Origin of the sequence: Microcoleus sp. MON2_D5 (assembly GCF_036701905.1) — a bacterium.
GTDB lineage: Bacteria > Cyanobacteriota > Cyanobacteriia > Cyanobacteriales > Microcoleaceae > Microcoleus.
On the sequence record NZ_JAUBRM010000005.1, the window covers coordinates 1 to 57671 of the forward strand.

Below are 57671 nucleotides of genomic sequence, written 5' to 3' on the forward strand. Positions count from 1 at the left end.
GGCTTTTTTAAACTTCAAATGCTTGTTAATAATTTAACTCGTTCAATTTTTCAAAACCTCAATATCCCTTATTTCCAGTTTTCCTCTGCGTAGAGTGACAAAAGAGGGTTAAGCTTAACAGCAACCGTTCTCAGACCTTAATACAATCCTTAAACCAGCGCGCCTCAAAAAATTGTTGCTGGACTTCAGAATTTTCTCAGAATTGATAGTTAGTTTAAATAGACAACGATCGCCCCATTCAATCGATCGAGGAAATTTACCATGAAAACAGATTACCTCATCGTCGGCAGTGGTTTATCAGCACTGGTTTTCGGAGCTTTGATGGCAAACTCCGGCAAAACCGTACACATCCTCGAAGCTCACGAGCATCCCGGAGGCTTTGGTCACACCTTTACGATGGCCAACAAATACACCTTTAATGCCCAATTCCACTACGTTTGGGACTGCGGCGAAGGACATACAGTCAATCGAGTTCTCAAAAAACTCGGTCTCGATCGAGATGTCACCTTTGAACGGTACGATCCGAATGGCTACGACCACATGAGAATGCCTGGGTATGCGCTGGATATTCCCTCGGAACCAGAGGAACTGATCCGCAGATTGTCGGCGCTGTTTCCCGAAGCGGGCGAGAGAATTCGCCAATTCGTCAACGAAGTCGAGAAAACCGGCGAAGGACTCAGAAAACTCGCTCCTCCCGTCAAACCAATTGAATTGCTCAAAAATTTCGGTGACGTATTCTGTGCCGTCCAACACCTCAACAGTACACTTCAGGACGTTTTCGACAAGTTCCAACTCCCGCAAGCCGCGCAAACCCTATTAGCCCTGCAATGGCCGGACTTTTTGCTGCCTCCAAATCAGCTTTCTTTCTATGCTTGGATTGCCTTGTTTAGAGGCTATCAAGAAGGTGCATTTTACCCGACCCAGCATTTTGAAGATGTCATCAATTCTTTAGTTAATGTCATTGAATCCAACGGCGGGAAAGTTCGGCTAAACCATGAAGTCACGAATTTTAGGGTGACAAACAGAACAGTAACAGGAGTTGAAGCGATGGATTTGACCACGCATCAAACCCATGAATTCACGGGCGACACGGTGATTTGCAACCTTGACCCGAAAAGAGGGGCCAAGATGATTGGAGAGGAACTGTTCTCTAAAAAAGTGCGGCGGAAACTCAACTATGAGTATTCTGCATCTAACTACATGGTGTACTGCGTTGTCAAAGATATCGATCTCCGAGACTATGGATTTGGCAAGTGGAATACGTTTCATACGGAACACTTGGATCTAAATGAAGCTTTTGCTCAAATGTATGACCAAAATGATTTTTCTCGTCCGAGCTTTGCCATTACAACGCCAACTTTACTGACGGAAGCGCGGGGGGATTGTCCAGAAGATTGTCAAATTGTCGAATTTCTGACTGTTGCTAATTACAGCTATTTTAAACAACTTTGGGATAGCGATCGCAAAGCTTACAGACAGAAGAAACAAGAGATTCTGGACTCGATTTTAGATGTAGTTGAAAAACACTATGTTCCGAATTTCCGCAAACACATGGTCTTTCATGTTACCGGAAGTCCGACGACTAACGAGCGCTTCTGTTGGTGTCCTAACGGTAATTCCTACGGTTCCAGCCTGACGCCGCGCAACATGGGGGTCGATCGACTAAATCATGAAACATCCCTCAACAATTTCTATTTCTGCAACGCCTCCTCGGGCTATCCAGGCTTTGCACCGACATTTTGGACGGGGGCGCTGCTTTACCAACGTTTATCCGGCGATGCGATTCTAGGCTAAGGAAAATTGGCAATAGGTTATTTTCCTGTTTCTCTCGTTCCTTGGCAAAGCCAAGGAATGAATTTCACTCTTGCTCTGCCTCATCTAAAAAATCTCTCGTTTCTGCTCTCATTATCTCGTTCCTTGGCTGTGCCAAGGAATGAATTTCTGGAGGCTCTACCTCATCTTAAAAATGACGAGGCACAGCAAGACTGAAATGCGTTTCCAGGTATAAGCGGGAAACGAAAATTTCTTCCTTCTTCCTTCTTCCGACTTCCATCGGACTGACATCCGTTACATCCGTTACATCCGTTACATCCGTTACACAATCCGTTGCCGAACTTCCTTCTTCCTTCTTCTTTCTTCCTTCTTCCTTCTTCCTTCTATCAATCTAGGAGTGAACTATGAGAATTGCAATTGTTGGGGGCGGAGCGAGCGGTATGGCAGCAGCCTACTGGCTCGATAAACAGGGGCATCACGTCACTGTGTTGGAAAAGCAGCCGATTTTAGGCGGACACATTCGGACGCTCAACAAAAATGTTGCGCCCAATCAATCGGAGTGCAATGAAATATTAGAAAATGGGGTGCTGGAATTTCCCACTGTGTTTTACAATTTCGCGGCTTTTATGCAGGAGCTAGGCGTTGAATTAGAACCCGTGCAGATTGGTTCCGCGCTGTTTCTTAAAGATGGCGATCACTTTTTGTCTAAGGTCTCTATCCGGAAAAATTTTACCGGAATCCAACGCCTGATCGAGTATTTGCGGCTGGATAGTCTCTACGCTCGTTCGGCTGCATTTATTTTAAAAATGCGGTTTGCTAAACAGCACGATTTCTACGATGTGCCGCTTTCTGAGTCTTTGAAAAGCTCGTGCGTCCGCAATTATTGGCTGAAGTTGCTGACGATGTACAGCTACTCGATACCGTTTGAATTGCTCGACAATTTTCCGGCAGAATTGGCGCTTCCTGTTCTGCGCGACTATGCCTTGGTCAACTGGGTGAGGATTAAAGGCGGGGTGTATTCTTACATTGAAAAGATTCTGGAGCGGTTTAAGGGCGATATACGGCTGAATGTGGAGATTGCCCAGACTTTCAGAAGTGCTGATGCTGTAAAAATTGTGCTTTCTAATGGGGAGAGTCAGGAATTTGATAAGGTGGTTTTTGCGATGCCACCAGACCAAGTGATGAGGCTGTTGTCTGATCCGACGGATGCGGAAACGAAGCGGTTTTCGGCGTGGAAAGCCAATTATGCAACGACTGTGCTGCATTCGGATACATCAATGTACGATCGCTACGGTATCCGCAAGTTATCAGAATTTGATTTTTTCGAGACTGACAAGGGATGGGGATATAATGCTAGCTTGAATCAGCTTTGCGGCATCTCATCCCCACGAGAGTACAGTTTAGCTTTTCAACTGGAGGAGTCGATCGCCAAAAAAGACATTATTCACATTCAGAAACATCACACGCCGCTATATAATGTCGAGTCTTTTCGCTATCGAAATGAAGTTATCGAGACTAATGGCGAAAACAACACTTATCATGCAGGAGCTTATTTGGGTGATGGTTTGCACGAAGGAGCCATTACCTCTGCTTTGCGAGTCGCGAAATTAATTGGGTGAGCTTAATGGTCATGCTACAAACTCTCGCAAATATCAGTAAATTTCTTGCCGGTGCAACACTCTCACAAAAGTAATGATGTCTGCATCAAACAGTTAAACCAATGCGAGAGTCGTCCACTCGGATGCGAAATTAATTTTTGGCGTTCGTTGCCTAAGCTGCGACACCACGTGCTGCAGTTAAGTAGACATCATTGCTCAAAGATGGGGGCATTGTTGAGCCGGCTAACTGAGTACCCTCAAAGTTGGTTCCCGTGAATGTTGCCCCGCTCAAGTCGGCTTCGCTCAAGTCTGCATAGCACAGCCTAGCCCAATCAAGGTTTGCCTGCACCAAAGAAACTCCCACCAGATTTGCCCTGGTTAAATCTGCTCCCATCAACTTGACGCCCCGCAACTGAGCCCCGCTGAGATTGGCAGCTAACAAGTTCGAGCCTTCCAAGTTTACCCCGTTCAGTTTGGCTCCGCTCAGGTTGACCCCATTGAGATCCGTCCTGCTGAGGTCGATGCCATTGATGTAAGCTTTGCTGAGATAGATGCCTGTTAGTTGAGCGCCAAAAAGCTTTGCACCGCTGAGTTTTGCCCCTCCGCAGTTTGCCCAGTTGAGGTTTGCTCCCGTGAGGTTTGCGCCCCGCAGGTTGATGAATTGCAGGTCGGCTGTACACAAATTGGCGTTCCAGAGGATGGCCATCGCCAGGTTGCTACCTATGAGTTGGGCGCCACTCAACTTTGCCCTAGGCAGTTTTGCTTTGACGAGGAAAGCTCCGCTGAGATTGGCTTTCGTGAGATCTGCGTCCGCTAGTCTGGCTTGACCCATTTTTGCAAAACTCAGATTTGCCCGGTAAAGGTTTGCGTCGTTGAGTTCTGCTTTAGTGAGATGCGCCCGACTCAGGTTAGCTCCCGATAGGTTAGCCCTCGAAAAATTTACCCCGACCAACATAGCTCCGCTGAGGTTTGCTCCGCTGAGGTTTGCGCCAGCAAAGTCTCTGTTTCCATTTTCGTACTCTTTGAGCAGCTCGGTTACTTCCATAGCGGTCAGATTCCTAATAGCAGAAATTTATCTAGAAATAAACACTCTTTATAGATATTTTATCTCAAAGGGAGTGGAGGCGCTCGCACTTTCAAGAAAGCTGACAATTAACTTTATATTTATACATATATAGCAATCCTTGCAGGAGTCGTAAATTTTTACCCCACCCCAACCCTCCCCGAACCCGCTCGCTCGGAAGTAAGAAATTCACAAATGATGCGAGGATTACTATACTTTGTGCTTTTTCCCGAGCCCCGACCTTTTTGAGGTCGTAGTCTGAAACCCTTGATTTATCGTGGGCCTCTAGTGTGCTTCGGCAAGCGTTGCGATCGTACTGAGATCCGTGAAACCGTTATTCTCAGTAGGTAAGCCATCAAACACTGTCCGAAGTGTTAATCAATAGTTAAAATCAATATTCTTGTTGTCCACTGTGGCTAACAGCTTTTTTAAACGGAGACTGCAAATTTGTTAGTTGTGTTTGCGTCAGGTGTCGCTAAGGCTGGCACGGTCATAGCTCCATATTTTATCTACGGTCATTTTTCATAAAAATTAGAGGTGGAACAACAGCTTAATCAGCGAGAATTTTTCTCGGTTGTCTCGCAGCAGTTATACGATCGTGCTTTTCAATATTTCCTTGAGTCGATCAGGGTTAAAAGTAATTTCAGACCTGGTACTTCTGAGGAATTTATCGATATGCCTAACGGTAGAGGGTATTCGTTCAAAACCTAGCAGATAATATACTGCAGATGGTACAAAACTAACAGCGAGTAGTATCTGTATAGGATCACCCCCTCTACGGACAGTTAGGCAAATGTGTCAATCTATGTTATGCTGAGTCACAATTGAGGAAGGATTATGTCAAAAGAAAGAAAAAGCAACAAAGAAGTCAAAAAGCCAAAGAAACAACCTGATGGTGTTGCTAAGCCGAAGGATGACAAAAAAAATTATGGTAGCAGCGAGGGCCGCAAGTAGAGATAGCTGCCGCTCTCTGAACTGTGATTAATTTTGTTCAATTGTCATTACTATCGATTTTTAACAGATTTCAATATCCTATTGTGGGATTATCCCAAAAAAGGTTTATTATATCTAGGGAATATGCAGTGCTAAACCCAAAGAATAATGAAGTCTGTTTTTAGTGATGAATATGAAACCTTCCGTTGCTGTATGATTGCGGCTCGTAAAGAAGCGCAACTAACTCAGGAGTCTGTTGCTAAATCTCTTAAAAAGCCCCAGTCTTTCGTAGCAAAATATGAAAACGGTGAACGACGGTTAGATGTAATTGAGTTTCTGTTAGTTGCTCATGTAATTGGTGTAGATCCTTGCGATATTATTAGGAAAATTTCACAAAAAATATCTGAAGCATCTTGTGAGAGCGAGATATGAATACCCAAGATGTAATCAGACTTGCCTCCCAATATCTAGATCGCTTATCGGGTAACACTTTCGACGTTTTAGATGTATCTAAACCTGTTACCGTAGATGCAGCGGTGAACCTGTCTAAAGTTATCTCAAAGCTTTCGCCCTTAGTCGGAAATTTAATCGAATTTAACACCGTTGAATTCTTGAATCAACAAAATGAGTTCGCTGAATTTGGAAAGTGGCATAGGCAAGATCCTGGCTTTCCAGATACTATTTTCCTCGGCATAGTTCAACCAACGCCAGGATTAGAACTTAAAGCGTGGTTCCCACTAGCAACAGAGATAACCGCACGTTTCAAAGATAGTCAAAATCACTTTAGGTTCGATCAGACCTACGTTGCTATCCTGGCATGGCTACCCGATAAAATCATCTATGGCAAGCCTGGCATTCTTGATGTGTGCGTTGTCTCTGGTTTATCGGTAGCTGTAGCGAGAGATACCCACTATCACAATCCGCCGGATTATCTTGTTTTAGAGCCGGAAGATACAACTCAAAGAACAGCAAATTTGCAACAAACAAACACCAGTGGATATAAATTCCAAGGCTCTGCTGAGGAGTTTTTAGAAGCTAAGAAAATAGTTGATTCATGGGGTACTCAAGGAAAAGTCTACAAACCAACTAGAGAGTATCAGCGCCTTCTGCGGGAGCTACGGATACGCTATGAATATAGACTAGATACAAATTTTGCAAAGATGGACAGAATTGTACCTCCAGGCATTGAGGAATTTAAGCGACGTGTCTACAATACTGAAGTTTCCGGTAGGACCGTTGGTCGGTGGAATAAGCTTTTATCAAGTCGCCTAGAAGACAGCATCAACAAATCCCTACAAGATTATCTACAGATTAGAGAAGAGAGTATTGATGAAATTATTGATTAAATCTCTGTACACCATAGTAGAAATAGTCGGGATCTATCTCGCAAGAAAAGGCTTTTCTTTTGAGTTGACGTGCTGACAACGCTGCACTGAAAAGTCCGCCAAAAGGTTCCCATATAACATCGTTTTCATCGCTCGATGCCTCAACAATAAGATCCATCAGATCAAGAGGTTTTTGGTTGAGATGTAATGCTTTTCCAGAAATAGTTTTAACTCTCTCATCACCCCGTAAAGCTTGACGCTCCCAAACGTTTGTAAAACCGTGAGGGCATCTAAACTTCGATCGCATATTGCTCCATTCTTGTCCCGTTAAAGACTGATTGCCATTCAGCGAAAAGTATGGTTTTCCTTGAGGACTACCATACTCATTTGCATAGTCCACTAGCCTTTCAAACATCTCGGTCGGAGGGAAATACCACAAATGCCCTTGATCGAAGTATTTCCTGGTTGCTGCATCCACCACCCCGCAAGCATGGTTGGCCCGTCGTAACGGCAACCCCGAGCGTTTCCACTCTCGCAGTAACCACGCCTTTAAGGTAAGTTCATTAACTGTTACTTCTCTAACGTATTGAACGCAGACTTCTGTAACGACGGGGAACCTGCGAATTTTCTGTGTGTTAACATTCCCTGCGATATGACCTTTTCCCTTGTTCCAAATATTGGAATTGACATAGCGCCAACCATATTTTTCTAGAAGTGGATGCACAATAGCCCAACCAATCTCTGAATTCCAAAACCAGAGTGTTGTACACGGTATGGCTGCTTTTGACGATGCCTCGATATGAGGTTTATACCAATTAGGTAAATCAATGTGATCTGAGGTGTCTCCTTCAAACCCAAGAATACCGTAAGCTCCATCTGAAACGATGACAGTAGGTTGCTCCCAATTGTCGTAGTGCTGGAGACTATCGCCGAGATATAAAGTAACGTATTCGTCACTCCATGCAGAAAAATTAAAATTGGTATTGAGATTAGCTACTTTGCCACGACCAACAGTGCTGCTCGCTTTGCGTTTTAAGATGCTGGGAGAATTCGCTTCTGCGTTAGGACTCATTTGTTGACTTACGTGACTGTAAAAATTAAGTACAAATATTTTATCCTATTTTGGGATATTGAGGGTAAGTGATACCAAAGTTAACCTACCTACTTCCGCTTTGTTGAAAAAAAATATAGTTCGATCGCCCAAATCTATCACAGCGATATCTCAGTAACTGCAATATTACCCTCAAAACACACGTCAACATCAGTCCCCGCCGCCCGAGCGCGCGATCCATATTCTCCCGCATAATAAAAGTATTCTCCCTCCATCCGGTAAACCACTGGCAGCGGCTGCGTCGAAGGCTGGCAAAACACAATTTCCGGTTCCGCACTTCCCGGCGCTAAATGTGGCAAATTCACATTCCAGAAACACCCAGACTTTGGTTCCCGGTTGAGCAAATCCGCCAACACCCGCGATGTCCAGCGAGTAGCGACATCCCAGTCTATTTCAAGCGGCCTTTTAATCCGGTGGGAAATTGCGATTCCCGGAATACCGTGCATAGCTGCTTCGCGCACAGCCGCAACCGTACCCGAAATATACACGTCAACCCCCAAATTGCCACCCGCGTTAATACCCGAAAGCACCAAATCCGGCTTTGCACAAACGTGATGAAGAGCAATACGCACGCAATCGGCCGGTGTTCCCCCTACAGCATACTCAAATTCCGATCGCCGATCGACATGAATCGGACTGTGAGCCGTCACTTGATGCCCGCAGCCCGACAATTGCCCCTGCGGAGCCACCATAATTGCCTTGCCTTCTACAGCCTGCAAAAGTGCCTGAATCCCTGGAGCGTCGATGCCGTCGTCGTTGGTTAAAATTATCGTCATTATGTGTCGGTTTTATAGAACCGATTTGAGAGCGCAGAGGCTGGCAACCTTCTGGTAGCTCTAGCCCAAATTGGTTGTTGGTTGGTGGCGATCGTCAGTATGAGCATTGCCACACATTTATATGATGGCATTAATTGAACAGTTGCCGCAGAAATGTGGCGCGCCACATTTTAGGTCAGCCGCATTTTGATATGACAGCTAAAGCGACTTGTTACGCTTGCCCCAGTGCAGCATTCATGACATCAGTGTCGATGCAAACATCTAATCACATCATTTTTTCCTCGGCTCTCCCCGATGCTTGGTGTTAAAAGTAGCAGATGATACTAACTATCTGAGACTGAACGTTGAAACCCTCGATCGTGCTAAATTATTAGCTTACGTTATCACCATAAGTACGAGAGAGCCACACGGGAGAAGAAAATATATGATCTAATTATAATTCACTATTTAAGTCGAGTTGATTTTCGCTGAATCGCTTACGGTGACTAATAACGCAAGTTTCTAGTTATAAACTGCGGTGTTGCTAATTGCCAGCTTGCTAATCAAGTTTCTTACTCGAATTAGCCATTAGCAGCCTGTTTGAGATAACTAGCAACTTAAGTTAAGAGCAATTAGTGCAGGTGTCATTCATCTCTAATTTAACCCCTATAAAAACTATGAACAAATCTGTAGAAAAAGACGATAAGCTTGAAAAAAATAGTAGTTTCCCGCGATCAGTATTGTCAGTTAGTCGAGTAGAGTTTGGGCTAAGAGAAGATAACCCAGAGGCCAAGTATTGCCCGCTAAAACTGCTAGTTAAGGACGGAAAACAACTTCCGTCAGGATTGCAAGGCCACGTATTTATTATTTCAGCCACAGGCTCTGTTGACTCCAAATCTCGCGATGATAACAAAGATATTGTATTTCCTTCCAGTGATGGTTTCACACCATTTTACAACGGCGACGGGATGGTTTATCGCTTTGATTTTGACAATCTTGAGGAAGGAGTATTTCTCACAACTAGAATTGCTAAAACCCCCTGTTACTATGCCGACGCAGCCACAAATAAATGCCAGCCTAACCTGAGATTTAAAAATCGCGGCATCATGCGAATGTCTGACGAGTTAGGGATTCGCAATCAGCTAAACACCGGATTTCTACCCATGAAATTTTCTCAGGAAGACAACGAAAGACTGCTGATAACTTGGGATATAGGGCGTCCCTACGAAATTGATACAAAAACGCTGGAAGCAGTCACTCCGGTGGGTTGGGATCGAGATTGGAGAGCCTTTAATCCGCTATTAGCTAAGCTTCCCTTACAACCGCCTTTTCCGTTTAAATTAGTTCAGACTTCAGCCCATCCTTGTTTTGACGAGAACACAGGGGAAATGTTTACTGTCAACAGCGGGCGATCGCTCTCCACTTTTATTGCTCAATTGCGTCCAGTCCTCTATTGGGCATTCGGTTTGATTGACAGCATCAGAAATCCCTCCCCGCGAGGATTTCAGAAAGCTCCCGACCAAAAAAACTTTTTCCAAAAATTAGCAGCAGCCTTTAAACAAACAATTCATTTATTATGGAGTCTGCTGCAAAGTTTTAATATATTTGCCAACTTTGTCTATGTGATTTCCTGGGATGGCAAAGAAAAGATTAATAAATGGCAGGTAACGCACCCCAATGGTTGCCCGATCGCAATTAAACAGAGTATGCACCAGATAGGATTGACTGAAGACTACGTGGTGCTGATGGACACTGCCTTTAAATTCTTACTAGAAGAAATACTTCCGGCGCCAAACGAGCCAAAATATGAAGAAATAGAAAAATGGCTGAGCAACTTAATCGATCGCCCGCAATTACCCGACAGTACGATCTACATTGTCCGCCGCACTGACCTGAAATCAGATGTCAAGAAAGTGGTAGCGCGACAGGTTGTCATTCCCCGCGAAACCACGCACTTTCTCACAGACTATAAAAATCCGAACGATCAAATCACGCTGCACTTAGCGCACGTATGCGCTTGGGATGTAGCTGAATGGATTCGCGAGATCGATTTCAGCAACTCAGACAACAATGGAGGCTTACCCCATATGTTTGGGATGACAGTAGGGCCATTAGATATTAGTCGCATGGGATGCTACGTACTCGATGCTAAGGATGCCAAACAAATCAAAGTTGCCAGAAGCGATTTGACAGGAGTTTATGCAGACAACCAGCCTAACAAATATTGCCAGGATACTCAGACCAACGGTAAAGAATATTGCAAATACACTTGGGGACCAGCACTTTATGCTTACCGTGAAAATCCGCCTTCTGGACACTTTGAAAATATCTACTGGAGCTTTTTTGGATGCTGGGAAGATATTTTCACTGAAGAAGGATTCCAAATGTATCAAAACTATAAATATCGGGCAATACCAGCCGATGAAGTGCGCCAGTTGACCAAAAAAGGCATCAAATCTAACTTGTTACGACTGCACATAGCAGATCTGGATACCCTTGAAGCAAATGAAAATCGGTTGCAGATTCAAGACGCATACGAATTTGACACAGGTTATTTCGGCAACTCGCCGCAATTTGTCCCCCGCGCGGGCGGAACAGGCGGCTATATTGTATGTGTAGTTTATAATGGTACAGATGAGCAACCTGACAACGGCAATGAAATCTGGATTTTCGACGCTGCGGATTTGAAGAGCGGCCCCCTATGCAAACTCTGGCATCCACAACTTAATTTTGGGATTTCCGTACACACGACTTGGTTGTCCAAGATTGGCAAACGGACGGCTAGTTATAATATTCCGGTGAAACAAGATTACGAATATTTAGTCAAACAGCAACCTCAAGAAATTCAGGAGTTCTTTAACGAGTGGGTATATCCGAAGCGAGAACCAAAAGACAGCGGTGACTGTAGCGTTAGTTAGCTCCGCAAGTCAGATTGCTAACTCAAAAGTGATCGCTGTTTCAACTGACTAGCAGTTGGCGCGATCGCTATATTGTATTTTATATATGATGGCACTGATATCACTTCAAGATTAAGACACCTATGTTAGCAATTCGCGGATATAAAATTACTTCACAAATTTACCAAGGGCTTAATACTGTTATTTATCGAGGGATCAAAGAGTCAGACGGACAGCCAGCGATCTTGAAAATCCTCAAAAACGAGTATCCTAATCTAGAAGAAATCACCCGTTTAAGACAGGAATATGAAATTTCCAAAAACCTTAATATAGAGGGTATAGTTAAACCTTTAGAATTACAAGAATTGGGAAACCGCAAATTTATCCTAATTTTGGAAGATTTTGGCGGAATTGCTCTCTCAGATAGCGAACAATTTAAGCAACCACAAATACGAGATTTTCTAGCGATCGCGATTCAGGTAGCATCTACCCTCGCTCAGTTGCACGATCGTTGCATTATTCACAAAGATATCAAACCCCAAAACATCATCGTCAATTTGGCCACAAATCAAGTAAAAATTACCGATTTTGGGATTGCCACCCGCCTGTCTAAAGAAAATCAATCCCTCAGCCACCCCAACTTATTAGAAGGAACTCTTGCCTACCTATCCCCAGAACAAACAGGTCGGATGAATCGAGCAATCGACTACCGAACGGATTTCTACTCTTTAGGCGTCACGTTTTATGAAATGCTAACAGGGAAACTGCCCTTTCCGACCACTGACGCCCTCGAATTAGTTTACTCCCACATTGCCATTCAACCCGTACCACCAGCAAAAATTAACAGCCAGATTCCTCAAGCAATTTCTGAAATTGTGATGAAATTGATGGCTAAAACTGCTGAAGAACGCTATCAAAGTGCTGAAGGTTTGAAGTTCGATCTAGAACAGTGTTTAACTCAATTAGAAACTACAGGGAAAATTGACAACTTTCAAATTGGTCAAGAAGATTTATCAAGTCAATTGCAAATTCCGCAGAAACTCTACGGTCGATTTGAACAAGTTCAGACACTCCTAGCCGCCTTCGACCGCATCAGTAATGGGACAGCGGAAATGATGCTAGTAGCTGGCTATTCAGGCATTGGGAAAACTGCTGTAGTTAATGAAGTTCACAAACCGATTGTCCGGCAGCATGGCTATTTCATTGCGGGTAAATTTGACCAATTTAAGCGCAACATTCCTTACGCTTCTCTGATAGAAGCTTTATCGGAACTGATGCGCCAGCTATTAACTGAGAGTCCGCAACAGATAGAGAATTGGAAACAAAAACTCTTAAACGCGTTAGGCCAGCAAGGCCGAATTATTACAGAAGTTATTCCCGAAGTTGAACTGATCGTTGGCGAACAGCCGCCCGTGCCAGAAGTGGGAGCAACTGAAGCTCAAAATCGATTTAATCGGGTGTTTGCCAGCTTTATTCAAGTTTTTACTCAACCAGAACACCCGCTGGTTATTTTTCTAGATGATTTGCAGTGGGCTGATTTATCGTCGCTCAAGTTAATTCAACTGCTGGTGACTAACCCCGACAGCCAATATCTACTGATGATTGGTGCTTATCGAGATAATGAAGTCAGTCCGACGCATCCTTTGATGCAAACTTTGAAAAATATTCAAGAAAATTCAGCTAATTTAACAACAATTACCCTCGCACCTTTGAGTATTACTGATGTCAATCAAATAGTTGCCGACACTCTCAAGGAAAGCCAAAAATCCCAAAGCCTATCCGCTCTGCTATTTAACAAAACTCAAGGCAATCCTTTCTTTTTAAATCAACTGCTAAAATATCTTTATGAAGAAAAGCTGTTAGCTTACAATTTTAATAGTGGCCAATGGGAGTGGGAAATAGATGAAATTCAAGCGATAGGAATTGCGGATTATAACGTTGTCGAGTTAATGGTAAAGCAGATTCAAAGGCTGCCGGAAGCAAGTCAAAAAATTTTGCAGTTAGCAGCTTGTATCGGCAGCAGATTTTATTTAGATGTTTTGGCGATCGTCAATGAAGAATCACCTGTAGAAACGGCAAATCAACTGTGGTCTGCCCTAGAGGCAGGTTTGATTCTCCCCTTGAACGACGCCTACAAAATTCCGCTCTTTTTTGACCGCGAACTGGCAGAGAATTTGCACCTTGACGATATCGCCAGCCGTCAAACTGCATCTGTGCAAATTCCTTACAAGTTTTTGCACGATCGCGTACAGCAAGCAGCTTATTCTCTCATTGCCGAAGACCAAAAAAAATTAACTCACCTCAAAATTGGTCAACTGCTGCTGAAAAATACGACCCCATCTCAGCAAGAAGAAAACATTTTTGCGATCGTCAATCAACTGAATATCGGCAGCGAGTTCATCACCGAGCAGTCAGAAAAAAACCAACTCGCTGCCCTGAATCTCGCCGCAGGTCGGAAAGCTAAAGCAGCAACAGCCTCCGAAGCGGCTGCCAATTATTTTAATGCGGGCATGGAACTCCTGGCAGCTTCTAGCTGGCCAAGCAATTACGAACTCACGCTCAACCTCTATATAGAAGCTGTAGAAGCAGAATACTTGTGTACCAACTTCGAGAGAGCTGCTGCACTGGCAGAAATAGCGCTGCAACAGGCAACAACCCTGCTCGAAAAGGTGAAAGTTTACGAGCTAAAAGTTGAATTTTATATCGCTCAAAACCAGCTATCCAAAGCCCTTGAAACCGGACTGCAAGCAGTAGAGATGCTCGGAGTTTCCCTAGCTCCTCTGCCCAGCGAGGGCAGCAGTTCCGTGCAGATGTCGAGATTAGAAGAGTTAGAAAACCTTCCCGAAATGACCGATCCCTATTTGCTAGCAGCTCTGCGAATCTTGATAACGGCAACGGCAGCTGCTTCGATCTCAGCGCCTTCAACCTTTGTTCAGATCGTTTTAACGAAGGTCAATCTTTGTGTGGAACGGGGTCATTCAGCTCTGGCAGCGATCGCTTACGCAAATTACGGCATAATTTTGTGCGGGCCGATGGCAGACTTGGACGCGGGATATTACTGCGGGCAGTTGGCGATTAAACTCCTAGATATTTTTCCTGACAACAAACTCAAATGTCGAGTTTATGCGCCATTTTACGGTTTGATATCCCATTGGAAAGAGCAGGCTAAGGAAAGTATTGCACCGTTAGAAGAGGCGATTCAAGCCGGTTTGGAAACGGGAGATTACCAATATGCAGGCTATTGCGTACTCCACTATTGTACCAACCTATTCTTGAGCGGCGAACGCTTAGAAATGGTCGATGTAAAAATTAGCGAATATATCAAATTTTTAAATAAAATCAAACAGGAATTTCCGCTCAATTTCATTAAGGTATGGCATCAACTGACCTTAAATTTGCAAGGATTATCATCAGATAAAATGCTGCTGCAAGGCAAAAGTTTTGATGAAGCAGCGATGCTGGTCTATTTGCAGGAAACCAAAAATGCAACAACGCTGTTATTAGTTTACCAGGCCAAAGCCTTTCTCTGTTATTTATTTAAAGATTATTCCCAGGCTCTTGCCTGCATTTTGGCAGCTCACGAACACCTCAGAGGCGATAGCGGCATGATGACGTTTCCCGCTCACTACTTCTATTATTCGCTGATCCTGCTCGCTAATTACAACAGCGCTGCGCCGAGGGAGCAACAGCAATATCTGGAATTGGTAGAATCTCATCAGGAAAAAATGAAATGCTGGGCGCAAGACGCGCCGATGAACTATCAGCACAAGTACGACCTGATCGAGGCAGAAAAAGCGCGGATTTTGGGGCAAAATGAGCAAGCAATTAACTTGTACGAAAGAGCGATATCGGGAGCGATAGAGTACGAACGCCTGGAAGATGAAGCTATTGCTAAAGAACTGGCTGGAGAATTTCATTTTGCTTGCGATCGCGAACATATGAGTCGGTTCTATCTGAACGAATCCTACTACGCTTATATTCGCTGGGGAGCTACGGCAAAAGCCCAAGATTTAGAGTCAAGGTATCCAAAAATATTTGGGAGAATAACAGCTCAAAAAAATCTCGGTCTTGATTTTAATACCACGACATTAACAATAGGAGGTAGCTTGGAAGGATTAGAGCTACTTTCTGTGCTTAAATTTTCCAAAATCATCTCTGGGCAAATTGTTTTAAGCGAACTGATTTTACAATTTATGAAAATTGCGCTCAATAATGCTGGCGCTCAAAAAGGATTTCTGATTTTGAATCAGTCAGAAGGTTTTGCGATCGCAGCCGCTGGGGAAGTTGAGGACAGCGATATTAATGTGTTGTTATCTCCCCAGATTGAACTAGAGCAAGTTGTTCCCTTAAGCGTTATTTATTATGTGGAAAAGACTCTCAAAACTGTCGTTTTAAATAATGCTAAGGCTGAAGGATCTTTTAGAACAGACCCTTATATCAGGACGCATCAACCCAAGTCAGTCTTATGTATTCCCATCATCAATCAAGGCAAAATGATGGGTTTACTTTACTTTGAAAATAATTTGGCAACTAGCGCTTTCACTCCGACGCGGCTGGAAGTTTTAAAACTGATCTCTTCTCAAGCAGCAATCTCGCTAGAAAATGCCTTCCTTTACCACACGCAGGAACAAAAAGTAGAAGAGCGCACTGCCCAACTCGCCCAAGCAAACCAGGAAATTAGCGCCCTCAACAACAAACTTAAAGCCGAAAACATCCGCCTCAGTGCTGAGTTGGAAGTCACCAAACGACTGCAACAAATGATCTTACCCAAACAATCAGAACTTGATAAAATTAAAGGATTAGAAATAGCTGGATATATGCAACCTGCCGATGAAGTTGGTGGCGACTACTACGACGTGCTAACCCAAAATGATACGGTAAAAATTAGCATCGGCGATGTTACGGGACATGGTTTAGAAAGTGGCGTATTAATGATTATGGCGCAAACCGCAGTCCGCACTCTCCAACAAATGAACGAAACCGATCCGGTGAAGTTTCTTGATGTGTTAAACCGCACTCTTTATGCCAATATCGAGCGCATCGACTCCTCTAAAAACATGACCTTGGCTTTGTTAGATTATCAAGATAGTAATTTCAGCCTCAGCGGTCAACATGAAGAAGTTATCGTAGTCCGTACTGATGGTAACATCGAACTGATCGATACACTGGAACTCGGTTTTCCCCTGGGATTAGAGGAAGATATTTCGGCTTTTGTTTCCCAAATTCAAGTGCATCTTAATCCAGGGGATGTAGTAGTGCTTTACACAGATGGAATTACGGAATCTGTAAATATAAATCGAGTGTATTACGGCATAGAAAGATTGTGCAAAGCGGTGAAAGAAAATCGCCACAAAACGGTTGAAGAAATTCGACAAGCAGTAATTGATGATGTGCGGCAACATATTGACAAGCAGAAAGTTTTTGACGACATTACGTTGGTAGTCCTAAAACAGAAATAACGCAAGTTGGGAATTGGGAATTGGGAATTGGTAATTGGTAATTGGTACTATCAAGTCCGGTTGCACCGGACTTGTATAGTGGGGGTGTAGTCGATCGAGACGAAGAGGCTCGCTCCATTGCCTTCCTTGGACGCGAGTTCTCCAAAGTCCTAAAGTGGGCGATCGCCCGAATTTCCGCCAAAATTGACCTAAAATCCCCAAATCCCCAGAAAATATCAACCAACTTGTGGTAAAGTTTTGTGTCGGTTGCTATGTGGCAATCTCTGCAAGTTCAGTTAAACGCGCTCTCAGCAATGTTTTTGCCAATTTTCCCCCTAGCTCAAACAATCCCCGCACCTCCCGCCCAACAACAACTGATCATCGACCCAGAAGTCCCCGTACCCCAAAACGAACTGGATTTGCCGCCACAGCCAAGCAGCAGCCTGCTGAAAACCCTGACGGTGCCCCAGCAAGTGCGCGTTTTACCCGGGCAACTCGACAGCATTCCCGTTTTCAACAGCAACAGCCCGGAAGTTGTGCAAACCGAAGGCATTTTGCTATCCACATTTGGGCCCGAAGGAAAACAAGTACCTTCTGCACACTTAAACTTTCCCTTCAAAGGCCGATTTGACATCTTTGCCCACCACATCGCCAAAGCTAAAAATCGCGCCGAAACTCGCACCTTATTTCAAGGAATAATTGTCCACAATCCCAACTCCGAACCTGTTACTTTAAATGTCTTGCAAGGAGCGACTTATTTAACTCGGCCGGATGCCTTGTTTGTCGATTTGCCGTCGTATTTAGAAAATAGATTTGGCACTGTGTTTGCGGGGCCTGGAAGCCGCATCACGAGCGATGTGCTGCGGGGATACAGACAAGCCATTTTGCCGGCTGCGATCGAGATTCCGGCGAATGAGAGCCGAATGCTGATGAATTTGCCGATACCTGTGGGGAATGTCACCCCTTCTTCCAACGGTCGATCGACCTTGATGCGAATGTCGAGCAGCAATTCGGTTTATGTAGCATCATTAGCAATGTTTGCTCCTCAAAGTCAAGGAGGAGTCGAGCAATATCCCACATTAGAACAGTGGGAAAATATTTTAAATACCAAAGGTTTAGCGGGGCCGAGAGATTTAGCACCAACTCCGAGAGGCGAAAATCCGGTGCAAAAAATTTATGGCCGCGTGGCAGGAGTAGCTGAAGGTTCCCAGTGGCAAGCTAAAATTACGGACAATTCGAGAACGGATTATTTAACTATTCCCAAGCGCGGCGAGTCATTTTCTTATGCTTTGAGCACTACTGATACGGGTACTTTTGGAACTGGTCAAGTTCAAAGCGCTAAAATGTTAGCTCGCTATCCCGATACTGCTTATTTTGCTCACGGTAATTACGGGATTCAATACAACTTAACTTTTCCGCTTTACAACCAATCTCGTGAATCCCAATCTGTTAGCATTAAATTGCAAACACCGATTAAAGCAAATACAGAATTGGGGGGATTGATGTTTTACGATCCTCCCGAAAATCGGATATTTTTCCGAGGTACGGTGCGGGTAATGTTTAATGATGATACGGGCAAGACTTTGACGCGCTACATTCACATTGTGCAGCGCAGGGGACAGCAGGGGGAACCTTTGGTGAATGTGAATATGAAGCCGGGGGAACGCCGTTTAGTTCAGGTGGATTTCTTGTATCCGCCGGATGCGACGCCACCGCAAGTTTTGACAGTGCGATCGAGTAATTAGTTGGTGGTTGACGGTTGACTGTTGACGGTTGACTGTTGACTGCTGACGGTTGACTGTTAACCTTTGGGTTTTTGTTTTAATGAGTTAAGATAGGCATTAAGTTTTGGTGAAAGTTCATTTAATAACGGATGCAGTCGATCGCTCTGTTCTTGAGTCAAAAGATTGCGAGTTCCGTCAAGTTTCAACCAATGTCTTGGTTCGTTTAATGAACCCAAGAGCAATTTTCACAAAACGCTGATTATCTCTTGATAGCTATAGCGTCCATGTCCCTCTGCAAGATTAAAACCAACACTATCAGCCGATCGCACTATTTGTTTTGTTTGCCCATCGTATCCTTGGCAAAGTCGTCCCACTTTTTAAGAATAAACCATATTTCGTTTGATATTTTTTCAGCAAAGTGATAAAATCTTAGCTGTTGGAAGCTTTCCAGATGAGATAATTTGAATAGTTGATTGCCAAACATTGACAGTCAACTGTCAACAGTTAACTGTCAACAGTCAACTGTCAACAGTTAACTAATTAAAGCGTCAAAGACTGAGGATTGGTCTCAATCAATTTCGCTAAATCTTGCAAGAAAGACGCCGCATCAGCACCGTAAATAATCCGGTGATCGCAAGTAATATTCACCTGCATTTGGCGCTTCACTCCCATCAAACCATCTTCATTAGCCACTACTTGCGGCCGCGAAGAACCGATCGCCAAAATCGAGCCTTGATTCGGCGGCAAAATCGCGTCAAACTTGTCTACTCCAAACATCCCCAAATTGGAAAGAGTAAAAGTTCCCGTGCTGTATTCATCAGGCTTCAACTGCTTGGTGCGAGCGCGATCGACTAAATCCTTCCAGGTGCGCGAGAGCGAATAAATATCGAGGCGATCGGCATTTTGCAGCACCGGCGTAATCAAACCGCCGCCGTCCATCGCCACAGCTACCGCCACATTAATATCAGCACGGTATTGAATCGCCGACTCCACATAAGAAGCATTCAGCAGAGGATGTTTTTGTAATGTTACTGCTACAGCCTTCGCCAGCATAGCCGTCATCGTAACGCCCTTCGACTTAATTTGTTTGTAGAGTTTGTCCAGATTATCAGTAGTAATTGTGTAACCGACGCGGAAAGACGGCACGCTCAAACTTGCTTCCATATTCCGCACCACCGCATTTTGCAGCGCGTTCATCGGTACTGTTTGACCAGAAAGTGCCACCGCCGGGACTGGTGTGGGTGCGGGTTTGGCTGCTGCGGGGGCGGGCGCTGCGGGTGCTGCGGGTGCTGCGGGTGCGGGTGCTGCGGGGACTGTTACGGGTTGCTGAACCGGAGCGGGTTGGGCTTTGCCGGCTGCTGCTTCCACATCCTCTGCGACAATGCGACCGTTGGGCCCGCTGCCTTTGATAGAATTCAAATCTACTTTAAATTCTTTGGCTAACTTGCGAGCGCGGGGAGAAACGACGCTGCGGCCGTTTTGGCGACTGACATTTTGCTGCAAACCTACTGATGTTGTAGGTGCGCTGGCAGGAGCGGGGCTGGGAGCGGGGGCTGCTGCTGCGCTTGGGGCGCCGGCTCCTTGCTGCTGAGCTGTGGCGATTTCGGCTTCCGTTTCTGCTACCAGGGCGATTGCTGCTCCCACCGGAGCAACTTCGCCCGCAGGTACGATAATTATTGCTAAATAGCCTTCGTAGAAAGACTCCACGTCCATGTCGGCTTTGTCGGATTCAACGACTACCACCGTTTCGCCTTTTTCTACTTTGTCTCCGGCGGATTTGACCCAGGAAACAATTTTGCCCTCTGTCATTGTCGAGCTCAGGGCTGGCATGAAAACTTCGCGAATCATCTGTAAAAAGTCCTTGTGTGTTGGTAATAGGTAATCGGTATTTGGCAATTGATCATTGGCGATCGGCCACGGGCAATACTTATTATTATGCCAGTCTCTCGCATTCTTGATGTGTGACTGTTGACTCACAATCAATTGCCAATTACCGATCGCCAATTACCACTTACCAATTTCTAAATATCACCTCTAATTTCTTCGACTATGCCGTCTCGGAGGAGAATTTCTACTTGCATTTTTTGAATCAAGTTTTCTCCCAGCCCGACAGTGAATGTGCCGTCAATTTGACCTTGACTCACTTCTTGTTCCAGGTCTAGCACCTGCACTTGCTGAAGCTGTTGCAGGTTTTGGTTTTTCTGTTCTAGCAGTTCGCTTTTTCTTTGATTCACCTGCACTTGAATGTTTTCTATTTGCTGCTGTACTTGCGGGCCTGGGGGCTGTAGATTTTGCTGTTTGATTTCTGAAATCATCCGCTGCCCTTGCATTTCTAACTGTTGTAGCTGAGAGTCTATTTGGTTGATTTGGGCTTGGAGTTGCTGTTGAGCTTCTTCTTTCCAGCGGGGAGTAACGACGACTTTAACGTTAATCGACCGTTTCAAGAGTAATTGTGGTTCCATAAAGTTGTTGCTTGTCAATTAGGAATTAGGCATTAGTCATGAGTCATTAGTTGGTAAACATGAACTAATGGCCCAGGACTGAGGACTCGGACTCGGGACTCGGGTGTTGGGATAATTTTTTCTTTTCCATTCCCCAAGTCCTGCGAATATTTCAAAACATCCCGTCAATCATATCGCGGTAGTGTTCCGTCACAACCGGGCGCTTAATTTTAAGGGTCTGGGTCAACATTCCATTTTCCATCGAAAATGGCTCCTGAATCAACCGGAACGGGCCGATGCGATCGTCCGCGCGGTATCCAGGGCGATTTTGCACCTCTCGGTTCAATTCTTTGCGGAATAAATCTTGAATTGTCTTGCTATTCCAGTCAATTTCGTGTAAAGGGGGATTTTGAGTTTCTGCCCATTTCTGCACAGCTTCTGCATTGGGGACAATTAAGGCGCCGACGGATCTCTGGTCTTGACCTACTAGCATAATTTGGTCGATGTAGGGGCTGCGGAGGCAGGCGTCTTCTATGGGTTGGGGTTCGATGTTTTCGCCGTTGCTGAGGACGATCGTATCTTTGGCCCGCCCGGTCAAGATTAAGTCGTTTCCCGGTGTCAGCCAGCCCAAATCGCCGGTGTCGAACCAGCCTTCGGGGTCTATGGCTTTGGCAGTCGCTTGGGGATTAAGATAGTAGCCCTGCATAATTTGCGGCCCCCGCGCCAATACTAAACCGCGCTGGCCTTTTGAGAGTTGCTGTCTGGTTTCTGGGTCTACTATTTTAATTTCCGTATGGGCTAGAGGCTGTCCAGCGGAACCTTTAAGATTGTGCCAAGGGCGGCGGACGGTTAAAACCGGGGACGTTTCCGTTAAACCATATCCCACTAATAAACCGATATTCGCTATTTCAAAGAAATTGTCTATATGCGCGGCCAAAGAACCGCCGCCGCTAATCGCCCATTTTAAGCGTCCCCCTGTAGCTTGCCTGACTTTTTGGTAAACCAATTTTTCGGCGAGGGCGTGCACGGGCGACAACACAATGCTTTTGGTGCGGGCGATTAGTTTTTCGGAAGCAGAAGCCGGTTTCAAACTGAGAGTTAATCCTTGGCAAATGCGGCGGGCTTCTATGTATTGCTGGCTGGCAGATAACAGGAAATCCACCAATTTTTGTTTGTTAGGTGGCTGTTCCCGAAATTGCTTTTGTACAGCCTCGTAAATCGATTCCCAGATGCGCGGAACGCTGACCATGTACTGGGGTTTGTAAGTTTTAAAGTCTTGTTTGAAATAGCGAATATTGGTGTAAATTTGCGTGCATCCTTGGGAAAGCAAGAAGTATTCGACGCTGCGTTCGTAGGCGTGCCAACTAGGCAGAATGCTGAGGGCAGATTCGCCGGCTTCGGGCTGGAGAACTGTGCCCAAGGTGGTGAGTTGGTGCAGCAGGTTCCCGTGAGTCAGCATGACGCCTTTGGGTTTGCCGGTGGTGCCGCTGGTGTAGAGGAGGGTGGCGAGGGTTTGAGGCTTGTGGTTGGTGGGTTTGAGGGGGCGGTTTGCCCCTGTGGTCATGACTTGGGAAAATTTGACTGTGCTTAGGGTTTGGCTGGTTTCCGGTTCTTCGTCGGAGAGGAGGACGATGAGTTGGATGGGCAAATCCGGGAGGCGGTGTTGCAGTTTTTTGAGTAATGCCCGGTTTTCGACTACCAAGGCGGTGCTGCCGCTGTCTTGGATGATGTACAAAAGTTCTTCCGGGTCGGCGGTGGCGCCTCGAACGGCGTTGGCTGCCCCGGCCATCATGATACCTTGGTCGGCTATCAGCCAGCGGGGGCTGTTGTCGGCGAAGAGGGCGACGCGGGGAGGGACGGCTTCTCCGGGATTCGGTTCGATGCCGAGGGCTTGGAGGCCGGCGGCGAATTGCTGGATTTGTTGGTAGAGGTCGGTGTAGGTGAGTTTGATTTCGGGCTGGGTGTGGGGGTCGTGGAGGGCGACGGTTTGACCGAATTGTTGTTTGACGATCGCCCAAATTTCGGGTATCGATTGAATGGAACTGTAATCGATCAGGCGGCTGAGGTTAGCGCGATCGCGATCGGTGATTTGAGATGATGTGTAAGATGCTGGGCCGTTCATAGGGTATTTTCCTGAGTTTTCGGAGATAAAATTATTCAGTATAAGTTTAATATCACAGGTATTTTACAACTTTGTGGCATTGTCGTGACAGTTTGTCAACCTGCCGTTGTCTATTTAGATAATTAGAGATACAAAATGATGACAGTTATAGTTGCACAGAAATACATGAATTTATCAAGGTTGATAGTAATTGCTTTAAGTGCGATCGTAGCATTATCTGGAAATGTACTTTCTGTGAAAGCCGCAGAAGTGCGATCGGGAAACAGAACATTTGCGGATTGGTGCCGCCAAAAAGCTGATTTGAGTCCTGAACTTAAACATACTGTTGATGTGCTGTTGAAGAAAGCAGAGACTAATGAGTGCGAGGCGGCAGATCGGAAACTTTCGAGTCTCACGGCACTCAGACTCATTGACAATAAAATCAGCAACATCAAACCGCTAGAATCCTTGACTAACCTGACTCGGCTCATCCTCCTGAGCAATCAAATCAGCGACATCAAACCGCTAGAATCCTTGACTAAACTGACTTGGGTCTGGCTCGACAACAATCAAATCAGCGACATCAAACCACTAGCATCCTTGACAAACCTGACTCTGATCGGCATTGCCAACAATCAAATAAGTGACATCAAACCGCTAGAATCCTTGACTAACCTGACTGTGATCGGCATTGCCAACAATCAAATCAACGACATCAAACCGCTAGAATCCTTGACTAACCTTGCTTGGCTCACCCTCGACAACAATCAAATCAACGACATCAAACCGCTAGAATCCTTGACTAACCTTGAGTTGCTCAGCCTCGCCAACAATCAAATCATCGACATCAAACCGCTAGAATCCTTGACTAACCTGACTCGGCTCACCCTCGACAACAATCAAATCAACAACATCAAAGCACTAGAATCCTTGACTAACCTTGGTTGGCTCACCCTCGACAACAATCAAATCAACGACATCAAACCGCTAGAATCCTTGACTAACCTGAGATTGCTCTCCCTTAGCGAGAATCCTATCAGCGACATCAAACCGCTAGAATCCTTAACTAACCTTAGCTGGCTCATCCTCGCCAACAGTCAAATCAGCGACATCAAACCGTTGGAATCCTTGACTAACCTGAGAGAACTCCATCTCAGCGGAAATCCGATCGCACCCAAGACTTGTCCTCTCAAGCCAGAGTCTATCTGTAAGTGGGAACCACAAGCTAAACCATAAAACTTGAACATGACGCCCGATCGCACTTCAATATTTCAGTCGCGATCGCTGTGCTGCTGATAAAGTTCGCTCGCCAATTCTATTCGCACATCAGCTTCTGTTAGGGGGAGATTGTCGGGAAGGTCGATCGTAATTTGCATAATTTATAGTATCCTTAATTTTACGTAAAATATGTGACGCTTATCGTTGGAAAAAGATATGATTTTATCGATATTAAGAGTAGTTATTTGGAGCGCGATCGTCCTAGCATTATCTGGAAATGAACTATCGGCGCGGGCAGCAGAGCCGCAACTGGGAAACAGCAAGCGAACATTTGCGGATTGGTGCCGCCAAAAAGCTGATTTGAGTCCAGAAACCAAACATACTGTTGACCTGTTGTTGAAGGAAGCAGGGACTAATGATTGCGATGCCGCCGATCGGAAACTTTCTAGTCTCACGAAGCTCGACCTCTTCGACAATCAGATCGGCGATATCAAACCGCTAGCATCCTTGACTAACCTGACTATGCTCTTCCTCAGCAGCAATCAGATCCGCGACATCAAACCGCTAGCATCTTTGACTAACCTGACTAGGCTCGACCTCAGCGAAAATCCAATCGACGACATCAAACCGCTAGCATCCTTGACTAACCTGACTGGGCTATTCCTCAACGACAATCAGATCGGCGATATCAAACCGCTAGCATCCTTGACTAACCTGACTTTGCTCTTCCTCAGCGACAATCAGATAGGCGATATCAAACCGTTAGCATCCTTGACTAACCTGACTTTGCTCGACCTCCGCGACAATCAGATCCGCGACATCAAACCGCTAGCATCCTTGACTAACCTACGTTCGCTCTTCCTCTTCGACAATCAGATAGGCGATATCAAACCGCTAGCATCCTTGACTAACCTGACTTTGCTCGACCTCAGCGACAATCGGATCGGGGACATCAAACCGCTAGCATCCTTGACTAACCTACGTTCGCTCGAGCTCTTGGACAATCAGATCGGGGACATCAAACCGCTAGCATCCTTGACTAACCTGACTAGGCTCGACCTCAGCGGCAATGTGATCGGGGACATCAAACCGCTAGCATCCTTGACTAACCTGACTAGGCTCGACCTCAGCCACAACAATGTGATCGGCGATATCAAACCGCTAGCATCCTTGACTAAACTGACTGTGCTCGACCTCAGCGGCAATGAGATCGCTCCCAAAACTTGCCCTCTTTCGCGAGAGTCTATCTGTGAGTGGGAACCATAAATTCAACCATAAAGCTTTACAATGCCCTCCCACAGTTCAGAAATAGGATGCAATGTGCCTTCTTTAACTTGCGGCATAGAGTTGCGGAGGCTCGCTAGTATGAGTTCGGCCGGTTCGTCATCGGGATCTGCAGGCGGGGTGACGATATTGCGATCGATTAATATTTGGTAGAAATCGTCCGCTGAAATTTTAGCGAGTTGAGCGACTTTATCTAAACTGAGGCTGTGTTGTTGATAAAGTACGAGCGCCAATTCTATTCGCACATCGGCTTCAGTTAGGGGGAGATTGTCGGGAAGGGTGATCGTAATTTGCATGATTTATACTACCTTTTAATTTGGATTGTCTCTGAAGTGCGATCGTTTAATTTTGCAATTCGGGTTTAATGTTGTTAACAGGACTTACCCACAGACACTATCTGTAGGGCGAAGCACACCCCACCTTATCCCCACAAATAGTGTAAAAATTGCTCCCTCGCGTAAATCATATTTAAGCGACCTTGCGCGGTGCATCAACCATCGGCGCAGTGCCAAACAAATGTCTGAGATAACTGCGACTGAGCTCGCGGTTCCAGCGCCGCAGCCGCACCATCACTCGCGTGAATGTAAAAGTCAATTCCAACACCAAAGAAATCTGTTTGAGACTGAGTGAAGTATTAAACACATCGTTACCGTGCGTGCGTTCAATCTGATGATGTTTCAGCAAAGCAATCAGGTTTTTGGTAGAGCCTTTCAGTTGATTGAAGTAACTCTGGGAGAATGCCCAGCGGCTGAAACCCCAAAACTTAGCCAAATGATTGATTTCATCCTGTAAAGGCTGGGAAATTGCCTGTTGCAACGCTCCTGTTGAGTGTACCATCAACCATAAATAAACAGAAGTAGCTCCCCACTCGGTACTGAGGCGACTAATCACGTGTTTGTAGGTATCTTGCCAAGCGTCACCTGTGGATTGACAGCCATTCACAGAATTGGGTTTAACTTGCAGTTTTTCTGCTGTAAGTTGCTGGTAAATTTTCCTAAATGTCGGGCAATGTTGGCGTTCTTCTTTTTCCCAGACACCTATCTCTAAAATGTTGCCGTTGTCATCAAAAATTCCTCCCATAAACCGCGCCATTTGCGGATAAATATGCTGTAAATAGCACCAACTTTCTCTACCGTAGCTGCGGATGGGAGCTTCGATTTCTGCCGCACTTGCCAAAATTTGTAAAAATATTTCTGGCTTGACACCAATAATTTGGTCGCGATTGATTCCTTGCCAATCTATGGGCTCCCAAGGGCGGGGATGCGGGGCGGAAAATTGCTGGGGTAGATCGGAAAGTCGATCGCTCAAAACTTCCAATGACATATAATGGTCGATGAGCGAGTTAATCCTGGCCCGACTTTGCAAATAGCGAGGGCTTTGATACTGATTTCCAGCCAAATCAATTGTATACACCTTACCAGTAGCTTTCATTGTTTCTGCCTGTTCGTAACTTTTACAGCTATTGTGCAAAAGGCATTTGGGAAGTCGCAATGAGTAACGTGCAGGCTGCTCAATTACTAGCAGTTGCCTTGACTGAGCCGAACTTAGGTGAAACGGCATGAAGTAGGGTGAACTAAACAACAGATGATACGGCTAAGATGTGCCAAAGAGTAGCCTTCCTCCCATAAATAGTCTCTACTATTGAAAATACCAAGAATTGCCACCGCCCGTCGGCAGGACAATCATCATCTCCCGTTTTTGTAAAACAGCTTCGACAATTTCCTGCTGCCCCGGGCTCAAAGAGTCATAGCAAAAAAAATGTTTGAGAACTTGTTCCAGCCACAGCGGCACAGAAGATGTTGGCGGATTAGACCCGGGCATTTGTAGTAGTTGGTTGTTGGATTCTACACTATTCCATGCTTTTGGAGAGCAAATAGACTGACTGCGATCGCACAAAATTCGTTAAGCAGAGAAACCGATACTTTTAATAGGGGTTTAGACGGATAGTGATGGGTAGCAATACAGATGGGTTGGGACCCTCACAGAAGTCACCCCCAAATGAAAAGCCGTTATCAACAGCAGAATTTTCCACTTTACTTTAATCCATTACGTACCGAGGGTAAGCTCATCTAATTTGGTATAATATGAACTTGACAAATCAAAGAATATCAGCCTAAGTGACCTGGTAAAAAACGTACTTGACATCAGAGCAAGATAAGTGTGATAACAACAATACTGCCGTTAAAAAACTCAAAAAATTAAGTTTTATGTCGGAAGGATTTAATACTACTAAATCAGCCGAGGCTAAGAAAAGTTTTTTTCCTCAGAGAAAGCCTACAGAAGTAGCATCCATTGGAGCTATTCAACAGAGCTTAGTGGAGGATTTTGGAGACATCAAAGACCCAAGAGTAGAGCGGACTAAGAAACATCAACTCACAGACATTTTGATAATTGCGATTCTCGCAGTCATAGCCGGAGCGCAAGGATGGGAAAACATAGAAAATTACCGATTCAGCAAGCAACAGTGGTTACAAGAGTTTTTGGCGTTATCCAATGGAATCCCCTTAGATGAAACCTTCCGACGGGTATTTGAGTTGATCAACCCAGAAGAATTGAATCGTTGTTTCTTGCAATGGGTAAAAACTCTGGTTACAAAGATGAAAGGAGAGATAATTCCCAGAGACGGAAAGACGATTAGGGGTTCTTACGACCGCAATCGCAGTTCATCAGCACTACACGTGATTAGTGCCCTTGCCAGCCAACAAAATTTAGCTGTAGCACAGAGGAAGGTAGAAGATAAATCTAATGAGATTACTGCTCTTCCAGCATTATTAGAATTACTAGATATTTCAGGCTCTCTTATCACCATTGATGCCATGGGGAGACAGAGCGAGATGGCCAAAAAGATTATCGACAAGAAAGCTGATTATGTTCGGGTACTCAAGGCAAATCACCCCACTCTCTACCATCAATCAGGTGGAACAATGGTTTAAACAAGTTTCTGCACAGAATTTTCATTCGGTTGATGTCAGTTATGAACAACGCATTGAAAAAGGACATTATCGCACGGAAATTCGTCAAGTCTGGTCTGTTCCAGTTGCTGCCATTGGTGTTCTTTACCAGCCTCGACTATGGGCAGGACTTCAGAGTGTTGTTATCGTTGTCCGGGTGCGTCATCTTTGGAATCAAAACACCCGTGAAGTTCAGTTTTATCTGACTTGTTTACACAGTGATGCTCAACTTTTAGGTGGAGCTATCCGAAAACATTGGGGGATGGAAAACCAGGCTCACTGGACACGCTTATTGTACTTTTGCAGAAGATTCTTGCGGCATTCGCTATTTCCACAGTCCCCATAATTTTTCTCTCCTTCGGCGCATTGCTCTCAATGCCCTCAATCGCGAACCGACTTACAAAAGTAGTCTCCGACAAAAAATGAAGCGGACGAGTATGGACAACAATTATATGATTTGAGTTTTCCGTTCTTGTTTCATTGACTCTACATTAGATTCCTCTGAGTTCTTATGTGAAGCCGGATTGAGATGCTTTTACCCTGGGTTACATACCCAGATTAGATGGTTAATTAATTGCTTGAATTGCTGCTACAAACTAACAGCAATCAATATTTATTTACCACGATCGGGCCCTGGACTTCACAAACAAGCGCCGAAAATTGATAGTTTTTTGCATCCTGAATAGAAGTTTTTACGTAGATATACGTATACCGGGCAGAACATTGGCCTCCCCAGCTTCACAAAATCTTCATAATTATCCCGTAATAATACGGTAGATTTATAAAGATTAGGTAAAGATTGCCCTTAGAGGTAGCCAAAATCACGATTTTGTAAGTTAAACTGGGAGCCAGCCAAAACCAAACTTACGTAATCACCACAAAATCCTGAAAAAACGCAATTTTATATATCCTAAAGGCGTTGAAGGGATGGCGTAACTAAGGGGGGTTAGTCGGAAATATCGACAAACAGTTTTTAAGCCAACTAAATTGCAACTAAACCAATAAAAATTGCTCATAACCGGGTTAGTTGTAATTCAAAAAAATTGAAACAATTTTTTGACAGGGTGAGGTATGCAAAAAAATTTAGGGGTTAAAAATCACATAGTTAAAACCCGAGAAGCCATGGAAAATTTCCCGGCTATTCAGAAAATTTTCGAGGAAGTCGGTGCAGGACCGACATTAGTGGCCAAATTAAATACAGCCTGTGAAATTTGCGAGTTTCAGCTCGGAGATGAAATTACTCAATATCAAACATCAGATAATAGCAACAATTTCGTTGAAAAAGAACAGAGCGATCGCAATTTTTATTTAGTTTGCGAGGGAAGAGTCAGGCTGCTAGCGGTAGAAGCGTCTCAACAGCAGGAGATTTCGGCGGTGGTACTGGAAGTCGGAGCAATATTTGGGACAGATAACCTATTTATTGAAAGCGGACTGCCTTACAGAGCAATTGCGGCCGGCACTTGCCAAATCGCTCGAATTGCGGCCACAACAATGCAGCTTATTTTAGAAGAATTCCCGCAACTGCAACAGCACTTGCAGCAAGAATTTCAAGAGCGACAGCGGTTAATATTTTTCAAGACACAAACAGATTTGCGATCGCTCCCTCCCCACCAACAACAGCTTCTGTGGCCGCACTTACTTCCTTACATAGAAGAAAGCCGAATTCCTGCCGGAGTTTCCCTCGCTGAGCATTGCCAAAAATCTACAAATTATTTTTGGCTCCGCAGCGGTCAAATTCAAGGTCAAGCACCGCCACTGATCGGCACTAACTGGGAACATTCGGACGTAAAGAGCGACTGGATAGCGGTAACAGACCTGCTAATTTACCAGCTTAGCAGCGAAGAGTGGGAAATTGCCAAAGCCACAATTAGTTCCGAAAGCAATTCCCGCCCTAAAATCATCCGCAAACCTCCAATTTTAAGCTTAGTAACGCTGCCCCAAGATGCCCGATCTACCTCACAAACCGAGCCCTCAAAATTAACCGCAGTTCCTCAGCAAAAACCCGCAACCGGAATCATCAGCTTCCCCAAACCCAAGCAGCGGCGCTGGTTGAGCAGCAGACACCCCTTCATTCAACAACAGAGCGCAGCAGATTGTGGAGCTACTTGCTTAGCGATGATTAGCGAATATTGGGGTAAAAAATTCAGCCTGAATTACTTGCGCGAATTGGCCGAAATCGGCCGCAGCGGCGCGTCGCTCAAGAGTCTGGCAAAAGCAGGGGAAAGGATGGGATTTCAAACCCGTCCCGTGCGAGCTTCTTTAACTCCGCTGCGAAATCAAAATCCCTGGATTGCTCACTGGCAAGGCAATCACTACGTGGCAGTTTACCGCTTTAAAAATCAAGAGGTTTTAGTGGCTGATCCGGCGGCTGGCAAGCGGTGGATGAGCATTAAAACTTTTACCGAAAATTGGACTGGGTACGCCCTAATTTTAGACCCGACAGCGGAACTCTACCGCAACCATAGTGCCGAACATCAAGGAATCAAACTTAAAAATTTTGTTGGCATAGTCTGGCCCTACCGCGCTGCGATCGCCCAAATTCTGATCCTCTCCTTGTTGCTCCAAATATTTGGTCTAGTTACTCCCCTATTTACCCAAGTAATTCTCGACCAAGTAGTTGTCAGCAAAAGCATAGTAACTCTGCACGTTTTTGCGATCGGACTGCTGCTGTTTAGTGTTTGGCGAACGCTGTTGGGTGCAACGAGACAGTATTTGCTGGATTATTTGTCGAACCGCATTGACCTGACTTTAATTAGCGGCTTTATCAGTCACACTCTCAGTTTACCGATCAAGTTTTTTGAATCTCGTCAGGTGGGCGATATCTTGACGCGGGTTCAGGAAAATCAAAAAATTCAGGCATTTTTGACTCGCCAAGCTATTACGGCTTGGTTGGATGCTTTGATGGCTGTAGTTTACATCGGACTGATGGTTTACTATAACTGGCGTCTGGCTTTGTTGGTGCTGGCGTTGATTCCGCCGATCGTGATTTTGACTTTAGTCGCAACTCCCTTTCTGCGAAAAGTGTCCCGGGAGGTGTTTACCGAAAGTGCCAAGCAAAATTCATCTTTGGTGGAAATGATTACTGGGGTGGCGACGGTTAAGGCAACTGCTGCTGAGCGAGAAATGCGCTGGCGCTGGGAAGACCAATTAACCTCCATGATTAATGCTAAATTTCGCGGGCAGAAGTTGGCTAATTCTTTGCAGGTGATCGGGGGTGGGATTAATACTTTGGGGAGCACGGCTTTGCTGTGGTACGGGGCAATGCTGGTGATTCAAGATGATTTGACGATCGGTCAATTTGTGGCTTTTAATATGATGATTGGGAGCGTGATTTCTCCTGTGCTTTCAGTGGTGGGACTTTGGGATGAGTTTCAAGAAGTGCTCGTTTCGATCGAGCGTTTGGATGATGTATTCTCTGCCCAACCTGAAGAAAGCCCTTACAAGCCAATGTTGGTGCTGCCTCGCATTCAGGGAAACGTCAAGTTTGACAATGTTTCTTTCCGTTATGCTCAGGATGAGGAACGCAATACGCTGCAAAATCTTTGCTTTGAGGTGCAAGCTGGAGAAACGGTGGCAATTGTCGGCCGCAGCGGTTCGGGTAAGAGCACTTTGGTGAAGCTGCTGCAAGGTTTCTATTATCCAGAAAAGGGGCGGCTGACAATTGACGGCCACGATATTCGGCACATTTCTTTGCAGTCGCTGCGAGTTCAGTTGGGTGTTGTTCCTCAAGATTGTTTCTTGTTTTCGGGAACGATTTTGGAAAATATTACGCTGTATAAAAACGGAAACGATGCTGCTTCTGCAAGCTTGGAAGAGGCGATAGAAGTGGCGAAGCTAGCAGAAGCTCACGCTTTTATTCAAGATATGCCCCTGGGTTATCAAACTCCTGTGGGGGAAAGGGGAACGAGTTTGTCTGGGGGCCAGCGGCAGCGAATTGCGATCGCCCGCGCTCTTTTGGGCGATCCCCGGATTTTGGTTTTGGATGAAGCAACTTCTTCGCTGGATACCGAATCTGAGCGCAGGTTTCAGCAAAATCTCGCCCGCATTAGTCGCGATCGCACTGCGTTTATTATCGCTCATCGGTTGTCTACGGTGCGTAATGCCGATCGAATTTTGGTTCTAGACAAAGGCATTTTAGCCGAACAAGGCAACCACGACGAATTGATGGCTGAACGCGGACTTTACTATCACCTCGCTCAGCAACAACTCGATATTTAAGTCATTAGTCATTAGTCATTAGTTATTAGTTATTAGTCATTGGTCATTAGTCATTAGTCATTAGTCATTGGTCATTAGTCATTAGCACCCAACACAAGACTAAAGATAGTTTTCAATTCCTCCTGACTCCTGACTCCTGACTCCTAACTTCTGACTCCTGACTGATCGCTCCTAACAACTGCCAACTGCCAACAGTCAACAGACTAATTTGGAGGAAATACAATGTTTTCAGAAGATGTCAAAGAACTAGACCACGCTCCTAACGAAATAGGTGAAGTTTATGGAGGCGTAGCTTCTAGGCAAGAAAACGAACCCAGAAAAAAAGACCGATCTTTAGAAGTTGTCGAACCTCAAAATCGCTCTTCTCAAACTAATGACGGTATCAACATTGCCAAGTTACGGCAGCCTGATGCGAATAATTGGTCTACTTCTTTGCACTCGGTACTCGACCAGCCACCAGTATCTTTTCCGCAGCGTTTGATATTAGGAGGAATGGTTTTTTCCGTAGCTTTTGGAGCGTGGGCAACTTTGGGAAAAATTGACGAGGTTGGTCAGGCTCAGGGCAAATTAGTTCCCAAAGGCGCTGTTTACAAAATTCACCCGACGGAGACGGGAAAAATTATTAACCTCGCTATCAAAGAAGGTCAAAAAATCAAAGCTGGACAATTATTGGCCGAGTTAGACCCGTCGAATGCCCAGAGCGAGGTGGAGCGTCTTGAGAAAATTCTGGACGCTTATCGGATTCAATTGATGCAAGAGATGAGTTCGATCGAGAGAACTCGACTGGAAGTTGAAGCGAGCCAAGCTATTGCTGCTGCAGACCAGCGGGGGGCTGAAGCTGCGATCGCCCGTGCTCGCGCTTCAGCCGCCACCACGCAGTCTCAAATCGAGCAATTGCAAGCAGATTTAGTGTCTCAGCAAGCGCGCAAGCAACAGATCAAACCTCTGGAAAAGAATGTGCAAGACTTGCTCTCGCAACTGAAAACAGATATTAACTCGCAGCAAGGGCGGCGCGATCAGGTGAAACCGTTGCAACGCAAGACTCAAGAATTGCTGGCCGGGTTGCAAGCAAAAGTAGTGGCTCACAAAGAGCGGATCGCGCGTCTCAAACCTTTGGTAGATGAAGGAGCACTGTCAAAAGACGTATTGTTTCAAGCTGAGGAAGCTCTGCGAGAAAGTGAAAATGCCGTTATTAGAAGCCAGTTGGGGGAGACAACTCAGGCTGACGATCGCGCCTTTGAAGTCGAGCAAACCGTTCGCGACAGGCAAAGTGCTGCGATCAGGAGTCAACTGTCTGATGCAACTGGGGTTAAGGAAAGGCTGTTTGAAGTCGAGCAAAATTTGCGCGATCGAACAAGCGCCATTTCTAAAGCCCAAGGTGAATTAACCCAACAACTGGCAGAAGTCGATCGACTGCAAGCCGAAGCCGCCAGCAAACAAGCCGCAGCGCGCCAAACGCAGTTAGAAAAAGAGCAAAAAATTCAGCAGTTGGAAATGCAATTAAATCAAGTCAAATCCAAAATTGCCGAAACCCAAACCCTGCTCGCTCAAGCAAAAAATCAGCTCAAACAAAGATTTCTCTACGCACCCGTCAGCGGAGTCATTTCCGCACTCAACATTCACAACACTGGCGAAGTAGTTCAACCGGGTCAAACTATTGCAGAAATGACTCCGAATCAGGCTCCTCTGGTGCTGGAAGTCAGTTTACCGAACCGAGAAGCGGGATTTGTCAAAACCGGAATGTCGGTGCAAGTCAAATTCGATGCTTTTCCTTATCAAAATTACGGCGTGATTCCGGGAAAAGTTTTATCTATTTCGCCGGATGCCAAAACAGACGAGCGATTGGGTGTTTTTTACCGGGTGGAAGTGAGTATCGATCGAGACTCAGTGAAAGCCAAAAATCAAACCTGGAAACTCAAAGCTGGCCAAACAGCTACTGCAGAAATTGTCATTCGCCAGCGCAGCATAGCCGACATTTTGCTTGACCCTCTCAAGCACCTACAAAAAGGCGGCATGAGTTTGTAGAACTTAGTTAAGTGGTTGTTGTCCTTTGTCACTCTCTATACACAAAACAGGATAAAATAATGACTTCCCAATTCCACAATTCTGCCAATCATTCTCAAATTGGAATCAAACCAGAACAATTGGATGAGATAATTTCAGCCATCCTGGCAGGAAAGTATTCTTGGGCTTGTTTTTTACTTTTGCGGTGCACGGGTTACAACCCTCTCGACTACATCCCTTACCGTACTTCCAACCGCTTGCTTAAGGAAAACAGTCAAATCAGCAAGTCGAGTAAATCGGAAACTAAGCCTGCATTGGGCAAAATTGCTGATTTAGATTATGTGGAAGTGGTGAGGGAAAAACGAGCCGGAGTTCGAGGGGGTGCTGCAATTCAGATTGGTCGCGAGTTGCACTCAGATACCGCAGGTTTTGTAGCTGAAGTCGGCGGCGCAGATTCAAATATCTCGGCGCCGGCGGTTGATGTTCACAATCAAGGATTTTTTGCTGAATTTAAGACGCGCTTGTTTAATTGGGCGGGTAAGTAATTTAGTCGAGAGACCGACAACCCGATTGCGGGCGTTGGGTGTACCAATTTTTTGGTTGACTCACCGCGGGCGATCGGGTTTTTTAGTAGCCACACAACATTTTTCGACCCGGTTCTTAATAAAAATTAATCAAGTTATCTTTACATCCTGATTTGCGATCAATCTGCCAAAATGGCAACACGGCAGGAAAAGTCCTGATTATATTAGGGATATCAAAGGAAACAAGATTGTTCAGCCGAGACAGAAAAAGCTTCTGCCAAAATGGCAACACAATCCTTGTTAACCTTGATAAATTGATTACAGACCAAACAAAAAAGTTGTTACCGAAAAAACTTCCGGCCAAAATGGCAACACAGATACCAAAAGGCAAGCTAAATTAGGTAACAGGAAAACAAAAAAACCTCACTCTTAAAAGGACAAAACAAATGATTATCTCTGACCTGAATTACTTGGAATCGGCTGAAGCAAATGTTGAAGGTGGCTACTATTTTGGCGAAAGCTCATCCACCTATGTTAAGGCAAACATCAGTGAATATCTGACCATCGATAAGGTATTCAACTCTAAGACGAACATTAAAGGAAATTTTGCTGGTGGTGAAGCTTCAGCAGGTGCTCTGGGCGCGAACTCAGCTACTCAGGCTATCAGCAGTACCAACACTGTTCAAGGTGTAGGTTCTCAGTCTAATGCTACTTCTCTCTCTGGTAGCAACGGATATTACTTCCCAGGGTGGTAGTAGTAAAGCTCGCCTGTATAGTCTTCAACCTATTCTGACAACTAAAATCTGTCAGAATAGGTTGATTTTAGTAAAGTCTCGTTATTAACATCATGACTCAGAATAAAGTTGTTGTCAAACGCATAGTTTCACCCGATTGCCAAGTTATTGCTGAGGCGAAAAGCGCAGTCGAAGCATCTGGCGATGATCGAGGTAAAATTAGTCAAAGCGTTTCTGCAAAGGTTTCATCTCCTAATAGCTCCCGCAGTTACGCCAAATCGAGTTCTAGTAGTTCTTCTTCATCTAGTTGCAGCACTTCATCAACATCTAGTTGCTCTAGTATATCTTCAATTTAATAATGAATTTAGTCGGCTAAAAAGTTCTCGTGAGGCCGCCATGAAATATTGCTTAATCATCTCTGACTTAAGTTATTTATTGACCTCTGCGTCACAGGTAAGAGCGGTTTCCCGCCGAGGAAAGAGGAGATCGCCCCTACTCGCTCAATGCCAATTCTAATTAGTTCCGCACCATCGAGTTGGGTGGAGGGCGATCGCGATCGCCCCCCACCTGCGATCACTCCGCATCCATGCGATCGCGCTCCTATTCAAATCAGCCAAATCCGTCGCCTTCGAGGCTGCTGCAAGCCCCTCGACCCGCCGTTCCAAGTCCCCTCCCATCCGCTCAACCACAGTCCTCAAACTGCTGCCAAACCCCGCTCTGTTAATCACAATTCAGGAACGCGAGCAGGCGTGTGTCGATCGGCGCTCAACACCAGCAAGCGCCCGCCCGGATACAAAGAGTGTAAAAATTGAAAACTGGCGTAAGTCTTATAATTTCAAACAAATCTGCCAAATTGGCAACATACCTCTAATTAGTTCCGATATATTTAGGTAAATCGAACTAAAACCCGGTTTTTGCTCATCTTTAGCAGTCCGTCCTAATATTTTTCGAGTATGGGCGAGTGCAAGGAAGGTGCAGTTTAAATTTATATAAGCCTTTTGAGAGTGATGGTAATGGCTAAATCAAATGCCATTGGCCATCAGTACCGATCGCCCCGATTGGTACTGGTAACAGTTTTGTCCCGTCCTACTTTCGGGATGCATCAAGGTTCCTTTATTACAAACCTTTCACTCTTTAGTCTGAAGTCAAGAGCAATTGCTTCACACTCTCTAAAATCCTACATTGGCATTCATTGAAATTGGCAGTGTTGGCGAGCGTGCAAGTGCTTTTCGTCTTTACAGGTAAAAGGAGATAAATCGCGATGCCTCCCTTAGATTCATTAGCTCCTGAGCCCTTAAATAATATTGTTGGAAACAGCAATAGTTTAAACACCTTGAATTCGTTGGCGAATAACCCTGGTGCCGGCAGCAGCAGTTCTAGCCAATCTAGTGCCTTTGTAGATAACAGTGGTGCAGGCAGCACCAGCAGTGCGACAGCCACTTCCCCAACGGGAACCAGTACCAGTAGTGAGACTGTTTACACTGCGGGGGCTACCTCTAGCAGCGGGAGTGCACAGGCGCAAACTTCTTCCGTTGCTCCTCAAACTTCCAGCGCGACAGCAACGGCCCCAGCAGCAACACCTGCGCCAACACCGGCGCCAGCGCCAACACCTGCACCCTCAAATAATGAGGATGCGATCGGTACGGGTACTGGCGGCGAGAGGACGATAATTCCTGAGCCAACAGATAACAGTAACAGCAATAATTCGATCGCACTTCCCGATCGCAATACGAACAACAGCAATGCTGAGACAACCCCGCCTCCAGAAATGGTCGCCCCAGAAAACTATCCTGGCGCATTAACTATCAGCTACGACAGCAACGGCGACGGATATTGGCTGGGCACCAGCGACAGGGATGTGATTATTTGCGGTAGGGAGAGCGATCGAATTTTTGCAGGAAGCGGCGACGATATTGTCACAAGTAACAGAGGTGACGATGCGATCGATGGAGGCGATGGAAACGACACTTTGCGGGGAGGAAAAGGTCAGGATTTGCTGATTGGCGGCAACGGCGACGATTTTCTTTGCGGCGACTTCGGCACCGATACATGGATTGGAGGTAGCGGCGCTGATACCTTTGCCTTTAGACCCGAAACAGCTAGTGCAGCAGCTAATCCATTGTTAGCAGATCGAGTCGTGGATTTCAATCCCGCTGAAGGCGATCGAATTGGGCTGATAGGGGGACTTTCGGTAACAGACTTGACACTCGTCGCGTTTGATACGGATGGTGACGGTACGACAGACTCGACTCTGGTCAAGTTTAGTTCAAATAATGGCGATCGCATTTTAGCTGTTGTTTTGGGAACAGTTAACGCAGCGGGTGCAACAACTTTGAGCAATGCTGATTTTATTAGTTTGCCAAATGACATCTTGTAGCCAAGCGTTAAATTATTAACGCTAATTACCCACGGGTAGCGTCGGGGGATGAAGTTAATAAAGTTATATAGGTTGAGAGAGAAAGATGAAGGATTTTTACCGCCCCTTGATTGAAGCAAGTGAAATCATCGAACTACTCAGACAAGAGATGCAATTAAAAACATTTACTCAAAAGGTTTTGCAGAAAAAAGTTATTGAGAAAGCAGCCCGGGAACGGGGGTTAACTGTGACTCCCGACGAAATTCAAGCTGTGGGCGACCAACTCCGCCGCGAGAAGCGTTTGGAGAAAGCGGCGGACACGATTGCTTGGCTGGTCGATCAGATGATTTCTGTAGAAGATTTAGAAGCCGGAATTTGCGATCGACTCCTCAGCCAAAAACTAGCAGAACACTTGTTCAGCAAAGAAGTAGAAAAGATTTTTGTTCAAAACAAATTGCAATTCGATCAAATAATTCTTTATCAAATAATTGTGGCCAACCCCCAGCTTGCTCAGGAACTCTTTTATCAAATTCAAGAAGGAGAAATTAGCTTTTTTGATGCCGCTCACCTTTACGATATTGACGAAAATCGTCGGCATATATGCGGTTGCGAAGGCAAGGTTTATCGGTGGGGTTTAAAACCAGACATAGCCGTCGCCGTATTTAGCGCTAAACCCGGAGAAGTGATTCGTCCAATTGAAACAGAGCTAGGATATCACTTGTTCCTGGTTGAAAAGTTTCTCCCGGCGGAATTAACCCCTGAACGGTATCAAGAAATATTGCACAATCTGTTTAACGAATGGCTGGCTAACGAAGTCAACTATTTATTGTACAATTCTAAAGTGTAGAGACTTAATTTCTCGCCTTCAAAAACCCATATATATAATTTTGCCGCAACCACATACAATGCTAAAATTTAGGGTGCTGCTGGGTGCACAGAGAGACTTCATATCATTTCCTGCCGCCTCAATATTATTCAATCCTTGGGGCGGGGCGTGGGTGTAAATAGTCTCATGCGTGTGGATTTAAATATTACTCGCTCTCACGCACTCTACTACTTAGATAAAAAGTGGTTTTACGAGGTACTTCTAGCTCAATTAGGTTAAGTTAAAAATGTAATTTCTCGCCCTAGCCGCTCACGAAACTTGAGAACTGAAGAAAGTTTCGGTGATGGCTTAGGGGTTTCTTAGTACCCTCGCAACTCCACGAAGCATAGCGAACAATGAGACGCTTAGCTAACCCAAGCTTACTGACTTATAGCGCTCTTAAAATTACTTTTGAAATTTGAGTTTTGCAAACCCCATATACGCCAGCTAGCAAAGCCAAATGGAAAAAATATATCTGTTAAAAACGCCACTCTAATATATTATCCCCAAAAGCTACTTTTTTAATTTTCATTTCTCCCTCCTATCAATTATCTGCGTTCATCAGCGTTCATCAGAGTTCATCTGCATACATCTGCGGTTAAAAACTTACATAATTTTGCCGCCACCAAGCGCGCACAAACTTAATCTCCTCAAACGTATAACGTTCTTCCAAAAAATCATAAATGGCTCTCAGTTTCTCATCCCCCATAACTTCTATTGCGTACACTATCGCCTGCTGGCGTTCCGGTTCCACCAACAAATTTATATCAACTTCCCTGCCCATTTCCATCAATTCTATCAGATGCCCAGAAATAGTATTAGGACTCATACCCCGCGCATTGGCTATTCCTTGAACTGTCAAACCTTGTCGGTATAATTCCCAGGTTTGCATCTGCGAATAAGACGCAACGTTAGCAAGATTGGGAAGATTAGCGACCTCAGAAGATGCAGCACCACTTGGCAATCCTTGTTCTTGGCAAAAATTGCGAATTGCCTCCAAGAAAACCTTACCGTACTTATCTCGCTTGTTGCTGCCAACGCCGTAAACCTCCTCGAATTCTGTGAGATTTTGCGGGCGTTTTTCTGCCATATCTCGCAAGCTTTTATCGGCAAAAACTACGTAAGGTGGCACAAATTGTTCGTCGGCTATTTGCTTGCGTAGCGTCCGCAGTTTGGCAAATAAAGCTTCTACTTCTACTGCCAAAGAACGAACTTTCCCCTGTACTTCCCGCTGCGGTTCAATAGCGATTTCAACTGTGCGCTGACGTTTCATAATTTCCCAACTTTTTTCATTCAGTTTCAAAATGGGAAACCCGTCGGTCCTTTCGTCTAAAAAACCTTGATTTAACAGCGAACGACTCAATTTTTTCCATTCCTCAGCACTTCTATATTTGCCAATTCCGTAAGTAGAAAGTTGGTGGTGCTGGTATTGCAATATTTTTTGATTTTTTGAACCGCGCAGCACGTCAATAATGTGATTCATGCCGAATTTTTCTTGGCAGCGGGCGACGCAAGAAAGAAATTTCATGGCCTCAATCGTCCAATCTTCTACGGGTTTTTGGTTGCAACAGTTATCGCAAGTACCGCAGTTTCCGGGGAATGAATCGCCAAAATAACTTAACTGGATTGTGCGACGGCACTCGGTTGATTCTGCATAGTTTATTACTCGACGCAACTGTTGGCGGGCAATTCGTTGTTCTTGTGGGTCAGGTTTTTGCTCGATGATGTAGTCGATCATTTTGACATCGCCGTAGCCGAAAAATAAGCTGCAATGGGCGGGTTCGTTGTCTCGGCCTGCGCGGCCGGATTCTTGATAGTATCCTTCGAGATTCTTGGGTAAGTCGTAGTGAATTACAAACCGCACGTCGGGTTTGTTAATGCCCATACCGAAGGCTATTGTGGCTACCATTACTTGCACGTCGTCGCGAATGAAGCGGGTTTGATTGGTGGCGCGATCGACATCGTTCATGCCGGCGTGGTAGGGTAAGGCTTGGATACCGCTTTGTTGCAATTTATAGGCAACTTCGTCAACTTTTTTGCGGCTGAGGCAATAGATAATTCCCGAACCGCCTTTTTTTTGGATAATTTGCAAAACTTCGGCAAAACTGTGTTTGGTTTTGGGGCGAACTTCGTAGTATAAATTGGGGCGGTTGAAGCTGGCGACGTGGATGTATGGATTTCGCAGAGTTAGCTGCTGGATAATGTCTTGGCGGACGCGCTCGGTGGCGGTGGCTGTTAGTGCCATAATGGGAATGTCGGGATATCGATCGCGCACTCGTTGCATTTGCCTGTATTCTGGTCGAAAGTCGTGCCCCCATTCCGAAACGCAGTGGGCTTCGTCGATCGCAAATGCCGAAATTCCTAACTTATTTGCTACTATATCTAAAAATGGTAAAAATCTCTCACCGAGCAAGCGTTCGGGTGCAACATAAAGCAATTTAATCTTACCTTCGAGAATCGCAGTTTCCCGCGATCGGGTTTCCTGACTGCTCAAAGTGCTGTTGAGAAAAGTCGCCCCAATTCCATTATCCTGCAAAGCTTCCACCTGGTCTTGCATCAGAGCAATTAACGGCGAAACAACCACTGTCAATCCCGGTTTCAACAGTGCCGGTAATTGAAAACACAAAGACTTGCCACCGCCCGTGGGCATGACAATCATCATATCCCGTTTTTGTAAAGCAGCTTCGACAATTTCCTGCTGCCCCGGGCGGAAAGAGTCATAGCCAAAAAAATGTTTGAGTGCTTGTTCCAGGGGCAGCGGCACAGAAGATATTGGCGGATTAGACGCTGACATTTGCAGTAGTTGGTTGTTGGCTTCTAAACTATTCTATGCCTTTTGAGCACAAATACAGTTACAATAATTGAGAATCTCAATTTAAGCAGAAAAACTGATGCCGAAAGCAATTTGGAATGGTGCCGTTTTGGCCGAGAGCGACAAGTGCGAAATTGTAGACAACAACTATTATTTCCCCGCCGATGCCATTAACCGTGAGTATTTCAAGGATAGCAGCACTCACACTACTTGCGGTTGGAAAGGTGTTGCTAGTTACTACAGTGTCGAAGTCGGCGGACAAGTTAATAAAGATGCTGCTTGGTACTATCCTACTCCGAAAGATGCTGCTAAAAATATTGCCGGATATATTGCTTTTTGGAAAGGAGTTAAGGTAGAGGCTTAAAGCAGTTTACAACTAAAAAAATGGGGCTGGTTGTGGGCGAATTTAGCGCTTAACCCGCCCCTTAAAGTTTTAATCTTTTTCCCAAACGGCGACAGCTTCCGAACCCAAACCACGGCGAACAACAATCGGTTCGCTTTGTGTCAAATCAAGAATGGTAGAAACTTGATATCCGGGATCGGAACCGTCATCGACAATGACATCCACTAGCTTTGAAAAACAGTCAAACAGCTCAGCTTTGCCAAAGCTTTCTGCTTTAGATGCAGGGACTGGTGCTGCACCTTCATCATCCGTGGTAATGTGAGCGGATGTTGAAATAATTGGATTTCCCAAGGCTTCCAACAGTGTAAAACAAAGCCGCTGGTCGGGAACGCGAATTCCAGTGGTTTTCCGTTTTGGGTTCATTACCAACCGTGGCACTAACTTGGTAGCTGGCAGCAGAAATGTATAAGGCCCCGGTATTAACCGCTTGATAATTCTATATGCTTCATCGCTGACCGCAGCATAGTCGGTGATATTTGACAGAGAGGAACACAAGAACGTTAAAGGCTTATCATTGGATAGTTGCTTGATTTGCCTGACTCGTTCTACCCCAGACTTGGAGTTGAGATCGCAGCCGATCGCGTAAACTGTATCTGTCGGATAAAGCATCACGGCCCCAGCTTTTAAAGCTTTTGTAATCTTCTCGATCCGGTCTCTTTGGGGTGCAACTGGATGCACTTCGTAAATAGTTGCCATGTTAAGATACTGCAGGCTAAGTGGGCGATCGAAATATCCAGTGAAACAATCAATGTTGAAAATTAATTGTTAACAATGAATAAAATAGCTTATTTTGACTGTCCAACCGGCATTGCTGGCGATATGTGCATCGGAGCTCTCATCCACGCTGGCGTTCCTTTAGACTACCTAATCGAAAAACTCAATTTGCTCGGCATTTCGACAGAGTACGAGTTGCGGACGGAATTAGTCCACCGGAATACTCAACAAGCAACTAAATTTTATGTAGATTTAGCTGCGGATTTGTGGTTAAAACCCAAAAATTCCGCTACCGAACTCGATCCCTCGGAAACGGAATCTTCGACTTTTGACGCCCGCCACCACCATCATCACGGGGAAGAACATTCTCACAGTCACGGCGAACCAGATGCCGAAATTAGCCACACTCATCACCGCAATTTGCCACAAATTGAGCAAATCATCGTCTCTGCAAAATTGCCTCCGCGCGTGGAAGCTTGGAGTTTGGCCGTATTTGGCAAATTAGCAGAGGCAGAAGGTGCCGTACACGGTATCCCCGCAAGCGAGGTTCACTTTCACGAGGTGGGGGCTGCGGATGCAATTATTGATATTGTCGGTACTTGTTTGGGTTTGGATTGGTTGGATATTCAGGAGTTTTACTTTTCGGCGATGCCGACTGGTGGCGGTACGGTGAAGGCGGCGCACGGTAAGTTAGCGGTGCCGACGCCGGCGGTGATGCGGTTGTGGGAAACGCACCGAGTGCCGGTTTACAGCAATGGGATCGATCGCGAATTGTGCACTCCTACGGGAACTGCGATCGCCTGTACTCTAGCCTCTGCTTTCGGCCCGCCACCGCCGATGCAAATTCAGGCGATCGGTTTGGGTGCAGGTTCTCGAATGCTGGCAATTCCTAATATTTTGCGCCTCTGGATTGGGGAGAAGGAAGAAGGAAGAGGGAAGAGGGAAGAGGGAAGAGGGAAGAAGGAAGAGGGAAGAGGGGAGAAGGAAATATTTAACCAATTCCCAATGGCGAATTCCATAGAAACTATTACGGTATTGGAAACGCAAATTGATGATTTGAGCCCGCAGGCGATCGGCTATGTTTTTGATGCTTTGTTTGCCGCCGGAGCTCTGGATGTTTTCACTGCCCCAATTGTGATGAAAAAGTCACGGCTGGGGGTTTTGTTAACTGCGATTTGTCATCCCGAGTTTCAGGATGCTTGCGAAGCTGTGATCTTTCGCGAAACTACTACTCTGGGAATTAGGCGATCGACTCAACAGAGAACTATTTTACACCGGGAAATCCAGACAGTTCAAACAGAATACGGCGAAGTCAAGATAAAAGTTGCGAAGTCTGGAGAAACGATTGTTAACGTACACCCAGAATATGAAGATTGCGCGGAAATTGCCAGACTTAAAAATATTAGCTGGCGGGAAGTTCACCGCTTGGCGCTGCAAAGTTGGTACGATCGCACTTAATCAATTACAGTGACTTACATGAGGGTAGAGAAGCCTGTCAACGCCGCAAAGCATTGATTCAAAGGAATCATATTGCTTGTGCAATTTTAGCGTGGAACTTCTTCAAAAAAACAGCGTGAATGGTTGAAAAAACAGTAGACCAGTTAAAGGAGGAATTACTGTCAGACTCCCTCAAACAAGAACTGAAAGACCCAACTATACGTTGCGTACTTGTTTAACAGGAAAGTCGGTGATTCTTTGGGCAGTTCAATTTGAATCTTACGACGATCGCTCACTTTTCTTGAACGGGCGATCGTAACTTGTGTCAGGCTATATATAGCGTACCTGCGTAAGTCCTGAGTACGATAATTAACCCCCGCAAGACCCTAACCAGCAGTAGAGTTTTCAGCTAACAAAAAGACCAGCTTGCAGCCGATCTTCCGACGGGGGAATGACCCGAACTTTTGGCTAGGTATCGCCCGCAACTACAAGCTGGCCGTGTCCCCGGCGTATCGAGTACAGCCTGGGTTCAACAAACATCGATCGAATTGAAATAGTCCTGGACGCCAAAAACCCGGTTCCCCTCAAAATCGTGGATATATCCGTTGAGATATTGACGCAGAAACCGGGTTGAAAGGCCCCCCGTGCTTCCAGGACTGTTAAAGTTTATTCTTCGACAAGCTATGTCGATCGCATCATAACGATCGAATATCAGCAGGGCACTTAATTCCGTGCGATCGCCCCTTCCATCTCGATCGGCCTTTTTTTGTAAGACTCTTGTGCCAGCACTTTCTCAACAGCTTCGCTTACTTTAGCAACGCATGTGCCATTGCTTGAATTCATAATAGTCATATCATAATAGTCATAATTAATGTTTGTTACAAATCGAGCTTTTTCCTAGCAGCTTTCCTTAAGGCAGAGGTATAGTAAAAGCTGTCAATAATTATAGTAAACAATATGGTAGAGCGGTTGTTAAAAGAACGTTATGCCATTCAGCACTGCCTGGGGAAAAATGCGGGACGACAAACTTTGCTGGCGCGCGACTTACAAACTCAGGAGTTAGTCGTCATCAAAATCCTTTCTTTTAGTGCAGATTTTCAAGGGGACGATTTAAAACTATTTGAACGAGAAGCCGAAACTTTACAGTCACTTTCCCATCCGGCAATTCCTCGTTACTTAGATTATTTTGAATTCCAGACACCAAAGACTAAAGGGCTGGCACTGGTACAAAGCTATATTGAAGCGAAATCTTTGGCAGAATGGGTTGAATCGGGACCGAAATTTAACGAAACAGAAATAAAGCAAATCGCTAATAACTTGCTGGAAATTTTGATATATTTGCAACACCAAAACCCGCCAGTAATTCATCGAGATATTAAACCGAGTAATATTCTGTTAGCAGAGCGATCGCCCCTCAAACAAAAACACTCCGCCCTTAATAAAGGTGGTTGGTTGGGTGAAGTTTATTTAGTAGATTTTGGTTCAGTTCAAACCTTAGCAGCGAGAGAAGGTAGCACCGTTACTGTAGTGGGAACTTACGGATATATGCCGCCCGAACAATTTGGCGGGCGCGCGGTTCCGGCTTCCGATCTTTATGGCTTGGGTGCAACGTTAATTTACTTAGTAACAGGAGTCGATCCAGCCGAATTGCCCCAGGAGGATTTGCGTATTAATTTTGAGCCAAAAATCGCTCTTAGTTCGGATTTTGTGGACTGGCTGCAGTGGATGACCGAACCAGATTTAAACAGCCGCTTAACCTCGGCCGATCGGGCATTAAAAGCACTGGAAAGACCGATAGAGGCGATACCCTTGGTTGTGGGAAAACCTTCTAGGAGTAAGGTCAAACTGAAAAAAAACCGGAATTGTTTGGAAATTGTGGTTCCTAGTTCTTATCCTCTATGTTTAAATATTGCCTCTTCATTAGTTGTATTTTTTATAATTCACAACTTTTTTTCCGGAAGTATATCATTTATTATGCCAGCGTTTAATGTTGGCTCTTTTTTAGTTCGATTATCCGCAGGAATCGCGGTGTTTTTCTGGGTATTTTACTTTGTAACTTGGTCCATATCAATCAGCCTCCAATTTCTTATATATGACGCCACTAGACTGCGCCTGGATCGCAAACAAATTTCTTTTACTTCCAATTGGTTGGGATTTGTACGTTATAATCTTCGGCCCCCAAGTCCAAGGATGGCTATCTGTAAATTACGATTCATAGTGAATGAACCTACAGAATCGCGCCCTCATCCTCATCGCGACATTCAGATTTGGGCGGGAACACAGGAATACAAACTTATTACCAGCCATCTCAGCGATGGCGAGATTGATTGGATAGCAGGGGAACTCAGCGAATGGTTAGATTTGCCTATTAGTGAATAAAGTATAAATGGCAGATGAAATTAACAATCACTATTCTCAAGAGGATTGGAAAAAATGGCAAGTAAAATTTTAAAAGAAGGTTATGTCATTCAGAAACAGCTAAGTAAAAATGCGGGAAGGCGCACGTTGCTGGCGCGCGACTTGCACACCCAAGAGTTAGTGGCAATCAAGTTACTGATTTTTGGGGAAGATTTTCACTGGGATAACTTGAAGCTGTTTGAACGAGAAGCGCAAACTTTACAACTGCTTTCTCATCCGGCAATTCCCCGTTACCTGGATTACTTTGATGTGGATACACCAACTGGTAAAGGATTTGCCTTGGTACAAAGCTATATCCCAGCCAAATCGTTAGAGGAATGGTTAAAAAGCGGGCGAACTTTTAGCGAAGCAGAAATCAAGCAACTGGCTAAAGCATTACTGGAAATTTTGCGTTACCTTCACGGGCAACAGCCGCAAGTTATTCACCGAGATATCAAGCCGAGTAATATTTTACTGGCAAATAGATCTGGCAATAGTGTGGGTGATGTTTATTTAGTTGATTTTGGTTCCGTACAGACACTAGCGGCCAGAAAAGGTAGCACGATTACTGTTGTTGGCACTTACGGATATATGCCACCCGAACAATTTGGCGGCAGGAATGTTCCCGCTTCCGATATTTACAGCTTGGGTGCGACATTAATTTATTTAGCAACAGGTAGGCATCCTGCCGAGTTATCCCAAGATAATGTGCAAATTCAATTTGAGTCAATAGTTAATCTCAATCCAGATTTAATCGATTGGCTGAAGTGGATGACACAACCGAGTTTGAATCGCCGTCTCGCATCTGCTGGGGAGGCGCTGAAAGCATTAAAAAATCCCCGCCAGCAAACAGATATCTCGGCGATTAGACAAAAACCGTTTGGGAGTAGGATTGAACTGAAGGAAGATGGGGAGAATCTAGAGATTCTGATTCCGCGAGAAAGGTTAACTTTTTTGACAGCCTGCATGATGTTGGTATTGACATTGCCTTGCTTGGGGTTAGTTTTATTGCCTTTTATATCGATAATACTCGTGATTCAAGGCGGGCTTCAATCCATTAATGCATTTGTGATGTTATTCTCGTTCCTTACACTCACCTTGGGAGGCATAAATTTTGCTATATTATGGGGAGGGGGAGTTATCGCAAATTGTTGCAGATCGACTAAAATAAATATCGATCGCAATCAGATTTCCGTGACTCACCTGTGGCCTTGGTATAAATGTCAGGTTGCTCCAATTATGAAGGAAAATTTTAGCAAATGGAGTATGTATATCCGGCATTCGATGGCAATTTCAAGACCAAAAAAATATTATAAAACCCTAGAAATTTATCAGCTAACCCCTCCAGAAATAGAATGGCTAGCCAATGAAATAAGTGCGTTTTCTGGAGGAAAAATTACTGTTGTATCCGCAGATAATAAGTACATAAAAGAGTACGTAAAAATCCCTACAGCCAAATAGGGCGATCGTCCTACCTTTCTGATTCTTGCAAGTAAAAGGTATATTTACACTTTATTGTAGGCTACACAGGTAGAGTCGAGCTATTCTAGAAACATACTTCATTCCCGATCGCATTATGGTTGCCTTACCCGATCGCCTATCGATGAGTGCAGAAGAATACCTGGCTTGGGAACCCACCCAAGAAGAACGCTACGAGTATTGGGATGGCGAAGTCGTCGCCATGAGTGGCAGCACCCGCAATCACAATCGAATTTCAGGAAATTTCTTCAGAATCCTAGATGATGCCCTTGTAGATCGCCCTTGCGAGGTGTACATCGCGGATGTAAAAGTCCAAGTGGAACCAGGACAAAAGTATTTTTATCCTGATGTTGTAGTAACTTGTGATGAGCATGATAACGATCCGCAATTAGTGCAATTTCCTTCCTTAATTATCGAAGTTTTATCGCCTTCCACAGAAGCAGCAGATCGCGGCATTAAATTTGCTAAATACCGCCAATTTTCAACACTGCAAGAGTATGTCTTGGTGCAAGTTGAACAGCCAGGAGTAGAGATATTTCGGCGCAATCAAAAGGGGCAATGGGTTCTCTCCGAGTATGGTTTGGGCGATTCCTTGCAACTTGAATCGGTTAATCTAGAAATTGCGATCGCCGATTTATATCGCCAAGTACAATTTTCTTAAAAATTCCGCTGTTAAGAAATTTGATATTAATTATCCTAGGGATTTTTTTAATTATGCGAACGAACCGCGAAGACGCGTTACGCGGAGCGACGCGAAGGCGCTAGAGCGCCAATAAAGAACAGTATCTTCTTCTTTCTCCTTCTTCGCGTCCTTAGCGCCTTCGCGGTTCATTTAATCTTACTCCAGATTCGTAAAAACCCGGTTTCTGGACCCCGATTCGTAAGTCCTCTTTAAACAAACTGACCCGTTGGAGTCGATCGCACGCGGCGAATCCCAACCACCGACGGCATCGGCGATCGGCGCGAATCATTCGAGATATTACTCGGCCACAAACTGCCGCGAGAAACACTACGAGTCTGATTAAAAACAGCACCGTTCAAATCCAACATTTCAATTGGCCGACTGAGTACAGTACCGTCATCGATGGGGCAATCTTCCCCCGGATGCTGCACCGAAAGCAACAGCGTATCTCCCAAAAAAGTCGGCCCTGTCAATTCGCATCGGTTCGGGCCGTAAGCAAACGGAATTACTGTTCCTGCATTCGGGCCGGAAGTCGGAATGTAAAACAGAAAATTGTTGCCGAAAACACCAGTAATATCTGACACATTTCCAGTCTTTTTATGGTCGATCGTCGTTGGCTCTCCACTCGCACCGACATCAAAACCGTTGTGCGTACTCGTAGACATATCAGTCACGCCCCAAACATTGCCTTGAGGGTCAAAAGCCAAATTGTCTACATTAGCAAATCCCGCCCCATCTGCCGCACCGGCTTCTCCACCTTGAGCCAAACGCTGCCAGCGGAACGTCAAACCCGCACCATCAGGACTGTCTTCAATTATTTTGTAAACTCCTCCCGACTGCTGATTGCTGTTGACTGCGCTACCGTATTTAGCAACATTAAAAATGCGAGAATCTGGATAGCCGTCGCTTCCCGGTGCGCCGTCAGTATAGGCAATAAAAACTTCCTTAGTAGTAGGATTAACTTCCAAATCTTCCGGCCGCGCCGTCGGAGTGCCACCAATCAAATTAGCAGCTAAGAAAGCATCAACTAAAACCGCGCCTTGGCTGCTGTAGAAATTAGCCAGAGTTTTATTTTGGTAGCCCGGAAGTGCTGTGGCTTCATTGGTTGTATCTACTACAAAAGAACCGCCGTCTTCGGCTTGACCAGCAATTCCTGCGCGTTTGGGGAAGCGAGTAGCGGCATCTCTTTGAGCTTTGCCAAAACTTGCTAATTCCGCCTCGCCAACTTGAGAAGGCCGCACTGGATTTGTCTGGCTATTTATAGTTAGTGGCAGCCATCTTCCAGTACCGTTGCGGTTGTATTGGGCGACGTACAAAATGCCGTCTTCAAACAAGCGGCTGTTGGTTTTATCTGCGGGATTTGTGACACTACCGTTGCTGACAAATTTCCAGGTGTGTCCGCCGCGCCGATCGTCCCCCATGTACACTACTAATCTGCGGCCGGCTTCGGCACGAATCGCGACGTTTTCGTGGCGGAAGCGGCCCAACCAAGTGTGTTTGCGCGGGCGGAAACTCGGATCTAGGGGATCGACTTCTACCATCCAGCCGTATTTTTCGCCGACTAAGCCGAATTCCTCGCCGATAGTACCCTTGGGGTAGCTGGTTTGGCCGCCGTTGGGTTTGATGTTTTCCTGAACTCCCACGAAAAAATCTTCGCTACCTTGGAAATTTTCTTCGGCTGAGAGGATTGTGCCCCAAGGGCTTGTGCCACCGGAACAGTTGTAGGCTGTACCGATTATCCGGTTGCCGAGTCCGTCGGTGTTGACTTGCGCGAAGACTTGGGTAGCTCCAGGACCCGTGCCGATGAGGTAGTTGTCGTCGCCTTGTCTGCTTCCCCAGGAGGTGACATCTTTGTATGTGTCGGAACGCTGGCTGTTGATTCCGAGGCCGGAAAGTCCGTGGATACGGCGGTTGAGGGAGTCGCCGGCGATCGCCTGAAATCTGCCGTTGGCTTGTTTGGTGATGCGGACGATGGAACCACCCATATTGTACAAAAATTCGCCGAGGGTCGCGCGATTTTTTACAGATAAGTCTAGACCGAGGACGGCACGATCCGTTGCTGGGAATGATGCCAAATCTGACGGGGTATCGGGTGCCTGTTTCGACATCGGGAAGGATACGTACTCGTGGTTAACCCAGAGATAACCGTCGTCATTGCTGCCACGAAGGCCTACAAAGCCTGTGTAGTCGTTGTTGTAGCCGAAATAGTCGGCAGGATTCGGGAAAACTCGATCGCCCCAGCGGAGAATCACGTAACGTTCGTATTCCGGCGGCACAACCACATCGTCAACAACGCTGTAACTCGTTAATCTAGTATCCTGCGAGGCAGCCATAACCGTTCCCTGTCCCCCCGGCGCCATCGCCATGAAGCTGGGCAGTTGTCGATAAATCGGCAGCGGGTGGGGAAGTCTTAACGGAGTGAAAGATAGTGGCCCTACAACAGCTTCGGTCGAGGTGGAATTGATCCCAAACAGTGTTTGAGTTAACTGAGGGGCAAGCACGGTGGTAGCTGCACTGCTACCAAAGAAAATTAGCAGTTGTCGGCGAGTTATTTTAGACATAAATTCCTTATTCAACCCAACATCCCTACTCAGACGAGTCTAATAGAAATTTACTACTGTTAAATTAAGGATAGTTAAGCTTTTGGTTAATTAAAGTAGGGAGAAATTTTAGTTAAAAATAGGTTAAATTAGCACCAATCTAATTAGTACACCAGAAGTAAAAACTTGTCGATCAAAGCTGAAGAGTTCGCTATAAGGACTGAGCGATAATGTATTAAGTTAGTTAGTTAGGGGGCGGGTTTTGTATAGAGTTTATGTGTATAACTAGAGTTTTTTCTCCCTTACCCGCCGCTAGGAGTTTAAAAGCTAATCATCTCGAAAACCCGGATCGTTTTCTCGCGATGTCGATCGACTGGGCGCAGGTACATTAATCACTTGCGAAAACCCAGAATTTGCGGGCGAGATATTGCCATCTCTGAATCCCAAGAGCAATTTAGCATCCGCAAAATATCTAGTCCACTGTTCGATTCTCGCATCTTTCTGCCAGTCGGGGCGCGATACTCTCGATCGCAAAACAGGAACCCTTTGTCGGCTGCGATCGGCTGTAATGATGATTGTAACTTCTGTTAATGCCGGATTTTCTTGAAACTCGCGCGCGATCGACTCTTTGGCTAAATCTTCCGCCTGCTGCACTAAACTCGCAAAAGATTGACTGCCGTCCGAATCTAAGGTAAGGTAGCGCTCTTTGGTTTCAGCCAAAGCTATCGATATACTTGCTGTTAAACTGATAATTGCTAGAATGACGGCCGACAATAAGCGTAAATACAAATTCATTAGGTTTGAAACTCAATATTAACACCTGTCAATAATAATTAATAAAAATTAACAGAGTATTAAGCTTAAATTAAAATAATATTTTGTGTTATTAGAATGCACCAAAAATGCAGGCTTTAGGGGGGAATTTTTGCAAAAATACAACTTGTATTGCCGGGCTTAACCCGAAATCTTTTTAGCTATCCAAGGATATCGATAAACGCGCCCCGCCTTAGTCTTCCCTTTTGCCTCTTCCCTCTTCCCTCTTCCCTCTTCCCTCTTCCTTCTTCCTTCTTCTTATTCTTTATGAACTCAACAAAATGTGCGATCGCCCTCGGTAGCAACTTAGGCGACTCCCTCGCCACACTCAAAAGCGCGATCGCAACCCTCAACAACACCCCCGGAATAGCAGTAAAATCTCATTCAAGCTGGTATCAAACCGCCCCCGTCGGGCCGCCCCAACCCGATTACATCAACGCCTGTGCAATCCTAGAAGTGGCGCTACAACCAGAACAATTGCTAGCAAATTTATTAGAAATTGAGAGAAAATTTAATCGCATTCGCCGAGAAAAATGGGGGCCGAGAACCCTCGACCTAGATTTGCTGCTGTACGACAATTTAATCCTAGAAACTCCGACACTGACTTTGCCTCATCCCCGGATGACCGAAAGAGCTTTTGTATTAGTACCTTTAGCAGAAATTGCCCCGGATTGGGTGCATCCGGTGACGAAAAGTGCGATCGTCCAACTCCTGCAAACCGCAGAATGTTCCGGAGTGCAAAAATTGCCCTTGTAAAAATTGAGCAAAATTCACGCATCGTACCAGTAAAAAAAAATGCAACCGTAGGTAAGCTCCAAACTGTGATAGTTATCAGTCGTTCCCAACCTAAAATCTCAAATCTAAAATCTAAAATCCTATGAGATCGCCTATGATGTCTTAAATCGGTGCACTCAAACATTATTCGCTTCTCCCTTATGTCGATCGGTCAAGAACTACCCCAACTCCTCAAACAACGCCTATTTTACCAAGGGCGCAAATTTAACTTTGACGTAGCCACCCTCCGTCTTCCCAACGGTTCCGAAGGCGAGTGGGAATGTATTCGCCACCCGGGCGGAGCACTTGCAGTTCCCGTCACACCCGAAGGTAAACTCGTCTTGGTGCGACAATACCGCTTTGCCACAAAAGGGCGAATTTTAGAATTTCCCGCAGGTACAGTCGAAATCAATGAAAGCCCCGCCGAAACTATCAAACGCGAAATTGAAGAAGAAACCGGATATCGGGCCGGAAAATGGCAGAAATTAGGGCATTTTTTTCTCGCCCCCGGTTATTCCGACGAAATCATTTATGCTTTTTTAGCCCAAGATTTGGAAAAACTGGAAAAGCCCCCCGCACAAGACGATGATGAAGACCTTGAAACAGTTTTATTCACCCCTGAAGAATTAGAAAAGGCTATTTTAGCTGGGGAACCAATTGACGCGAAATCAATTTCTAGCTTTTTCTTAGCCCGTCCATTTTTGACTTAAATAGGACTGACGAAAAAACCCGGTTTCTTATAAAGATCGTGCATCAAACCGATAAATCTTAACTTAGAAACCGGGTTTTTGACCCCGCGTGTGTCCAGGACGGGAAAATCTAAAATCTAAAATCTAAAATCTAAAATCGAATGTCCGATCTAATTTTATTTTGGCACCGCCGCGACTTGCGTATTTCTGACAATATCGGACTGGCCACAGCGCGCCAGCAAAGCCCGAAAGTAGTCGGGATTTTTTGTCTCGATCGCAATATCCTAAATCGGGATGACGTAGCCCCAGCAAGAGTCACATACATGATCGGCTGCTTGCAAAAACTCTCCTCGCGTTACAGGGAAGTAGGCAGCCAATTGCTGATAATTCAAGATGACCCGAGTCTAGGAATACCGAAACTAGCAATAGCGATAAATGCCAAAGCAGTATTTTGGAACTGGGATGTAGAACCCTACGCGAAACAGCGCGATCGGTCTGTATCAAACGCCCTCCAACAAGCAGGAATTAAAGTTCAAAATTTCTGGGATCAAGTCCTGCACGCCCCAGATGAAATTCGCAGCGGTACAAAGACTCCCTACACAATTTATACACCATTTTGGAAAAAATGGAACATTAAACCCAAAGCCCAACCAGTAGAGACACTGCCGATAACTTATCTGGAATTAATGACCGGATTAACCGCAGAAGAACAAGAGCTCGCAAACGAAGCAGGTGCAATGGAAACAGTGCCAACTGCCTCTAGTTTGGGATTTATTTGGGAAAATCCATTAGTAATAGAACCCGGAGAAGATGCAGCGCAACAAAAATTAGAAGAATTTTGCGATCGGGCAATTTACCAATATCAAGGACAGCGCAATTCCCCCGCAATTAACGGTACATCCCAACTCAGCGCAGCCCTCAAATTTGGTGCCATTGGCATCCGCACGGTTTGGCAAGCTACCCAGATAGTAATGGACGCTTGCAACAGCGAAGAAGCGTACACAAGCATCCGGACTTGGCAACAGGAAATAGCGTGGCGGGAATTTTACCAACACGCCATGTATAACTTCCCAGAATTAGCAGACGGCCCCTACCGTCCAGCCTTCAAAGACTTTCCTTGGGACAACGATGAAAAGCTTTTTCAAGCTTGGTGTCGAGGCAAAACTGGCTATCCGATTATTGATGCGGCAATGCGGCAGTTAAATCAGACAGGTTGGATGCACAATCGCTGCCGCATGATAGTCGCCAGTTTCCTCACCAAAGATTTAATTATTAACTGGCAGTGGGGTGAAAAATACTTCATGCAAAAATTGATAGACGGCGATCTTTGTGCTAATAACGGCGGCTGGCAGTGGAGCGCATCGAGCGGTATGGACCCGAAACCTTTGCGAATATTCAATCCGGCGACTCAAGCTCAAAAATTCGACCCGGAAGGGGAATATATTCGGCACTGGGTTCCAGAATTGCGCCGCGTTGATACTAAAGTTTTGCTAACAGGAAATCTTTCGTCTTTAGAACGCCGACTTCTTCATTATCCCTCTCCGATCGTAGATCACAACGAGCAGCAGCGCAAGTTTAGGGAACTTTACACGCAGCAAAAAATTAAAACATCAGACTCAGAACCCCCCCTTGTTCAAGAACTCGGGGTTATAGCTGACCTTATTACACCTACCTAATTAATATGTGATATCATGTTCTGTTAATTACTATTAAAAAGTTTGTTTGTAGTAATAAATTGAGTTTTTATTGACTCTATTAGAGGACTAAAGTCTTCGCTACGAACTATTGAGGGTTATATGAATGGAGAATTTTTCAAGAGTAAAACCCTAGTCAAATAGATAACATTTGAAGAGTTTGTAGAAGGGTATCCAGGAGATGAAAAAAGACCTTCCGAGCTACGCAAGGGAGTAATAGTTGAGAGGAACCCAAATGGCGCTTATGAGGAAGTTACGGTTTTTATTCTCCGCAAAATTAACGTAGAAATAGACCGCTTCCCCGCACTTGCTGTCAGAACTCCGGCTTATTTACGATCGCAAAAAAGCCATTTTCTGAAAGCAAGGGTTCTAATCCCGTTGTATTTTTAATTTCGCTTTTGGGAAATAGAGAGAGAGTAAGGGTGTTGACCTTGAGATCGATCGCCCACAAAAATAACATAAGTCCCCTTGTCCCCATAACCGGAAAATTCTACATTCCCCGCAGCAGCATTCGCCGGCAGCACGCAGAAACGCCCCCTCGGCCCCTGAATCATCAAACTTGGAGCTCCAGCGGTTTGTACTGCAATCCGCCAGTAAGGCAAATCCTGCGTTACTTCGATGACGTGGTTCGGTCCTTGGGAGACAAAACCGCAGTCGCCGCTATTGTTCGGGCCGCCGGAAACTCCAGAAACTCCCAGCGGTTCGGGAAATCCCGGAGCAATTTGTAGCGGTTGGCTCCGAAGGGCACCGGCATCCGCTAAAATCATTGCCAAGGCTACGGTCATGATCGGGCTAAACCACAGTTTGCCGCGATCGCCCGGATAATTGATCTTCATGTTTCCTCACACAATGACATTTGGTTCTAGTTCTTTGACGGTAGGGGATAACGGCTGTTCCAAACACATTAATCTAAAATAACTTCGGAATTTTTTTATGAATCCTCAAAATAACTTCAATTGGCAGCAAGCGTTCGGAGAACTAAAAGCTAAAGTAGAACGATCGCCACTCATCACACAAAATTCAGACAGCTATCAAGCCCTCGGAACCTTCTACAATCAATTATTGGACAAGTTTCAAAGACTCCCCAAACCCGGGCAGGTGGCAGCCTTTGCCGTCGGAGCGATAATTGTCCTGACAGTCTTCAATAGCGTCGTACAGCTAATTTCATCGCTGATGACTCTTGCCGTTCTGGGAGTGCTAATCTACATAGCGTATAAATTGGCAATTTCCCCCCAGTCCTCAAATACTAACGACAAATAATAGGAATTTCTAAATATGGCTAACCCCACCGCGCCCACCGGCATCAATCAACCCGATCCGTCTTGGCAAACACAATCCAAGCAAATGCCACTGCTGGTTCGCAGGTGCGGCGCTTGGGCAGTGGAAATTTCGTTAATTGCCGCCAGCGCCCTCGTTCCCTTCAGTATCGGGGCATTGGTCAACAGGGAATCTCAAACCGTGCCGCTCAATTCCTCCATAGCAGCAGCCTCCGAAACCGTCGCCCGTACTTTGGGCATACCCGTGCGCGATCGCAGCCCCAGAGTCGCACCCCTAACTAATCTATTCTGGTCAGGGGCGCTGCTGGCACCGGCAGTTTTAGCGGGGTGGCAACTGTTTTTGCTCGCCAGAACCGGTCAAACTATCCCCAAACGCTGGTTCGGCGTCAAAGTTGTCACAGCGTCGGGTACTCCTCCGGGTTTTGGGCCAGTGCTAATTCGCGAAAGTTTGGGGCGCTGGGGAGTGCCTATGGGCGTCGCTTACGGCATTTGGCGCTTGAGCGGTGCGTTTCCAGATTTGCTGATTTTAGGGGGGCTGGGCGGCTTGGCAGTGCTCGCAGACGGGGCTTTTGCATGGCGCTACAAACGGCAAGCGGGACACGATCGCCTCGCGAATACTTTGGTGGTCAATGCTCGATCGAATCAAC

General features: G+C 45.4%; 42 protein-coding genes and 1 pseudogene (1 of these 43 running past the window's edge). 28 read left to right on the forward strand and 15 right to left on the reverse strand.

Features of this window, described 5'->3' with window-relative positions; all coding sequences use genetic code 11:
- The first annotated feature begins 261 nt into the window (after positions 1-261).
- Together QUA47_RS02860 and QUA47_RS02865 are read left to right on the forward strand one after the other, a co-directional pair.
- Positions 262-1794: an NAD(P)/FAD-dependent oxidoreductase gene (locus QUA47_RS02860; protein ID WP_333429637.1), complete on the forward strand. Its 1533-nt coding sequence runs from the start codon at positions 262-264 to the stop codon at positions 1792-1794.
- Positions 1795-2177: 383 nt separating this feature from the next.
- Positions 2178-3392: an FAD-dependent oxidoreductase gene (locus QUA47_RS02865; protein WP_333429638.1), complete on the forward strand. Its 1215-nt coding sequence runs from the start codon at positions 2178-2180 to the stop codon at positions 3390-3392.
- 151 nt (positions 3393-3543) lie between these two features.
- Here QUA47_RS02865 and QUA47_RS02870 read toward each other — a convergent pair whose 3' ends face one another.
- Positions 3544-4416: a pentapeptide repeat-containing protein gene (locus QUA47_RS02870; RefSeq protein WP_333429639.1), complete on the reverse strand. Its 873-nt coding sequence runs from the start codon at positions 4414-4416 to the stop codon at positions 3544-3546.
- A gap of 1119 nt (positions 4417-5535) precedes the next feature.
- On the opposite strand from QUA47_RS02870, the gene QUA47_RS02875 reads away from it, so the two are divergent.
- Positions 5536-5799 carry a helix-turn-helix domain-containing protein gene (locus tag QUA47_RS02875; protein ID WP_190736647.1) on the forward strand — a complete coding sequence of 88 codons (264 nt, stop codon included), beginning with the start codon at positions 5536-5538 and terminating at the stop codon, positions 5797-5799.
- Positions 5796-6713 (forward strand): hypothetical protein, encoded by a 918-nt coding sequence (locus QUA47_RS02880; RefSeq protein WP_333429640.1) that lies wholly within the window; start codon positions 5796-5798, stop codon positions 6711-6713. The genes QUA47_RS02875 and QUA47_RS02880 overlap by 4 nt, the downstream gene beginning before the upstream one ends.
- Here QUA47_RS02880 and QUA47_RS02885 read toward each other — a convergent pair.
- Positions 6703-7764: a DNA methyltransferase gene (locus tag QUA47_RS02885; protein WP_333429641.1), complete on the reverse strand. Its 1062-nt coding sequence runs from the start codon at positions 7762-7764 to the stop codon at positions 6703-6705. The two genes, QUA47_RS02880 and QUA47_RS02885, sit on opposite strands and share 11 nt — an antisense overlap.
- A 137-nt stretch (positions 7765-7901) precedes the next feature.
- Positions 7902-8579, reverse strand: coding sequence for a 5'/3'-nucleotidase SurE (gene surE / locus QUA47_RS02890; RefSeq protein ID WP_333429642.1), 678 nt, complete (start codon positions 8577-8579; stop codon positions 7902-7904).
- A 656-nt stretch (positions 8580-9235) separates the two neighbouring features.
- On the opposite strand from surE, the gene QUA47_RS02895 reads away from it, so the two are divergent.
- The 4 genes from QUA47_RS02895 to QUA47_RS02910 all read left to right on the forward strand — a co-directional run bounded on the left by QUA47_RS02895 (position 9236) and on the right by QUA47_RS02910 (position 18638).
- Positions 9236-11476, forward strand: coding sequence for a carotenoid oxygenase family protein (locus tag QUA47_RS02895; protein ID WP_333429643.1), 2241 nt, complete (start codon positions 9236-9238; stop codon positions 11474-11476).
- 122 nt (positions 11477-11598) lie between these two features.
- On the forward strand, positions 11599-16914 hold the full coding sequence (locus tag QUA47_RS02900; protein WP_333429644.1) for an AAA family ATPase: 5316 nt from the start codon (positions 11599-11601) through the stop codon (positions 16912-16914).
- 41 nt (positions 16915-16955) lie between these two features.
- Entirely contained in the window at positions 16956-17147 is a 192-nt protein-coding gene (locus tag QUA47_RS02905; protein WP_333429645.1) for a hypothetical protein, read from the forward strand.
- Positions 17148-17165: 18 nt separating this feature from the next.
- Positions 17166-18638 (forward strand): DUF3370 domain-containing protein, encoded by a 1473-nt coding sequence (locus QUA47_RS02910; protein ID WP_333429646.1) that lies wholly within the window; start codon positions 17166-17168, stop codon positions 18636-18638.
- Between the two features lie 224 nt (positions 18639-18862).
- Here QUA47_RS02910 and QUA47_RS02915 read toward each other — a convergent pair whose 3' ends face one another.
- From QUA47_RS02915 to QUA47_RS02930, 4 genes are all read right to left on the reverse strand, one after another.
- A complete protein-coding gene (locus QUA47_RS02915) occupies positions 18863-18991 on the reverse strand; it encodes a four helix bundle protein (protein WP_333429647.1) in 129 nt (42 codons plus the stop codon).
- Positions 18992-19157: 166 nt separating this feature from the next.
- On the reverse strand, positions 19158-20465 hold the full coding sequence (locus QUA47_RS02920) for a dihydrolipoamide acetyltransferase family protein (RefSeq protein ID WP_333429723.1): 1308 nt from the start codon (positions 20463-20465) through the stop codon (positions 19158-19160).
- A 173-nt stretch (positions 20466-20638) separates the two neighbouring features.
- Positions 20639-21079: a YlqD family protein gene (locus QUA47_RS02925; protein WP_333138001.1), complete on the reverse strand. Its 441-nt coding sequence runs from the start codon at positions 21077-21079 to the stop codon at positions 20639-20641.
- A 151-nt stretch (positions 21080-21230) separates the two neighbouring features.
- Complete coding sequence (locus QUA47_RS02930; RefSeq protein WP_333429648.1) at positions 21231-23180, reverse strand: long-chain fatty acid--CoA ligase; 1950 nt, start codon at positions 23178-23180, stop codon at positions 21231-21233.
- Between the two features lie 135 nt (positions 23181-23315).
- Here QUA47_RS02930 and QUA47_RS02935 point away from each other — a divergent pair, with 135 nt between their 5' ends.
- Positions 23316-24395, forward strand: a complete 1080-nt coding sequence (locus QUA47_RS02935; protein WP_333429649.1) for a leucine-rich repeat domain-containing protein — start codon at positions 23316-23318, stop codon at positions 24393-24395.
- 198 nt (positions 24396-24593) lie between these two features.
- Positions 24594-25643, forward strand: coding sequence for a leucine-rich repeat domain-containing protein (locus QUA47_RS02940; protein ID WP_333429650.1), 1050 nt, complete (start codon positions 24594-24596; stop codon positions 25641-25643).
- 2 nt (positions 25644-25645) lie between these two features.
- Here QUA47_RS02940 and QUA47_RS02945 read toward each other — a convergent pair whose 3' ends face one another.
- From QUA47_RS02945 to QUA47_RS02955, 3 genes are all read right to left on the reverse strand, one after another.
- On the reverse strand, positions 25646-25957 hold the full coding sequence (locus tag QUA47_RS02945; protein WP_333429651.1) for a UPF0175 family protein: 312 nt from the start codon (positions 25955-25957) through the stop codon (positions 25646-25648).
- Positions 25958-26129: 172 nt separating this feature from the next.
- Positions 26130-27221 (reverse strand): hypothetical protein, encoded by a 1092-nt coding sequence (locus QUA47_RS02950; RefSeq protein ID WP_333429652.1) that lies wholly within the window; start codon positions 27219-27221, stop codon positions 26130-26132.
- Between the two features lie 78 nt (positions 27222-27299).
- Entirely contained in the window at positions 27300-27482 is a 183-nt protein-coding gene (locus tag QUA47_RS02955) for a hypothetical protein (RefSeq protein WP_333429653.1), read from the reverse strand.
- Positions 27483-27868: 386 nt separating this feature from the next.
- On the opposite strand from QUA47_RS02955, the pseudogene QUA47_RS02960 reads away from it, so the two are divergent.
- From QUA47_RS02960 to QUA47_RS02995, 8 genes and pseudogenes are all read left to right on the forward strand, one after another.
- Positions 27869-29073: pseudogene (locus QUA47_RS02960) on the forward strand (ISAs1 family transposase).
- Positions 29074-29734: 661 nt separating this feature from the next.
- A complete protein-coding gene (locus tag QUA47_RS02965) occupies positions 29735-32830 on the forward strand; it encodes an ABC transporter transmembrane domain-containing protein (RefSeq protein ID WP_445302477.1) in 3096 nt (1031 codons plus the stop codon).
- 222 nt (positions 32831-33052) lie between these two features.
- Entirely contained in the window at positions 33053-34855 is a 1803-nt protein-coding gene (locus tag QUA47_RS02970) for an HlyD family efflux transporter periplasmic adaptor subunit (RefSeq protein ID WP_333429655.1), read from the forward strand.
- 59 nt (positions 34856-34914) lie between these two features.
- Positions 34915-35379, forward strand: a complete 465-nt coding sequence (locus tag QUA47_RS02975) for a HetP family heterocyst commitment protein (RefSeq protein WP_333429656.1) — start codon at positions 34915-34917, stop codon at positions 35377-35379.
- Between the two features lie 425 nt (positions 35380-35804).
- The gene (locus tag QUA47_RS02980) at positions 35805-36113 is read left to right on the forward strand and encodes a hypothetical protein (protein WP_333429657.1); all 309 of its coding nucleotides are present in this window, start codon (positions 35805-35807) and stop codon (positions 36111-36113) included.
- 482 nt (positions 36114-36595) lie between these two features.
- Positions 36596-36904, forward strand: a complete 309-nt coding sequence (locus QUA47_RS02985) for a hypothetical protein (protein WP_333429658.1) — start codon at positions 36596-36598, stop codon at positions 36902-36904.
- 449 nt (positions 36905-37353) lie between these two features.
- Positions 37354-38469 (forward strand): hypothetical protein, encoded by a 1116-nt coding sequence (locus QUA47_RS02990; RefSeq protein ID WP_333429659.1) that lies wholly within the window; start codon positions 37354-37356, stop codon positions 38467-38469.
- Between the two features lie 85 nt (positions 38470-38554).
- Positions 38555-39295 carry a peptidylprolyl isomerase gene (locus tag QUA47_RS02995; RefSeq protein WP_333429660.1) on the forward strand — a complete coding sequence of 247 codons (741 nt, stop codon included), beginning with the start codon at positions 38555-38557 and terminating at the stop codon, positions 39293-39295.
- Positions 39296-39911: 616 nt separating this feature from the next.
- Here QUA47_RS02995 and recQ read toward each other — a convergent pair.
- The gene (recQ, locus tag QUA47_RS03000; RefSeq protein ID WP_333429661.1) at positions 39912-42107 is read right to left on the reverse strand and encodes a DNA helicase RecQ; all 2196 of its coding nucleotides are present in this window, start codon (positions 42105-42107) and stop codon (positions 39912-39914) included.
- 97 nt (positions 42108-42204) lie between these two features.
- Here recQ and QUA47_RS03005 point away from each other — a divergent pair, with 97 nt between their 5' ends.
- Positions 42205-42489: a DUF427 domain-containing protein gene (locus tag QUA47_RS03005; RefSeq protein WP_190738299.1), complete on the forward strand. Its 285-nt coding sequence runs from the start codon at positions 42205-42207 to the stop codon at positions 42487-42489.
- Between the two features lie 69 nt (positions 42490-42558).
- Here the strand turns inward: QUA47_RS03005 and QUA47_RS03010 are convergent, their stop codons facing one another.
- The gene (locus QUA47_RS03010; protein WP_333429662.1) at positions 42559-43224 is read right to left on the reverse strand and encodes an L-threonylcarbamoyladenylate synthase; all 666 of its coding nucleotides are present in this window, start codon (positions 43222-43224) and stop codon (positions 42559-42561) included.
- A gap of 75 nt (positions 43225-43299) precedes the next feature.
- Here QUA47_RS03010 and larC point away from each other — a divergent pair, with 75 nt between their 5' ends.
- The 4 genes from larC (at position 43300) to QUA47_RS03030 (ending at position 49216) form a co-directional block, all read left to right on the forward strand.
- Positions 43300-44700 carry a nickel pincer cofactor biosynthesis protein LarC gene (gene larC / locus QUA47_RS03015; RefSeq protein WP_333429663.1) on the forward strand — a complete coding sequence of 467 codons (1401 nt, stop codon included), beginning with the start codon at positions 43300-43302 and terminating at the stop codon, positions 44698-44700.
- Between the two features lie 936 nt (positions 44701-45636).
- On the forward strand, positions 45637-47058 hold the full coding sequence (locus QUA47_RS03020; protein ID WP_333429664.1) for a serine/threonine-protein kinase: 1422 nt from the start codon (positions 45637-45639) through the stop codon (positions 47056-47058).
- Between the two features lie 54 nt (positions 47059-47112).
- Positions 47113-48537, forward strand: a complete 1425-nt coding sequence (locus QUA47_RS03025; protein WP_333429665.1) for a serine/threonine-protein kinase — start codon at positions 47113-47115, stop codon at positions 48535-48537.
- A 115-nt stretch (positions 48538-48652) separates the two neighbouring features.
- A complete protein-coding gene (locus tag QUA47_RS03030; protein WP_333429666.1) occupies positions 48653-49216 on the forward strand; it encodes a Uma2 family endonuclease in 564 nt (187 codons plus the stop codon).
- Positions 49217-49446: 230 nt separating this feature from the next.
- Here the strand turns inward: QUA47_RS03030 and QUA47_RS03035 are convergent, their stop codons facing one another.
- Positions 49447-51798, reverse strand: a complete 2352-nt coding sequence (locus tag QUA47_RS03035; protein ID WP_333429667.1) for a PhoX family phosphatase — start codon at positions 51796-51798, stop codon at positions 49447-49449.
- Between the two features lie 306 nt (positions 51799-52104).
- A complete protein-coding gene (locus QUA47_RS03040; RefSeq protein WP_190736969.1) occupies positions 52105-52572 on the reverse strand; it encodes a hypothetical protein in 468 nt (155 codons plus the stop codon).
- 285 nt (positions 52573-52857) lie between these two features.
- On the opposite strand from QUA47_RS03040, the gene folK reads away from it, so the two are divergent.
- The 3 genes from folK (at position 52858) to QUA47_RS03055 (ending at position 55729) form a co-directional block, all read left to right on the forward strand.
- Entirely contained in the window at positions 52858-53346 is a 489-nt protein-coding gene (gene folK, locus QUA47_RS03045; protein ID WP_333429668.1) for a 2-amino-4-hydroxy-6-hydroxymethyldihydropteridine diphosphokinase, read from the forward strand.
- A 179-nt stretch (positions 53347-53525) separates the two neighbouring features.
- Positions 53526-54074 (forward strand): NUDIX hydrolase, encoded by a 549-nt coding sequence (locus tag QUA47_RS03050; protein ID WP_333429724.1) that lies wholly within the window; start codon positions 53526-53528, stop codon positions 54072-54074.
- Positions 54075-54214: 140 nt separating this feature from the next.
- Positions 54215-55729, forward strand: coding sequence for an FAD-binding domain-containing protein (locus QUA47_RS03055; protein WP_333429669.1), 1515 nt, complete (start codon positions 54215-54217; stop codon positions 55727-55729).
- Between the two features lie 404 nt (positions 55730-56133).
- Here QUA47_RS03055 and QUA47_RS03060 read toward each other — a convergent pair whose 3' ends face one another.
- On the reverse strand, positions 56134-56583 hold the full coding sequence (locus QUA47_RS03060; RefSeq protein WP_333429670.1) for a hypothetical protein: 450 nt from the start codon (positions 56581-56583) through the stop codon (positions 56134-56136).
- A gap of 97 nt (positions 56584-56680) precedes the next feature.
- Here QUA47_RS03060 and QUA47_RS03065 point away from each other — a divergent pair, with 97 nt between their 5' ends.
- Positions 56681-57007 (forward strand): hypothetical protein, encoded by a 327-nt coding sequence (locus QUA47_RS03065; RefSeq protein WP_006635389.1) that lies wholly within the window; start codon positions 56681-56683, stop codon positions 57005-57007.
- A gap of 15 nt (positions 57008-57022) precedes the next feature.
- Positions 57023-57671, forward strand: partial view of a pentapeptide repeat-containing protein gene (locus tag QUA47_RS03070; RefSeq protein WP_333429671.1) — the 5' portion only. It continues 1484 nt past the right edge of the window; 649 of the gene's 2133 nt are visible here — the first part of the coding sequence; its start codon is at positions 57023-57025; its stop codon lies beyond the right edge, outside the window.

Coding starts and splice junctions, on each gene's coding strand:
- QUA47_RS03040 (WP_190736969.1), bottom strand. CDS start 52,572: ATGAATTTGTATTTACGCTTATTGTCGGCCGTCATTCTAGCAATTATC.
- QUA47_RS02910 (WP_333429646.1), top strand. CDS start 17,166: ATGTGGCAATCTCTGCAAGTTCAGTTAAACGCGCTCTCAGCAATGTTT.
- QUA47_RS02985 (WP_333429658.1), top strand. CDS start 36,596: ATGCCAATTCTAATTAGTTCCGCACCATCGAGTTGGGTGGAGGGCGAT.
- QUA47_RS03005 (WP_190738299.1), top strand. CDS start 42,205: ATGCCGAAAGCAATTTGGAATGGTGCCGTTTTGGCCGAGAGCGACAAG.
- QUA47_RS02870 (WP_333429639.1), bottom strand. CDS start 4,416: ATGGAAGTAACCGAGCTGCTCAAAGAGTACGAAAATGGAAACAGAGAC.
- folK (WP_333429668.1), top strand. CDS start 52,858: ATGAACTCAACAAAATGTGCGATCGCCCTCGGTAGCAACTTAGGCGAC.
- QUA47_RS02980 (WP_333429657.1), top strand. CDS start 35,805: ATGATTATCTCTGACCTGAATTACTTGGAATCGGCTGAAGCAAATGTT.
- QUA47_RS03030 (WP_333429666.1), top strand. CDS start 48,653: ATGGTTGCCTTACCCGATCGCCTATCGATGAGTGCAGAAGAATACCTG.
- QUA47_RS02885 (WP_333429641.1), bottom strand. CDS start 7,764: ATGAGTCCTAACGCAGAAGCGAATTCTCCCAGCATCTTAAAACGCAAA.
- QUA47_RS02940 (WP_333429650.1), top strand. CDS start 24,594: ATGATTTTATCGATATTAAGAGTAGTTATTTGGAGCGCGATCGTCCTA.
- recQ (WP_333429661.1), bottom strand. CDS start 42,107: ATGTCAGCGTCTAATCCGCCAATATCTTCTGTGCCGCTGCCCCTGGAA.
- QUA47_RS03055 (WP_333429669.1), top strand. CDS start 54,215: ATGTCCGATCTAATTTTATTTTGGCACCGCCGCGACTTGCGTATTTCT.
- larC (WP_333429663.1), top strand. CDS start 43,300: ATGAATAAAATAGCTTATTTTGACTGTCCAACCGGCATTGCTGGCGAT.
- QUA47_RS03065 (WP_006635389.1), top strand. CDS start 56,681: ATGAATCCTCAAAATAACTTCAATTGGCAGCAAGCGTTCGGAGAACTA.
- QUA47_RS03020 (WP_333429664.1), top strand. CDS start 45,637: ATGGTAGAGCGGTTGTTAAAAGAACGTTATGCCATTCAGCACTGCCTG.
- QUA47_RS02925 (WP_333138001.1), bottom strand. CDS start 21,079: ATGGAACCACAATTACTCTTGAAACGGTCGATTAACGTTAAAGTCGTC.
- QUA47_RS02930 (WP_333429648.1), bottom strand. CDS start 23,180: ATGAACGGCCCAGCATCTTACACATCATCTCAAATCACCGATCGCGAT.
- QUA47_RS02950 (WP_333429652.1), bottom strand. CDS start 27,221: ATGCCGTTTCACCTAAGTTCGGCTCAGTCAAGGCAACTGCTAGTAATT.
- QUA47_RS02965 (WP_445302477.1), top strand. CDS start 29,735: ATGGAAAATTTCCCGGCTATTCAGAAAATTTTCGAGGAAGTCGGTGCA.
- QUA47_RS02970 (WP_333429655.1), top strand. CDS start 33,053: ATGTTTTCAGAAGATGTCAAAGAACTAGACCACGCTCCTAACGAAATA.
- QUA47_RS02920 (WP_333429723.1), bottom strand. CDS start 20,465: ATGATTCGCGAAGTTTTCATGCCAGCCCTGAGCTCGACAATGACAGAG.
- QUA47_RS02860 (WP_333429637.1), top strand. CDS start 262: ATGAAAACAGATTACCTCATCGTCGGCAGTGGTTTATCAGCACTGGTT.
- QUA47_RS02955 (WP_333429653.1), bottom strand. CDS start 27,482: ATGCCCGGGTCTAATCCGCCAACATCTTCTGTGCCGCTGTGGCTGGAA.
- QUA47_RS02900 (WP_333429644.1), top strand. CDS start 11,599: ATGTTAGCAATTCGCGGATATAAAATTACTTCACAAATTTACCAAGGG.
- QUA47_RS03050 (WP_333429724.1), top strand. CDS start 53,526: ATGTCGATCGGTCAAGAACTACCCCAACTCCTCAAACAACGCCTATTT.
- QUA47_RS03010 (WP_333429662.1), bottom strand. CDS start 43,224: ATGGCAACTATTTACGAAGTGCATCCAGTTGCACCCCAAAGAGACCGG.
- QUA47_RS02865 (WP_333429638.1), top strand. CDS start 2,178: ATGAGAATTGCAATTGTTGGGGGCGGAGCGAGCGGTATGGCAGCAGCC.
- QUA47_RS03035 (WP_333429667.1), bottom strand. CDS start 51,798: ATGTCTAAAATAACTCGCCGACAACTGCTAATTTTCTTTGGTAGCAGT.
- QUA47_RS03025 (WP_333429665.1), top strand. CDS start 47,113: ATGGCAAGTAAAATTTTAAAAGAAGGTTATGTCATTCAGAAACAGCTA.
- QUA47_RS02935 (WP_333429649.1), top strand. CDS start 23,316: ATGATGACAGTTATAGTTGCACAGAAATACATGAATTTATCAAGGTTG.
- QUA47_RS02875 (WP_190736647.1), top strand. CDS start 5,536: ATGAAGTCTGTTTTTAGTGATGAATATGAAACCTTCCGTTGCTGTATG.
- QUA47_RS02895 (WP_333429643.1), top strand. CDS start 9,236: ATGAACAAATCTGTAGAAAAAGACGATAAGCTTGAAAAAAATAGTAGT.
- QUA47_RS02945 (WP_333429651.1), bottom strand. CDS start 25,957: ATGCAAATTACGATCACCCTTCCCGACAATCTCCCCCTAACTGAAGCC.
- QUA47_RS03060 (WP_333429670.1), bottom strand. CDS start 56,583: ATGAAGATCAATTATCCGGGCGATCGCGGCAAACTGTGGTTTAGCCCG.
- QUA47_RS02975 (WP_333429656.1), top strand. CDS start 34,915: ATGACTTCCCAATTCCACAATTCTGCCAATCATTCTCAAATTGGAATC.
- QUA47_RS02990 (WP_333429659.1), top strand. CDS start 37,354: ATGCCTCCCTTAGATTCATTAGCTCCTGAGCCCTTAAATAATATTGTT.
- surE (WP_333429642.1), bottom strand. CDS start 8,579: ATGACGATAATTTTAACCAACGACGACGGCATCGACGCTCCAGGGATT.
- QUA47_RS02995 (WP_333429660.1), top strand. CDS start 38,555: ATGAAGGATTTTTACCGCCCCTTGATTGAAGCAAGTGAAATCATCGAA.
- QUA47_RS02880 (WP_333429640.1), top strand. CDS start 5,796: ATGAATACCCAAGATGTAATCAGACTTGCCTCCCAATATCTAGATCGC.